Genomic DNA, 57,671 nt, shown 5'->3' on the forward strand with positions numbered 1-57,671 from the left:
GTACGGCCCCGGCCAGTACGGATACCCCGCACCCCCGCACGACCAGGCGCCCTTCGGGGATCAGACCCGCGCCGTCCGCTACGGCCAGTTCACGCCCCCACCGAACGACCACTCCTCCTGACGGCGAGCGACGGCGCCCCGGCGGTCGCGCCAGCCCTCTCTCATGGCATGCGACGCCCCTCACCCGGCTCGCCTGGCTGGACACCTTGCCGGGACCAGAGACGCCGACCGTCGCCATGCGTCACACCGGCCGGACGTTCATCACCGGCGGCGGGGTCGCCACCTCCTGCCGCCGCTGCCGCTCGTCGGCTGCTGCCGCGGGCCCGACCCCGCCCGGGCCCGACCCCGCGCGGGCGCTTGAGCGGCTCGATCCTGCCCATGATCACGAGATGGCTGAACGCCCCCGCCAGGGCGATAGCCCCCGATCACCAGCAGCGGCACGACGAACGACCCGGTCGCGTCGACCAGCGCGCCCACCACGATCGGCGTCAGCTGGAACCCCTCGCCTGACCAGTCGGGGATGACTGGTTCGAGGCGCGGCGACGCGCCGCCGCCTGGGCCGTAAGCTGGTCAGATGACTACCCGCGAGCCGCGCGCATCGCAGTCCGAGATCGTGGTCGAGGGCATCAAGCGCATGATCATCGACGGCGCGCTGTCGGCGGGATCCCGCCTTCCCGTGGAGAAGGACCTGGCCGCCCAGCTGGGCGTGTCCCGCAGCTCGCTCCGCGAAGGGGTCCGCGCGCTGGTCATCGCGGGCGTCCTGGAGACCCGGCAGGGCGACGGCACCTACGTGACCACGCTCGACCCGTCCATCCTGCTGAGCCCCATCGGCTTCCTCGTCGACCTGCACCGGCCGGAGAACGTCGCCGACCTGCAGGCCATCCGGCGGGTGCTGGAGACGGAGGCCGTGGGGCGCGCCGCGCTGCGCATCACCGAGGCCGAGCTGGAGCGCGCCGAGCAGGTCCTGGCGTCCATGGAGCTGCTGCTGCAGGCCGAGCCGATCGACCACGAGGCCGTCATGAACGCCGACATCACGTTCCACCGCCTCATCGCCGCGGCGTCACGCAACGCGACGCTGGAAGCACTGATCGAGGCGCTGGCAAGCCGTACGGTGCGGGGCCGCCTGTGGCGGGCCATCAACGCCGAAGGGGCCGAGCTCGACACCCACAAGGAGCATCGGGCGATCCTCCAGGCGCTCAGAGGGCGGGACCCCGACGCGGCCCGGCTGCGGATGGGTGTGCACCTGCTCGCGGTGGAGCAGTACCTGTCGGCCAATCAGGACTCGGTGGCCCTGGCCCAGTAGCCGCCGCCGGGGAAGGAATACTCCGCCAGCGTGGCGGCGTGCCTCTCGGCGCTGTAGCCGGGGCGGGCGGGCAACACGTACGCGCCGTTCCTGACGACGCACGGGTCGGCGAAGTGCTCGTGCAGGTGGTCGACGTACTCCGTCACCCGGCCGTCGAGCGAGCCCGACACGGCGACGTAGTCGAAGATCGACAGGTGCTGGACCAGCTCGCAGAGGCCCACGCCGCCCGCGTGCGGGCACACCGGCACGTCGAACGGTGGCCACGCCGACGGGCGCGACGGCCTTGCGGATCGCGGCGTGGCCCAGGATGTCCTCGGGGATGGTGGGCTCCTCCTGCGGAGCTCACACCAAATATCACACCCTGTGACATCGGATGAATCACGGCGAGAATACATCTGACGACTGCCGCAGAGAAGCTACCTATACACGGACGGATGCCCGAGGCATGGCTCATTTCATCTGATGTTTGCAGGGACTCCTTGTGTATGCTTCTGCGCGGCATTACCAGACCGATGGGAGCCCGAACGGTGCTAACCGCCAACTACCTGGGAGATCGGACGATCGGCATCCGCGAGGCGGATCCGTCGCCGCCGAAGGCCGGCCAGGTGCAGATCGAGGTCGCCTACACCGGCATCTGCGGCACTGACCTGCACATCCTCCACGGACACATGGACGCCAGGGTGAGACCACCCGCCGTCGTCGGCCACGAGATGAGCGGTGTCATCGCCACCCTGGGCGACGGGGTGCGCGGGTGGGCCGCCGGCGACCATGTCACCGTCATGCCGCTGGACTGGGACGGCACCTGTCCCGCGTGCCGCGCGGGCAACGAGCACATCTGCCAGAACCTCACCTTCGTCGGCATCGACTCCCCCGGAGCCCTCCAGGGCCGGTGGAACGTCGACGCCGATCTCCTGGTCGCCCTGCCCAAGTCCCTCCGCCTGGACCACGCGGCGCTGGTCGAGCCCGTGGCGGTCGCGGTCCACGACGTACGGCGCGCCGAGCTCGCACCGGGCGATCGCGCGGTGGTCGTCGGCGGCGGCCCCATTGGCGTGCTCATCGCCCTGGTCGCCCGGCACAAGGGCGCCGAGGTGGTGGTCGTGGAGATCGACCCGCTGCGCCGGGAGGCCGTCGCGGCCATGGGCTTCCACGTGCTCGACCCCGCGGCCACCGACCAGACCAGGTGGGTCGAGGAATGGACGCAAGGCGCCGGCGCGGACGTGGCGTTCGAGGTGTCCGGCGCCGCGGCGGCGGTCCTGGGCGTGACGGACCTGGTGAAAGTGCGGGGCACCGTCGTCGTGGTGGCCATCCATCCGCAGCCGCGGCCGGTCGACCTGCAGCGCGTCTTCTGGCGCGAGCTGCGGCTGCTGGGCGCGCGGGTCTACCAGCGCACCGACTTCGAACGCGCCGTCGAGCTCCTGGGCTCCGGTGTGATCCCGGCCGATGAGCTGATCACGAAGATCGTGCCGATCACCGAGACGGCGGACGCGTTCGCCGCCCTGGAGTCGGGGCGGGCCATGAAGATCCTTGTGGACGTCTCAGGAGGTGCGGCATGAGCCTGGACCTGTTCGACCTGACCGGCAGCACGGCCATCGTGACGGGCGCGCGCCGCGGCATCGGCCTGGCCATCGCCGAGTCGCTGGCCCAGGCGGGCGCCGACATCATCGGCGTCAGCGCCGCCATGGAGCCGTCGGGGAGCGAGGTGGCGCGCCGCGTGGAAGCGGCGGGGCGGACGTTCACGCCGCTCCAGGCCGACTTCTCCGACCGGGCGGCCGTCACCGCGCTGGCCGCGCACCTCGAAGGGCTCGGCGCCGACATCCTGGTGAACAACGCGGGCACCATCGAGCGCGAGCCCGCCGCCCAGCACCCGATCGAGTTGTGGGACCGGGTCATCGAGACCAACCTCAGCAGCCAGTTCGTGCTCAGCCAGGCCGTCGGCCGGTCGATGATCGAGCGCGGCCGCGGCAAGATCATCTTTGTCGCCTCGCTGCTGAGCTTCCAGGGCGGCATCAACGTGCCCGGCTACACCTCGTCCAAGTCGGCGATCGCGGGGCTGACGCGGGCGCTGGCCAACGAGTGGATCGCGAAGGGCGTGAACGTCAACGCCATCGCCCCCGGCTACATCGCCACCGACAACACGCAGGCGCTCCGGGACGACCCCGAACGCAGCAGGTCCCTTCTCGAACGTATCCCGGCCGGACGGTGGGGCGTGGCGAGCGACCTCGGCGGCGCCGCCGTGTTCCTGTCCAGCCGCGCCTCCGACTACGTCTCCGGCATCGTGCTGCCGGTGGACGGCGGCTGGCTCGCCCGCTGACCACCTCGCGACCACCGGCGACCGGCTCGCCCGCTGATCCCCCAGCGCACCGACGGCGGCCGGCACCGCCGCCTGTACCGGCCCGCCTGACCCGGGAGCCCTGACAGAGGCCAGGGCTCCCGGACCGGATCAGCGGGTCCGGCGATCGGTGAGCATGTCGTCGTCCGGGATGGCCGCCGCCTCCGAGCGCCGCTGGGCCGGCGACGCCTCCGCCCACCGCAGCAGGGTGGCCGTCGCCGCCGCGCGATCCGCCTCGGACAGGAGCGAGATGTTGGCGCCGTGGTTGGCGCCGGGCGCGACGTAGAGGGAGGAGTCGCGCCGGCTCGGGGTGAACCGCTCGGCGCTCCACGGGTCGTTCTCCCCGTAGATGAACATCATCCGCTCCGACCGCGTGCGCACCCAGTGGTCCACGTCCAGCATCGGCCGCGGGTCGTGCCGGGAACGGAGCTCGGCGGGGAGCACCGCGTTGGGCTGGTAGAGGCCGGGGTAGCGGGTCAGGCCGCGCAGGTGCCGGAACGCGAGATCGGGCCAGCCGAGCTGAGTGGCCGCCTGGTAGTAGTACGGCGTGTAGTACTCCAAGCCCTGGTCGGTGTAGAACCCGAAGAAGGTGACGGAGTCGATCCAGGCGTACAGTTCCGCGTCCGTCGCGGTCGCGGGCGGCACGGCGGAGCAGTCCGCCGCCGAGGAGTACTGCCAGAACGCCCATGCCGTGTCGAGGATCGTCAGCTCGAACGACCGGTCCGCGCTGCCGAGTGTCCTGGTGAAGGTGTAACCATTGCGCTCGGCGTCCGCCTCCAGGAGCGCCACCATCCGGTCGCGCCGCTTGAGCGCTTCACGCTGCACGTTCTCCAGCGCGGTCCGGCACGAGGCGGAGCCGACGCCGGCGAAGAACCTGTCGTACTCGTGATCGAGGGGATTCACCCGGTCGTTCGGGGCGACGTAGGCCACGACGCCGTCCACGTCATCGGGGTAGAAGCGCCGGTGGTAGACAGACGTCATACCGCCCTTGCTCGCGCCCGTCTGGATCCACTTCTCCGGGTAGACCGTCTTGAGCGCCTGGACGATCCGGTGCTCGTCCGTCGCCTCCTGCCAGATGGTCAGGTCGTCCCAGTCGGCCGGCGCCGGACGCGAGGAGCGGAAGAAGCGGTGTTCGACGGAGACCTGATTGCCGTCGAGCAGCCGGGTCGGCTCGGTGCGCGAGGCCGAAGGATTCACGGGCAGGCCGTACCCGCCGGTGTAGAGGACGACGGGCGCCTCGGTCGACCGGTGCAGCAGGGTGAGGCGCTGCTGGAAGGTCCCCATGCCGGGATTGCGATGATCGACCGGCTGTGCGTAGGACAGGACGAAGAACCGGTAGCCGGCGGGCTGCGTCTCCGACACCACGGTGAGGCCGGGGATGGCGGTGAGCCGGTCCAGGAGATCGTCCTGTGCTCTGACCGCGTGGGCGGGGAGAGCCTGGAGTGCCGTCACCACTGCCATGAGGGCCGCTAACGCGGCCAGAAACGGGGATCGCACGGTTTGCGTCTCCTTGAGGGGGCTGTGTCGCCCGACGCTATACCGATCTCGCCCGGTCGAACAGGTGACCTGAGTCAGAGAGGCAGCGGGATGCGGTCGAAGAACCAGTACAGGCTGACCGCCACGATCGGGACCGACATCACGACCACCGCCCAGCGGGCCGCTGACGTCCTGCGCAGGAGTGCCAGCAGCGGGAAGAGCACGGCGATGATGACGAGCTGGGTCGCCTCGATGCCGGCGTTGAAGCTCAGGAGCGACCAGAGCAGCTCCCACGACCCGCTCTCGTCGATGTCCAGCGCGCCTGCGAAGCCAAGCCCGTGCACCAGCCCGAAGGTGAAGACGACCGGCAGCCGCCACGCGCCGAGCCGGTCCGCCTCGCGCCCCAGGAGGTTGGCGACCGCCACGGCGATGATCGACAGCGCGATGACCGGCTCGACGATCTCTCCGGGAACCTCCACGACCCCCATCGCCGCCAGCAGGAACGTGATGCTGTGGGCGGCCGTGAAGGCCGACGCCGTGATGACGACCTCGCGCAGGCCGCGCGCGCCGATGAGCAGGGCGAGCAGGAAGAGGACGTGGTCGAGGCCGAACACCAGGTGCTCGGCGCCGAGCAGGAAGAACTCCCCGATCTGCTGCCATCTGTCATGCTCGCCGATCCGCAGCGTCGGGTTCTCGGCGATGAGGACCGCGGAGCCCTTCTCGCCGTCGAGGTCGTACCGGACGATCGTCTCGGTGCTGTGGACGAAGGTCTCGGCGTCGGGGAACAGCGCGCTCGAGACCGCGTGCGCTCCCCCGCCGCCGCCCTCGCAGGCGTAGGCGAACGTCAGCACCGCGAAGGCCGCCTTGCCGCGCATGCGCACGTCCGCGTCACCTGCCATCGCCGGCGTGCAGGCCTTGTCGTCGTACGCCACGGCGAAGCGCTTCGTGACGTACTCGATCACGGCGTCACGGTTGATGGTGAGCTGGCGGAGCTGCTCGGTCCGCTCCTTCTCCTCGTAGGCCTCCGCGTAGAGCCACGCCGATTTCATGAGCAGGTCGTACTCGAGGTGGAGCACGACCTTGACGTTCGTGCCCGTGCCGGTCACCTCGGCGTGGGCTTTCGTGGTCGCGTCATGCGCCGCCGCCGGAGCGGAAGGCAGCAGGCCGGCCACGACGCCACAGAGCAGGAGCACAGCAGTCGACCAGCGCCAGCGGGACATATCTCGTTTCTCCAGATTCCAGGACAGCCGCCGCCCCGGGGTCCGGGGCGGCGGCGACAGGTCAGCGGCGACGGGTCAGCGGTCGAACCAGCGGTACATGGGCGAGTCGGGTCCCCACGTGCCGGGGCGGCCGTGCTCGTCCTTCGTGACGAAGACGCTCGGCTCGGAGGCGGTCACGCCGCCGCCGGCGGAGCGTGCCGTGACGAACCAGGCGTAGGCCGTGTCGTCCTTGAGGCGGTCCCAGGTCACCGAGGCGACCTGACCCGACGCGACCGTGCTCTTGCCGATGATCCGGGTGGGCTCGTAGAGCGCCAGGGAGTCGGTCTGGAACGTCGTCGTGCGGGAGGTGAGGTCGACCGGCAACACCATGTTGTCCTCGAGGCCGTTGTAGCGGCGCCTCGGGTCGAACTCGCCGGCGCCGAAGTCGTTGAGCAGCGGGGAGTAGGTGTCCACGCTCAGCTCCGCCCGCTTGACGTCGAACTGCAGCAGCCGGAAGAAGCTCGCGCCGAACTGCAGCTGGTCGGTCGGGTTGTAGCCGCCGATCTCGGTGAGCCCGAGGCGGTCGGCCGACACCGTGTAGAACTGGTAGTCCGCCAGGAGCTCGACGACGCCGTTGCCGACCTGGCCGACCTTCGGCTTCACGTTGGTGCCCACGCCGTGCTCGTGGCCGGCGAGGATGAGGAAGACGTTCGGGTTCTTCTCGACCACCGTCTTGTACAACATGGAGCCGTCGGGAGCCGCGAAGCCGGCGCCGCGCCCGTCGGGGCTGGTGCTCGGCACGATGTAGTCGTGCGAGAGCAGGATGCCGTTGCGGCCCGGGAACTTCTTGAAGACGGAGTCGGCCCATTCGGCCTCCTCCCTCGTCACCCCGTACGACAGGCCGACCACGACGAAGTCCAGCCCGCCGGCGGAGAACAGGTCGTAGTGGTTCTGGTTGTCGCCTTCCTTCCACGGCCCGCCGTACTCGGCGTGCTGCCAGCCCCGCGAGGCGTCCTGGTACCGGTTGGGGCCGTAGTACTTGTTGTAGATCGCTTCCGGCCCGTTCTCGGTGCCCGACTGGTTGTCGTGGTTGCCGGCGATCACACCGTTCGGGATGGCCGCCTCGTCCAGCACGCGCTGCTGCCTGGAGGACACCTCGAACTCGCCGGTGGCCTGCCGCTGCTGGGCTTCGTCGGCCGGCTTGCGGATGTTGTTCTCGATGATGTCGCCGGTGTGCGCGACGTAGGAGATCTTGCGCTGGTCCTTGTTCGCCTTGATCCAGTTGACGATGCCGGCGTAGGCGGACTCCCACACCGCGCGTTCCTCGGCCGTCTCCTGCTCCACCGCGCCCTCGGAGAGGTACTGGGTGTCGGTGAAGTGCACGATCGAGAAGTCGTACGTGGCGGGGTCGGCGAAGCCGTTCGGGTCGCCGGGCTCGATGTCGTCGGCGAACGGGTCCTCGCCCGTCACCATGACGTGAACCTGCTGCCTGTCGATGTAGTCCGCGTCGACGACTGCGCTGAGCACCGTCTTGCCCTCGGCTGCGCCCCGGGCGCTCGTCAGCAGGTCCCATGCCTCGGTCTTCGTGTTCCACACCCGCAACGACGCCAGGCGCTCGGGGTCGATGGCGCCTTCCCAGCGCAGGACCGGGGAGTCCACGTGGCCCTTCACCTGGATGTCGTACCTCTGGTAGGTGATGTCCTGGCCGGCGGGCGCGTCGAGCGTCTTGCCGTCGGCCGGATCGAGCCCGTCTGCCTTGACGTGCTGCTCGCCGGGGACCCGCAGGGTCGTGGGGACGGACTGGGCCGTGCCCTGGAACACCTGGTTCGGGGTGAGGATCCTGGCCTCGGAGAACGTCGCCGTCACCTGGCCCCCGTCGGGTTCGGCCACCTTCGCCGAGAGCGTGACGGGATCCGACACGTCGACGGCGCCCAAGGCCGGGGACAAGTCGGCGGGGACGTCCGGGATGCCCGCGGACTCGAACACGATCTCGCGGGTCGCGGTGTTCCCGAGCCCGTCGGCGCCGGTCACGGAGAGCGTGTGCTTGCCGGCCCGCAGGCCGGGGCCCATCTTGGCGCCCAGCGCGATCGGCTGGCCGTCGAGCTTGACGTCCGGCCCCGACACGACACCGTTGGCGTCCTCCAGCTTGACGTCCAGCACGACCGAGGCGGTGATCTTCTCGTCCGCGGCCGGCACGCTCTGGGCGACCTTCGGCGCCGTGTTGTCGGTGATCAGGAGGCGGGTGGCGGTCTCGCCCGTGGTGGACACCGCGGCGATGGTGTGCTTGCCGTCCTCCAGTTTGGTGGTGTCGAGGTCCGCGCGCAGGCCGCGGGCCGGCGCGGTCACGAGGAACTCGAGGTCGATCTCCCTCAGCGGGTTGACGTTGTCGCCGCAGTTGCCGTCGCCCATGCCGTACGAGGTCTTGAGCATCTGGCCGGCTGCCGTGCCCTGCGCCGGGGTGAGGACGATGTTCGAGATCGTGAAGTCGTCGCGGTTGTTGCCGCAGGATGTCGGAAAGGTGCCGGTCACGAAGTCGATCGTGTTCCAGCCGGGCACGAGGTACTCGTTCGGGATCGTGAAGTCGACCCGCCGGCTCAGGAAGTCGCCGTCGAGCACGATCTTCTGGCCGTTGACGAGCACGAAGTTCTGATAGCGCGCCTCGATCGCGTTGGCGCCCACGTTGAAGCTGAGGGTGGCGTTGCCCGAGCCGAGCGTTTCGACGATGTGCACCGCCGGGGCGTCGATCGTGTAGCGCAGCTCGGCTTCGCGCAGGGCGGTCTGGCTGCTGCCGCAGGCGCCGTCGCCCATCTCGTACGACGGTTTGATGTCCTGGCCGGCCACGGTGGCGCCGTCGAGGGTGAGCGCGAGGTTCGAGATCGTGAAGTCGTCGCGGTTGTCGCCGCAGGACTCCCGGTAGTCCCCGGTGACGACCTTGATCGTGTTCTCGCCCGGCGCCAGGAATCGTGCCGGGACCGCGACGGTCACGCGCCGGCTCGCCCAGGAGCCGCCCAGGTCGATGCGCTTGCCGTTGACGAGCAGGAAGTTGTCGAACCTGTCGTCGATCGAGTCCGCGCCCACGTCGAAGGCGAGCATCGCGGCGCCGTTCCCCAGAGTGGCCTTCGTGGCGGGTTCCTTGCCGTCGACGGTGAGGGACTTGACGCCGCCCGCACCGGCGGCCGGAACGGTCGCGAAGACCGGCTTGGTGCCGGCCACGAGCGTGCCGTCCGTGGGCAGCAGCCGCGGCGCCCCGGCGGGAGCGTTGTTCACGGTCACGGTGTTCTTGACCGTCACCCCGGCCGCGGTCGTGGCGGTGATGGCGTGCTCGCCGTTGGCCAGCGTCGTGGTGTCCACGTCCGCGGCCAGACCCGTGGTGCCCCGCGGGTCGCCCAGGACGAAGAACTTGAGCGTGGCGCGCTTCAGCAGCGAGGCGTTCGTGCCGCAATCGCCGTCGCCGAAGGCGAGGGCGTAGGGGTTGTCCTCGCCGTCCGCGACCTCGCCGAGCAGTTCGAGGCCCACGTCGAACAGCATGAAGTCGTCGTAGTTGAGGCCGCACGAGGACTGGATGGCGCCGGCGACGATCTCGACGGTGTTCTCGCCCTTGACGAGGTGCTCGTTCGGGATCTCGATGGTCGCCCGCTCGTTGACGTGGTCGCCGATGTCGCTCCGGTACGCGCCGTTGACGAGCACGTAGTTGTGGTACAGCCCCGAGGCCGAGTTCGAACCGACGTCGAAGCTGAGCTTGGAGACGCCCACCGTCCGGGTGGCGTTGAGCGCGGTGCCGTCGATGTCCAGTTTGGCGACGCTGTCACCGGCCCTGGTCGGCACCGCCGCGACCTTCACCGTGCCCTCGAGGTGGGAACCGCCGGCGGGAGTGAGCGCCGGAGGGCTCTGCGAGCCGGTCGGCGTGGGACTGGGCCGTCCCCGTTCCTGCTCCCCCGGGTCGGCGTACGCGGCGGTCACGAGGCTGCTCGCCAGCAGTACCGCGACCACGGCGGCCATGCCGAGGCGTCCTCGCCTCCGTAAGGCACCCAGTAACTTTCGTGCTGCCATGGGCTGCATCGGGTGCGGTCCCTTCTATTTACATGCCAAGCGGCTGGTTCCTCGGGCTGCTTGCCCTCGGGCGGACACATTGGATCGCTCGAGTGAACGCTGTGCATGGAGAGGCTGAAGGGGAAGAAAACGATCAGCTCATTCTGGTCATCCGTCACAGGACGGGAACAACCGGACACAGCTCGACGCACACCAGATATCTATTGGTTTCCGGTCAACCCAGGACGAGGCTCAAGGAGTGTCAGGAGGTGGTCCCATGAACGAGAGGAGTGCGGGTGGACGCGGAATTCGTGGAGTTCGTGCGGCACCGGGGTGACCACCACCTGAAAACGGCGGTCCTGCTCACTGGCGATTGGCACACGGCTGAAGATCTGGTGCAGTCCAGCCTGGGCAAGCTGTATCGGGCGTGGCACCGGCTCGACACCAGCAGCAACCCCGACGCCTACCTGCGCCGAATCATGGTCAACACGTACCGATCGTGGTGGCGTGCACGATGGCGCCGCGAGATCCCGCGCGCCGAGCTGCCCGATCTGCCCGGTCCCGGTGACGCGGGAGACGCGCGGGCGGTGGCAGAGGACGTACGGAACGCGCTTGCGCAGGTGCCGGCCAGACAGCGGACGGCCTTGGTGCTGCGCTTTTTCGTTGATCTGCCGGAGGCGGAGGTCGCCGGCCTGATGGGCTGCTCGGTGGGGACGGTCAAGACCCACACGTACCGCGGCCTGCAGGCGATGCGGCGGCTGATCTCCCCCGGCACGCTGGTCAACCGAATCGAGGAGGAAGGGAGTGGGATCCGGTGAGACGCCAACACGAGGAGCCGTCCATGAACGAGCATGAAATCCGCACCCTGCTCACCAAGGCGACCGAGGACCGGCCGGCCGGCATCGACCTCATGCCGGCGCTGCCGAGACGCCGGCCGCCCAAGATCCTGGTCCCGATCGCCACGCTGGCCGCCGCCGCGGTGGCCGCGGTGGCCGCGGTGGCGATCGTCCTGCCCGCGACCCCGTCCACGGCGCAGGCCCAGGTGCTCGCCGCTGTCGAGAACACCAGCCAGGAGAGCTACCGCATCCACACCACGTCCGGCGCCAAGACGTTCGACGGCGCCTTCGACCCCGTCCAGCGGGTAGGTGTCATCAGGAGGATGGACGGGGTGGAGACCCGGTTCATCGGCGACCTGATGTACGGCAAGGAGAGCGGCGAGGCGAAGTGGACGGTCGCACCGCGCCCCGACGCCGAGCTCGCGAACGCGCCGCTGGTCGTCTCCGTGGTCAAGCTCGCTCCGCTGGACCCGCCGGCGACCCTGCAGCGGCTTCGTACGGCAACTGATGTCCGCGAGAGCGGCACCGCCTCGGGGCAGGGCTGGACCGGCCGCCGGTTCACGTTCTCGCTGGAGGACACCGGCGGCGGCAACCTCAAGGAAAGCCCCAATGGAAAGATCACCGGCACCGTGGACGTGGATGACCAGGACCGGATCCGGCGCATGGAGTTCGTCTTCGGCGGCACCGGCCACCGGAACGTCCTGGACTTCAGCGACTTCGGCGCTCCGGTCTCGGTGACCGCCCCACCCGCCGACCAGGTGCAGGAGGCGCCCGCCGAGAAACTCGGCAAGCCGGCCAAGACCAACTGAACAGCACCCCTCCACCGTGGCGGGGCCGTGCCCGGGGGTTCCGGCCCCCGGGCCCGGCGGTGCTCATGATCACTTGGTTTCTCGCACGCAGGCCTGCAGGACCTCCTGGTGCTGATCACCGTCAGGGAGCTTGACGCCCTCGCCGGGTCGTGGATCGGCGACGTCGACCCCGCGTCCAGCGCGCCCGCGTAGGCGCTGAGGTCGTCGCCCCATGCCGCACCGTCCGCCGGCCGTACTTCCACGAGCACTTTTCCCATCAAAGAGGTCCTCCGGCAGGGATGGGTCAGGCCGAAACAAGGCATGGAGCAGCTGGGATACGTTCGACGATACGTGAGATTCCCCAGGCCTCAAGGGCTTGCGGCCTGGCGCCACCGCGCCTCCGGCCGCCCCCCGTCAGTCATCGGAGGAAACGTCCCGCCATCAGCATGCCTTCGCCCAGAAGCCAGCAGTCCTGACGAAAAATCATCCGATGTCTAGTCTTGACCGGATCAGCATGACACCTTAACGTTCGGCCGTATGGATCTCTCCTCGCAACGACAGGCCGTGGACGGCCAGGTCGAGGTGGCGTTCAAGGTCAACGGAACCGCCGAGCGTCTCCGCGTTGACCCCCGGACCACGCTGCTCGATGCCCTGCGGGAGCGCCTGCAGTTGACCGGCACGAAGAAGGGCTGCGACCGCGGGCAGTGCGGGGCGTGCACCGTGCACGTGGACGGCAGGCGGGTGTTGTCCTGTCTGACCCTCGTGGCCATGGTGGAGGGCCGGGAGGTCACCACGATCGAGGGCCTGGCCGAGGACGATCAACTGCACCCGGTGCAGCGGGCGTTCATCGAGTGCGACGGGTTCCAGTGCGGATTCTGCACGCCGGGGCAGATCATGTCGGCCGTGGCCGTGCTGCGCGAGGGGCACGCGACCACCGACGCGCAGATCCGTGAGGCCATGTCAGGCAATATCTGCAGATGCGGCGCTTATCCGGCCATCGTCGAGGCCGTGAAGCAGGCGAGATCCTGATGCGCGCGTTCGACTTCGCCGCTCCTCGCGACATCGCCGACGCCCTCGGCCTGGCCGGGGACACTTCGGCGTACGTCGCCGGCGGCACCACGCTCGTCGACCTGATGAAGCTCGACGTGCTCGCCCCCGAGCAGCTCATCGACATCAACCGCCTCCCGCTGCACGGGATCCGGCTCGGACCTGACGGCCTGCGCATCGGCGCGCTGGAGCGGATGGAGGACATCGCCCGCCACGACGCCGTCGCCGCCTGCTACCCGCTCATCTCGCAGGCGTTGCTTTCCAGCGCTTCACCGCAGCTGCGCAACATGGCCAGCATCGGCGGCAACCTCCTGCAGCGGACGCGCTGCGGCTACTTCCGCGACGTGGCCACACCGTGCAACAAGCGCGCGCCAGGCAGCGGCTGCCCGGCGCAGAGCGGCGACAACAGAGGCCACGCCATCCTGGGCACGAGCGCCTCCTGCGCCGCCACGCATGCCAGCGACGTCGCCGTTGCCCTGGTCGCGCTGGACGCCTCCGTACGGCTGCGCGGTGCCGCCGGGAACGCCAACGCCCGAGCCGACGGCGAGCGGACAGTGCCGCTGGCGGACTTCTACCTGCGGCCCGGCGACACCCCGCACGTGGAGAACGTGCTGCGGCCCGGCGAGCTCATCACGGAAGTGATCGTGCCGCCGCTGGAATGGGCCAGGCGCTCCGTCTACGTCAAGGTCCGCGACCGCCAGTCGTACGAGTTCGCGCTCGCCTCGGCCGCCGTCGCGGTCGATCTCCGCGGCGGCGCCGTCCACGACGCCCGGGTCGCGGTCGGCGGCGTCGGCACCGTGCCCTGGCGGCTGCCCGCCGTCGAGGCGGCGCTGCGCGCCGGTCAGAGCCATGAGGCAGCGGCGGCGCTCGCCGCGGAGGGAGCCCGCCCGCTGGCCGGAAACGCGTTCAAGGGGACACTCGTGCAGCGCGTGATCCTGCGTGCTCTGACGGAACTGGCAGGCCCGCGATGAGGTCGGTGGACAGGGAAGACGGCCCGGTCAAGGTCACCGGCGCGGCGACGTACGCGGCCGACCATCATCCGGACGGGCTCGCGTACGGCTACCTGCTCACCAGCACGGTCGCGCGCGGCACCATCCTCGCCATGGACACCGCGCAGGCGGAGAAGGCGCCCGGGGTGATCGCGATCTACACCCCGTTCCATCCGCTCGAGCTCCGCCCGTACGCCAAGGAGGAGAACGGCGAGCTCACCCCGCCGATCCAGAACACCGACGTCCGCTACTACGGCCAGGCCATCGGGCTGGTCGTCGCGGAGACGTTCGAACAGGCCAGGGATGCCGCGGCGCTGGTGAGCACCCGGTGCGACGCCGAACGCCCCAGAGCGTCCTTCACCGACGGCCTGCCGAGCGCCGTCGGCACGTCCGTCGTGGACGTGCTGGCCGACGGGGTCTCCTCCATCGACGAGGCACTGGACGCCGGCGACGTCACCGTCACCGCCACGTACACCACCCCGGCCGAGACGCACGTCGCGATGGAACCGCACGCCACCGTGGCGTTCTGGACCGGAGACCAGGTCACCGTCCACACCGCCACCCAGGGCGTCCGGCTGGTCGTGGACCGCCTGTCGGAGACGCTCGCCATGGATCCGGCGAGGTTCCGCGTCATCAACCCGTACGTCGGGGGCGGCTTCGGCAACAAGTGGGACATGTGGCCGCACACTCCACTGACCGTGGCGGCGGCCCGCGCCCTGGGTCGCCCGGTCAAGACGGTCCTCACGCGCGAGCAGGTGTTCACCGTGGTCGGGCACCGGCCGCTCACCGCCCAGACCGTCTCGCTGAGCGCCGCCAGGGACGGCACGCTCGTGGCCGTCAAGAACGACGGCGTCTCCAGCAAGTCGGCCTCGAACGGCTTCCACGAGCAACCGGCCAACCTCTCCCTGGCCCTGTACGGCTCGGCCAACCTGCACGTGAGCAGGAAGGCCGTCACGCTGGACGTCCCGGCCACGACCATCATGCGCGCACCCGGGGAGTCCAACGGCTCCTTCGCGCTGGAGAGCGCCCTGGACGAGCTGGCCGGCGAGCTCGGCATGGACCCCGTCGATCTGCGCAGGAAGAACGACACCCCCGTCCACCCGGCCACCGGGCTGCCCTGGTCGAGCAAGCACCTGGCGGAGTGCTACACGGTGGGCGCCGAGCGGTTCGGCTGGTCGCGGCGCAGTCCCCGGCCCGGCACGGTCACGGATGGTGATTGGCTGGTCGGCCTGGGCATGGCGACGGCGACCTACGGCGCGGGGCGTGGCCAGGCCTCGATCAACGTACGGCTGCGCGACGACGGCCGGGCGGTGGTGTCGGGCACCGCGGCGGACCTCGGCACCGGGCAGTCCACCGTGTTCGCCGTCCTCGCCGCCGACCGCCTCGGCATCCCGGTCGGCCGGGTGGTGCCCGAGCTCGGCGACTCGGCCACTCCCCCGGCGGCCAACGCGGGCGGCTCCGGTTCGACCTCCACCAACGGTCCGGCCGTCCAGCTGGCCGCCGACGCCGCGAAGGAGGCGCTGGTCAAGCTGGCGACCGAGCACGAGAAGTCGCCGTTCCACGGCCAGGAGGTCACGTTCTCGGCCGGGGAGGTCAGGAGCGGCGGCGACGGGATGCCGTTCGGCGAGCTGCTGACGTCGCTGGGCGTGGCAGCCGTCGAGGCCACGGCGACGTCGCCGCGGAACCCCGTACGGGATCACGCGTTCAGGTCGTTCGGCGCGCACTTCTGCGAGGTGCGCGTCAACCGGTGGACCGGGGAGCCGCGGGTGACGCGATGGTCGTGCGTGGTGGACGCGGGCACGATCGTCAACGCCACAACGGCCCGCAGCCAGATCGTCGGCGGCGTCGTCATGGGGATCGGCCAGGCGCTGCTGGAGGACCTGCGCATCGAGCCGGAGACGGGCCGGTTCGGCAACGCCACGATGGCCGACTACCTGGTGCCCATCAACGCCGACATTCCCCCTATAGACGTGGAGTTCCTGAATTATCCGGACACATTGCTGAGCGATCTCGGCGCCCGCGGCATCGGCGAGCTCGGCAACGTCGGAGCGGCGGCCGCCGTGGCGAACGCCGTCCACAACGCCACCGGCAAGCGCATCCGCGACCTCCCCATCACCCTGGACAAGCTCCTGTGATGAGGAGGCCACGGCGGGCCGGCACACGCCGCGGACGTGGCCGGCCCAGCCGGGACGTGCCGGTCAGAACGGGTAGCGCGGCGGCTCGCCGCGCATGGTGATCCAGCGGGTCTCCGTGAACGCCTCGATGTTGGCCGCCGCCCCGCCGAAGCGGGAGCCGGTGCCGGAGACGCCTACACCGCCGAACGGGGCGTTGGCCTCGTCGTTGACGGTCTGGTCGTTGATGTGCACGATCCCGGTCGGGATCTGCTCGGCGACGGCCAGGCCGCGCATCACGTCCCTGGTCACGATGCCGAGCGACAGGCCGTACTCGCTGGCGGCGGCCAGCTTGGCGGCCTCCTCGGCGGACGAGACGCGGGTGACCGGCGCGACGGGACCGAAGACCTCGTCGGCGAACGCGGGCGCGGTCAGCGGCACGCCGGCCAGCACCGTCGGCCGGTAGAAGAGCCGCTCGTACGTCCCGCCGGAGGCCAGCGTGGCGCCCTGGCCGACGCTGGCGGTCACCATGTGGTGGATCTTGTCGCGCTGGCCCGCGTCGATCACCGGGCCGAGCGCCACTTCGCCGGCGGCCGGGTCGCCGACCGAGAGCCCGCCGGCCTTGGCGGCGAGCCGTTCCACGAAGTCGTCGTAGAGGCGGTCGGCGACCAGGTGGCGGCCGGTGGTCATGCAGATCTGGCCTTGATGGAGGAACGAACCCCAGGCGGCCAGGTTCACCGCCGCGTCCACGTCGGCGTCGTCCAGCACCAGCAGCGCGGAGTTGCCGCCGAGCTCCAGGTGGGCCCGCTTGAGATGTTTCCCGGCGAGCTCGCCGATGCGGCGGCCCACCGGGGTCGAGCCGGTGAAGGAGATGACCCGCACGTGCGGGTCGGCGATGAGCGCCTCGCCGACGTCCGCGCCGCCGGGCAACATCTGCAGCACGCCTGGCGGCAGCCCGGCCTCCTCGAACACGCGGACCATCAGCGTGCCGCCGGTGACCGCCGTACGCGGGTCGGGCTTGAGTATGACGGCGTTGCCGAGCGCGAGCGCCGGGGCGACCGACCGGACGCCGAGGATGATCGGCACGTTGAACGGCGAGATCACCGCCACCACCCCGGCCGGAATCCGCCGTGCCAGGGACAACCGCGGTTGCTCCGACGGCAGCACCTCGCCGATCGCCCGGCCGGGCAACGCGGCCGCCTCGTAGCACTCCTCGGCGGCCACATGCAGCGCGAACCCGGCTATGCCGGGGACCGCGCCGACCTCGCGCACGTTCCAGCCGCTGATCTCTTCGGCGTGCTGCTGCCACAGGTCACCGGCCTTGCGCAGGACGGCCGCGCGGGCGGTGTGCGGCAGCGCGGCCCACTGCTTCTGCGCCTCGGCGGCGCTCACCGCGGCCTCGGCCACGTCCTGCGGGGCCGCCAGCCCCATCCGGCCGAGTTCACCGCCGGTGGCGGGCTCGATCACCGCGTAGTCGCCGCCGTGTCCCGCCGTCCACGTGCCGTTCTTGAAGATCTTTCCGTGCCAGTCGACGCTGTCGAGCAGTCCCACAGGGAGTCCTCATGAGATCGGGGAGTAAGCCATCCGGCAGACTCCGTGATGGATAGTGGCCGCCGGCAGGTGAGCACTCCCGCATGCGGCGTGAGCACCGCTTCTGACCATGAAGCCGTCGGCGGTGGCGAAGCCGGCCGGCGGACCCCGTCTGGGGGCTGACGTGAACGGCGGTTCATGCCACCCGTAGAGGTGTCGCTCACGCCAAACTCCTTGTGTCGACGGCGTGCGCGCAGGCGTCACTGATCCTGGGCACACCGCGGTTGCTCCGGGGGATGACTCGCTCCGTGGCCGGGGAGCCGCACGGACCTCTGGTGGCGAAAGGTGAGCCGACCGTACGGTCCCGTTAACACCAGAGCAACACTCTGTTCCAGAAGTTCGAACGCGATTTGTCCTACTGAAACGCCGGCTACGGCTGAGGGCGGTGACCGAGGCGCCTGGAGATCTCGGCGGCCGTGCGCCGCAGCGCCGGTTCGAGGCGTCCGGCCAGCGCGTCGACGGTGGCCGGCGCGACAGTGAGATGGACGGCGATGTTGACCGCGGCGACGACCTCGCCCGAACGGTCCCGCACCGGCGCCGCGAACGACCGCAGTCCCGGCGCGAGCTCCTCGTCGTTGACCGCGACAGAGCTCTGGCGCACCTTGGCGAGGGCGGCGAGCAACTGCTCCCTGTTGGTGATCGTCTTGGGGCCGCGGCGCGCCATGTCGGTGCGGTCGAGGATCTGCCGCAGCGTCGCCGGATCCTTGTACGCCAGCAGCACCTTGCCCATCGAGGTGCAGTAGGCCGGCAGCCGGGAGCCCACGTGCAGGTTGAGATCCATGGTCAGGGAGCTGCGCCGGCCGCTGCGCCTGCGGTCCACGTAGACCACGTCCGGCCCGTCGCACAACCCCATGCTGACGGTGTAGCCGGTCTCGTCGGCCAGGGCCTGCAGCAGGGGTCCGGCGACCTTGGTGAGCTCCATGGAGTCGATCGCCGCGAACCCGAGGTCCACCACCCGCGGGCCGAGGAAGTACTTCTTCGTCTCCGGGTCCTGCCGGATGTACTCCAGCTTGGTCAGCGTGGCGACGTACCGGTAGGTCGTGGACTTGTTGAGCCCGACGGCCCGCGCCAGGTCGGCGATCCCCAGCACGGCGCGGTCCCCGCTGAAGGCGGACAGGATGCGCAGGCCACGTTCCAGGGACACGGAGAAGGCGGCGGAGGACTCGGCCGTCGCGCGAGAGCGTGGGCGTGGGGAGGCGGCATCGGTCACGAGCGTCAGAATACGGCCCTATCGTGCTAACTATTAGAACCGTTTGGCAGCCGGGCCCGATCGTTCGAACGCTTCTGGCCGGACCGGCACGAGCGAGGAGATCGGGGCTCTATGGCCGGAGCGGAGCGCACCGGGTGCGGCTGGCCCAGGCCGCGCATCGGGCACTTCATCGGCGGCGACTGGGTGGAGTCCGGCTCCGGCCGCACGTACCCGAACCGTTCCCCCTGGTCGGGCGAGGTGCTCGGCGAGGTGGCCGCCGGGGACGGCGAGGACGCGGAACGGGCGGTGGACGCCGCTCACGAGGCGTTCGGCGGCTGGTCCAGGACGCTGCCCGTGGAGCGGCAGCGCATCTTCCTGCGCGCGGCCGACCTCCTGGAGGGCCGCCGCGGCGAGGTGCTCGCCGCGCTCGCCGCGGAGACCGGCTGCGGCCGCCACTTCGGCGGCGAGCAGCTCAGCTTCGCGGTCAAGCTGCTCCGGCAGGCCGCCCACCTGGCCTACCGGCCGACCGGGGAGCTGCTGCCCTCCGACACCGCTGGCACCCAGGCGATGGCCGTCCGCCGTCCCGTGGGCGTGGTCGCGGCGATAGCGCCGTGGAACGCCTCGCTCGCCCTCGGCGGACGGGCGACCATCGGGCCGCTCGCGCTCGGCAACACCGTGGTGCTGAAACCGTCGGAGGAGTCCCCGTACACGGGAGGCGCGCTCTGGGCGGAGATCCTCCAGGAGGCCGGCCTGCCCGCCGGGGCGTTCAACGTCGTCACCCATGCCCCGGGCGAAGCCGCCACCGTCGCCGACGCGCTGCTCGCCGGCCCGCTCGTCAAGCGCATCAACTTCACCGGCTCGACGCCGACCGGCAGGCGGCTCGCCGAGAAGGCCGGCCGGCGCCTGAAGCGCGTGGTGCTGCAGCTCAGCGGGCAGAACCCGCTCATCGTGGCGGGCGACGCCGACCTCGAGTACGCCGTGAACGCCGCCACCTACGGCGCGTTCGTGCACCAGGGGCAGGTGTGCATGTGCGCCCGGCGCATCTACGTCGAACGCCCGCTGGCCGAGGAGTTCGCCGCGCGGTTCGCGGCGAGAGTGGCGGCGCTGCCGACGGGCGACCCGGCCGACCCGGCGACCGTCGTCGGCCCGGTGATCAACGAGTGGGCGCTGGCCCTCGTCGACCGCCGCGTCAAGGAGGCGGTCGGGCTCGGGGCCCGCGTCCTGGCCGGCGGCGTCCCCGCGCCGCCGTGCTACCCGGCCACCGTGCTCACCGACGTCCCGGACGAGGCCGAGATCGCGCAGGGCGAGACGTTCGGCCCGGTGGTGGTGCTGGAGGCGGTCGACTCGGCGGAGGAGGCCGTCGCCCGGGCCAACGGCTCCGACTTCGGCCTCGCCGCCTCCGTCATCACCGGCGACGGCCGCCGCGGCCTGCGCCTGGCCTCCGCCCTGGACGTCGGCATCGTGCACGTCAACGACCAGCCCGTCAACGACGAGCCGCACATGCCGTTCGGCGGGGTCAAGGACAGCGGGTGGGGCCGGTTCGGGCTCGGTTTCGCGGCCGAGGAGTTCTGCGAGCTGCAGTGGATCACCGTCCGCGACCAGGACCGCACCTTCCCCTTCTGAGCCTCGTCAATCGAACGTGATGACGCGGCGACAGCGCTCCGCAACGCTTCGGCGGACAAACACACCGGAAAGCCTTCCGGCGGGTGGTGTGTCCGGGCAAGTCCACGGGTCCCAGCGCCGGCTTGACGGCGACGGCGAAGTGAGCGTCGATGGTTTCGGCGGTCGGCACGAGGCCCCGCACAGGACGCAGCGGAGGCGTTATGTCCGGCTCAGCGGATCGTCCCTCTTCACCTGACACCCGGCCGGCTCTGCAGGGGCCGAGCGAGATGTCCGCGGAGGTGCGCGCGATCCGGTGGCCGCGGCGAGGGATGGCCGAGGTCGACGGGAACGTCGACCTCGGCGCGCCGGGCCCAGGGGAGGTGGCCGTCGACGTTGAGGTCAGCGTGACCAGTTCGGGGACCGAACGGGCTCGATTTCTCGGCTTGCCGACGGCGGACGTCTCCTTCCCGCACAGCCCGGGCTATCTGGCGGCGGGCAGGGTGACGACCGCCTCGCCCGGCCTTCCCGAGGGGACGCGGGTCGCGCTGCGTGATGCGCCGCACCAGAGCCGGGTCGTCGTCCCGGCGCGCGCGGCGCACCCCGTTCCCGAGGGAGTGACGGCGGCGGACGCGGCGCTCTGGCAGCTCGGCCTGACCGCCATGCACGGCCTGGCCATGGGCGGGTACCGGCCGGGCGAGCCTGTCGCAGTCGTGGGCGCGGGCCTGCTCGGCATCGTCGCGCGCCGGATCGCGGCGGCCCGGGGATCCTCTCTCCGCCTGGCCGTGGCCGCGTCGGATGCCAAAGCCTGGGCGGCGCGGCGCGAGGAGGGCACCCTGTTCCGGATCGCCGGCAGCGGGACCGCGGCGGGCTGCCCGCTGGTGCTGGACGTGACCGGCACGCCGGAAGGACTCGCGGTCGCGGTCGCCAGCGCAGCGGACGGCGGAAGGGTGGTCGTCCTGGGTTCGCCGCGCGCGTCGCTGGCCCCGATGCCCGCGGGCGCCCTCTACGAGCGTGGGCTTTCCTTGGTGGGGGCGCACATCGCCACGCTCGCCGAGGACGCGGCAGCGGAGTTCACCGCCGAGTTCTTCGCGCATCTGGCCGGGCGGCGGCTGGCCTTCTCCGACGTGCTCGTGCCGTACGCGGCGGGGGACGCGCCGATGGCGTACAGGAGGCTCGCGTCCGATCGGTCGTTCGTGGGAGCCGTCTTCGAGTGGCGCCGAGAAGCCCCTGTCGCACCCGCCGCCGTCCGACGGTCCGTGTCCGGGCGCGTCGAACCCCTCCGGTACGGCCTGGCCGGATGCGGTGACATCGGCATGACCAACGGCCAGGCCGTGGCCGGCGCGGACCAGGCGGAGCTGGTGGCCTGCTATGACCCCGTCAGACGCCTGGCCGAGGATGTCGCGAGGCATTGCGGCGGGCGCGCCGTCGCCTCCATGACCGAGCTCCTTGAGCGGGGCGACGTCGACGCGGTGATCGTCGCTACGCCGCATGACATGCACGAGCCGCTGGCCGTCGCCGCGCTGGACGCGGGAAAACACGTCCTGCTGGAGAAGCCGGTGGCGGTGGATCTGCCGTCGGCGCTGCGCGTCGCCGACGCGGCGCGAGCGGCGACGGGCACGCTGGGGATGCTCTTCCCCCTGCGCCTCGACCGCCGGGTCAGGAGCGCGGCGGCCGCGATCCGCGCCGGTCTGCTCGGAGCACCGACGGGGGCGGTCTCGACCTACCTGATCGACAAGCCGCCCTCCTACTTTTACGGTGGGTTCAGCCACCGCGTCACGTCCACCTGGAGAATGTCCAGAGCCCGCGCCGGCGGCGGCTTCCTCATGATGAACGTGATCCACCACCTCGACGTGCTCCGCTTCCTGCTGGGATGCGAAGCCGACGACGTGTTCGCGCGGACGCTGCCCTCGGACGTCGCGCCCGAGGTGGAAGATCTGGTGAGCTTGATGGTCCGGTTCGGCGACGCCGTCGCGACCTTGGTCGGGTCGGCGAGCGTCGTGGGGGGACCCGGCTCCGCCCTGCGGGTCTGGGGCAAGGCGGGTCACGTGGAGGTCCTGCCGCGGATGTCGGCCACATCGCTGCTCGCCGCAGAGGACGTGAGACCGGCCGAGACGGGCCCTGGGGAATCGCCGTCGTATCAGCCTTCAGCAGTGGAGCTCAAGACGCTGGCCGTGAACCGGTTCGCGGTGGCGGTGCGGCGCGGCGAGCGACCAGATGTCGAGATCGGCGACGGGATCGCCGTGCAGGCCATGATCGAGGCTGCGTACGGCTCGGCGGCGTCGGGGCGTCCTGTCTCCCTGGCCTCGGTGATGGAGGCGGCGACGCCGTCCCAGGGCGCTCCCGATCCCGCCGCTCCGCACGCGGTGTGACGCGTCGTGTGGTCTGAGCCTTGCCACACTCGCCGAATGCGCTTCTCATCGAGTAATGAGGACTCCGACCCCCGCTGAACGGGCCACCTTCGTGCCTTGGTCCGAGGTCAGTTACGAGCCGCCCTACGACATCGAGGCCGACTGGGTGCTGATGAGCACCTGTGCCTACCGCTGCGCGTACTGCTTCTGGGACGTGGACGCGCTGGGGGCGAAGATCTCCACTCCTGCGACAGTGGACCGGCTGGCCTCGTTCTTCGAAGGAACGGGGCTCGTCTGGCTGCTACACCTGACCGGTGGCGAACCGTTCATGTATCCGGGTTTCCTCCGACTGTGCCAATCTCTGACCCGGCGGCACTACATCAGCATCAACACGAACGCCGATTCGCCGCGTATACGGGCGTTCACCGAGACGGTGGACCCGGAACACGTCGACTTCGTCCATTGCGGGGTCCATGAGGAACAGCGAGCCCTGAAATCGGGGCGGGGCCGCTTCATCGAGAACGTCATGTTATTCAAGAACGCAGGATTCCCGGTTTTCGCATCCGTCGTCATGGATCCACGGCTATTCCCGACATTTGGTGAAATGTGGCAGGAATATGCCGATCGGGGCGTCACGCTGATCCCGAAGGCGTTACGGGGACCATATGAGGGCCGGACCTATCCCCGCGACTACACCGACGACCAACGCCGGCTGTTCCTCGCCTACGCCCGCCGCGCCGCCGATCACTACGCCACGCAGTTCGCCGCGAGGAAGGAGCCGCCTTCGGTCAACCCGTTCATGGACGGCCCACTGTTCCTGCATGATCGGCCGGACTACCGCGGCGTCATGTGCGGGGCGGGACATCGATTCGTCCGTATCATGCCCGATGCCGCGATATACCGCTGCGGACCCGCCGACCTGATCGGCAACGTCGCGGAGGGTTGGTTCGAACGCCGTGAGGACCCGTCGGTCTGCGTCGACAAGGAGTGCCCCTACTTCTGCGAGAAGTACAAGATAACGTGATCTTCACGACCGCTCGTTGAGCACGCGCCTTGCCTCGCCGCTCAGCAGGTCGCCCAACTCGGGGTGCTCCAGCAGGCGGCCGTGCGCGACGCGCAGCCAGTCGCGCCAGGTGCCCAGCTCCCACAGGCGCAGAGTGCTGTCCATACCCGCGCTGATCACGTAGCGCCCATCGGGGGTGACGGCCACGGAGGTCACCCATCCGCCGTGGCCGCGCAGCGGTGGCCCGAGCGGCGTGCCGTCGAGGGCCCACACGCGTACGGTGGCGTCCTGCGCCGCGCTCACCACCATCGTGCCGTCGGGGCTGAAGGCCACATCGCGGACCTCGTCGTCGTGCCCGATGAACGGGCCGCCCACCGGCCGCCCGTCGATGTCCCACAGCCGCACCGTGCGGTCGCCCGCGCCGCTCACCACCAGCGACCCGTCGGGCGAGATCGCCACGGACTCCACCTCGCCCTCATGGCCGGAGCAGGTGATGACCGGGTCACGGCCGTGGGGAACCCAGATCCGCACAGTGCCGTCACGCCCGCCGCTGACCACGCGGCTGCCATCGGGATGGAACGCGACCGCGGTCACCGGCGCGCCATGGGCGCCGAACGGCCCTCCGACCGCGCGCCCCTCCAAGTCGGAGAGGCGGACGGAGCCGTCGTCGGACGCGCTGGCGAGCAGCGACCCGTCGGGGTGGAAGGCGACCGCGTTGACCGGAGCGGTGTGCCCGTCGAACGGCAGCCCTTCAAGACCCCCGGCGCTCCACCGGCGGACCAGCGTGTCGCTGCTGGCGCTGACCGCGAGCCGCCCGTCGGGACTGATGGCCACCCCTCTGACGCTTCCGCCGTGCTCCCCGTAGGGTTCGGCCACCAAGGCGCCGTCGAGACCGGACAGGCGCAGGGTCCTGTCGTCGCTGCCCGTCGCGATCACCCTGCCGTCGGCGCTGACGGCCATGTCGTGGATGAACTCACGGTGCACCCGCCAGGCGGGGCGGGCTTGGAGCCCACCCGCGTCCCAGCGGCGAGCCACCTCGACAGCGCTCGATCTGCCGGATGCCCGAGGCTCGGTCTGCCGCTCGAGCCAGTCCCACAGCCGCACGGTGCCGTCCAGCCCGCCGCTGACGATCAGCGTGCCGTCCTGCGACGCCGCGACAGTGGTCACAGCGTCGGCGTGGCCTGCCCACGGCTCGCCGACTTGTCTCCTGGCGTAGGGGTCCCAGATCCTGATCGTGGCGTCCTGGCCGCCGCTGACCAGGAAGTCGCCGTTGAGCCCGAACGCCAGCGCGGTGACGAAACCCTCGTGCCCGGACAGCGGCGCGCCACGCGGCAGCATGGAGCGGGGACCGACCGTCCACAGCCGGATCGCGCCGTCGCCTCCTGCGCTGGCCAGCGTCCCACCCATGGGGCTGAAGGCGAGCGCGCTCACGAAGTCGTCGTGGGCGGCCCTGGCCATGTCCCCGTCGAGTGAGCGCATGTGCGGGTCCCAGCCGTGAGAACCGTCCGGCAGTTCCCAGCGGCCGATGCCGCCCTCCGGCGTCCCGGCGACCATGAGGCCGTCGGCCGGGCTGACGGCGAGGGCTGACGCGACACGATCCAACCGCACCACCTCGCCTTCCCCCAGGCTGAACAGGGCGATGCCGCCGTCCCCGCCGGCGATGAGCAGGCCGCCGTCAGGACTGAAGCACAACGTGTTGACGCTCTCGTCGTAGGCCTCGAGTGGCTCGCCGTGAACTTGGCCTTCGCGGGTCCACAGGCGTACCAGCCCTTCGTCGTCCGCGCTTGCCAGCAGACGGCCGTCTGGACTGAAGCACAGGGCGTTCACGGCGTCGTCATGGCCCGTGAGCGGTTCACCGTACGGCCGGCCTTCGCGGGTCCAGAGGCGTACGAGCCGGTCATCGCCCGCGCCGGCCAGGAGGCGGCCGTCGGGGGCGATCGCGACGGCCCGTAGCGCCGCTCCGACCGCCAGCGCCCGGCGCTCACGCGAACGTGACGTCGCCACTCGGAGCGCGGCGGCGACGTCGCTGAGCGGCGGTTCGCCCGGCAGGTCCGCGAGGTTGGCCGACAGGGTACGGACGGCCAAGGCCAGAGCACTGGCCGGTTCCACCGGGAGGAGCCCCATCACCTGGGAGGCGCGCTCGCGCAGCGCCCGTTCCAGCTGGGAGCGCTCATGCCGTTTCGCCGTCTCCTTCAGGAGACGCTGCTCCCGTTCCTCCGCCTCCCACACCTCGCTGCTGGTCTCGATGAACGCTCGCTCGTCCGCGCTCAGCTCTTCGCCGCTGCGCTCCAAGTGGACGCGGGCCGCGGCGAGGCCGGCGCCGCGCAGCAGATGTTCACCGCCGGACGGGTCGGCGCGCCAGGCCCGCACCTGACGGTCCAGTTCCTGCCGCCACACCAGGAACTCGCGGCCGCTCTTCAGCCAGCCCTGCAACCGCCCCCACTCGCGCAGGAGCACATCGTGAATCAGCTCGACGGTCTCCTCGCGATCAGGCCCCTCTGCGGCGGTGACCAGCAGCCGCCGGTCGGCGAAGGCCGCGATCACCGACTGCGTGGCTGCTGCCCTGTCGGGAGCGCGCACCAACTCGGAGACACGTCGCTGCCACCGGCTGTCGGGAATGCCCTGCAGCTCATCACCCAGGTGGACGAGGTCGGTGAAGACCTGCCGCGCCGTCTCGCGCAGCGCGGCGGGCAACGCCCGGTAGGCGTCCTCTGCCCAGTTCGCCAAGCCTCCGGTAACGCCTCCGATGTCGCGGTAGACGTCCCACAGCAGGACGCCGTCGCGGCGCAGCTTCCATAGGTCGCCGAGCGCGAACTCCAGCAGCGGCAGCACCGTGCCGCTCGCCCGCGGCTCCTCCGGCTCATCGAGTCCGGGCTCACGTGGCCGGCCCGCTACGGCGGCGCGGATGGCGTCGTCCACGATGGCCTCCGCCAGTCCCGGCTCGAAGCGGAGCCGCACCGCCTCGGCGGGCCGCGTGACGATCTCGATCAGTTCGTCCCTGCCCAGGAACGAGGGAACGTTGACCAGTCCCCGCTCGACCCAGTCCATGATCTCGGGAGCGGCGCCGGCCAGGCGGCTGTAGAAGTCGTCGCGCATCACCAGAACGAGGGTCGCGTCCACCTCCTGCTCGAGCAGCCGCCCGAGCTGCGCGACGAACCTGCTCCGCTCGGGCTCCTGCACGGCCACGAACAGCTCCTCGAACTGGTCGAGCACGAGCACCACGCCCTGCGGCCGGGCCCGGAGGGCGGCGGGCAGGTCGGTGGCGAATCCCGGCAGCGCACCCTCCAGCGCGCCGAGGTCAGCGGGCCGGCCGACAACGACGTCGTACCCCGCCAGTCGGGGCACCCGCCCTTCCCTCAGCTCAGGGATGAGCCCGGCCCTGACCGCGGACGACTTGCCGCTGCCCGAGGGACCGATGACCGCGAGGAAGCGCGGCTGCCGGCGCAGGCGGCCGACCATCTTGCGGACGAAGGCCTCCCGGCCGAAGAAGAAGCGCGCGTCGGCCTCCTCAAAGGGAGCCAGCGGCCGGTAGGGGCACACGTCGGTGAGCCACAGCGGCGGCCACGCCTCGCGCAGCCCCTCCGCAGGGGTGGCGAGGGCGACGCCCGACTGCCTGCCGTATCGGTCCTCGCTGAGGATCTGCCGAATCATCCCGATGACCATGCCGGTGGACAGGTCGATCACCGGACCGCCGCTGAACCCCGTCGTCACGTCATTGCTCCGGCCGAGCTGGATCAGCGGGGAGCCGCCGAGCGGTTCGGACACCGGGCCGAGCACCACGCCCGTGGCCCGCAATCCGTGCGTGGGAGACGCGTCCGGGTAGCCGAACGTGGCGAAGTCGGCCCCTATCGCCCCCGCAGACGACGACAAGGCCAGAGGCGGCACATCGACGGCGGTCTCCAGCCGGACCACGGCCAAGTCGGCCGTGGCGGGATCGCGCCACGAGTCCGCCAGCACCAGACCGCGGACGACCGACGCCCCCACGCCGATGTCGACCTCCTGGCCTGGCCCCGACCTCGCGCCGATGACCACGTGAGCGCACGTCAGGACCAGCTCGCCGGCTGAGATCACGAAGCCCGCACCCGCCGTGCGCCCCAGAGGATCGAGCACGCGGACCACGGATTCGCTGAAATCGCGTCTCATGGCGGTCAGCCGTAGCGGATCAGATAGCAGCCGACCCTGGTGCTCCGGGTGTCGATCCAGCCCGCGACGGCGTGCTTCGGACGGGAGAAAAGAGAGCCGGTCAGCCGCACGTTGTCCTCGGGCGCGCCGATGGAGAGCCTGACCAGGAGCGAATCGTCGGCGTCGACCTCACCGGAGACCACGCGTCGCCCGGCACCCACCTGTCGCCACACGCCGCCGAGCCGCCGCCCGTTCACCAGATCGATGACCAGCGCGGCTCGGCCACCGTCCCAGTGCACCGAGAACGCGCCCGCGAAGTCTCCCGGCGTCACCTCGCCCCGGCGAAAGACCGGGAGCAACCGCGGCGCCGCCTTCTTGCCGAAGAACGCGTAACGCTCCTGCCGCCAATAGGTGACCCCCGCGATCGCATTCTTGCGCGCGGCGAACAGATAACCGGTGAACTCCTGGGTGTCGAGGCCGTTGAAATCGTGAATGCCGAGCCGTATCTCGTGCGGCCGCTCACCGCCGAAAGCGGCCGTCACCTCGTGCTCGGACTGAAACCGATAACTGAAATACGACCCGCGCAGCGGGAGCTTTCCTTCGGCCGCCTCCAGTCGGAGACGGCCGAGCCAGCCATCGTCGTACCACGTGTATTGACCGACGAAGTCTGATGCATGAAGGATGGGCGGCGAGACGGCGTCGATGATGTCCATCGAGATCGACGATAGGGCCGGGAAACCGGCGGCACAACAGGCGGAGGCGGGGTGGGCGACGCGGACCCGGCGGTGATCGTCTCGCCTCATCCGGACGACGCGGTGCTGTCGGCTTGGCACGTTCTCACGCGACCGGGCGCGCAGGCGGTGATCACCGTCTTCGCAGGCGTTCCCGGGCCGGAGGCACGGCCCTCGCCCTGGGACCGGCTGACCGGTTGCGACGATCCCATCGCCCGCGCCGTCGAACGGAGGCGCGAGGACAAGGCCGCGCTGGCACTGGCCGGATGCCTGCCCGCGCATCTCGACTTCGTCGGCGCGTCACACCGGGACGGTCGCCCCGTTGACGGGGTCGCTCTACGTGAGGCCCTGAAGGCCGCGATCGTCGCGGTCACCTCTGCGGCGGAGGTCTGGATTCCCGCCGGGATCGGGGGGCACCCCGACCACATCGCCGCACGCGACGCCGCCCTGGCGGTGACGGCGGGCATGCGACGCATGCTCTACGCCGACCTGCCCTACGCCGCCCGCTTCGGCTGGCCGCCCTGGGTGGCAGCGGGCCGGCCGGACGGGCCCCTGGACGTGGACGGCTGGTGGCATGCGCAGCTCGACGGCCTTGGTGCCGGCAGACCACTGGTCTGCCGGCTCGACGAGCGGGCCCGAGCGGGCAAGCGGGCCGCGATCGGCCGCTACCGCAGCCAGGTCGCCGCCCTGGCCGGCGGCTCCGCCGACGACTTCCCTGACGGCCCGACCTGGGCCTTCGAAGTGGCGTGGGAAATCCGATGAACCCGAGCCGGGAGGCAGCCCCATGAGCGGCATCGAGGTGCGTGTGGACGCTGGGCACGGCGGCAGGTGGACGTCGCTGCGCGGCCCGGACGGCAAGGAGTGGCTGTGGCGCCGGCACGCCCCGGAACGTGCTCGCGTGCGCCCCGGTGACCCCTTCGTGGACGCGGGCGGTCTCGAGGAGTGCTTCCCCACCGTCGCCGGCGAACCTGACCACGGCGACGTGTGGTCGCGCCCCTGGGATCCGGACGGCGACGGTCTCACCGTGCGGGGCGACGGATACCGGCTCCACCGCGCGATCGTCACCGACGGCGCCATGCTGACGGCTTCCTACGTGCTCCGCGGCACGCCGGGACGCCGCTTCATCTGGGCCGCGCACGCCCTGCTCGACCTGTCGTACGAGGCCAGGCTCCAGTTGCCGGAAGGGCACCCGATGGACGTCAGCACGGACGACGCCGACTACACCGCCCGCTGGCCGTTGGCGGACGGCGTCGACATGAGCGGCTTCGGGCGCGACGACGGGTCCGTGACGTTCCTCATGCTGGCAGGGCTGGATGCGGCGACGATCCGCGATGGCGCCTCCGCTCTCACGATGAGGCTGACAGTCGCGAACCAGCCGACCGCCATCGCGGTCTGGCGCAATCTCGGCGGTTGGCCCCAGGCGGAGCCGTACCGGTCGATCGGCGTCGAGCCGATGATCGGCGCACGTGCGGGGCTGATCCGGGCAGAACCGGGCCGGGCGGGCATCATCCCCCCGGACGGTGAGGTCCGCTGGACGTTGCGCGTGACCGCGTCCTGACGAATTCCCCCATCAAAGGAGGCTGCCGGTGCGCGACTTCGTCGAGGTGCCCTTGCCGGACGGGACCGTGCTCATTGTGGAGGCCGAACACGAGCCGCGCGGCGGAGTCGTGGCTGCGGGGCGGCTGCACGACGTGGCCTCGGCCGCGACGGAAAGTTTCGACATGGCGATCAACCGGCTGCAGACGGCCGCGGGAGCCGTCGTCGGCCGCATGCGCCACCTGGCCCAGCCGCCGAGCGAGGTCACGGTGGAGTTCGCGGTGAAGTTGGCCACCCAGGCCGGCGTCGTGATCGCGAACACCAGTGCCGAGGCGAACCTCAAGGTGACGCTCCGGTGGACCCTGGACGGCCACGCGCAGCCCGCGGTCACCGAGGCCGATGCGGAAGAGCCGCCTCCTGTCCAGTGACCAGGCGCGCCAGCGCCTCGATGGTCGGATGCTCCAGAAACGCCCGCAGGGGGACCGGCGCATCGAATGCGGCCTCGATCCTGGCCGCGAGGACCGCCGCGCGCAGCGAGTGGCCGCCCAGGTCGAAGAAGTCGTCGTGCACGCCGATCCGCTCGATCCCGAGAATCTCGCGCCACAACCCGGCCAGAACCTCCTCCTGATAAGTACGGGGCGCCACGAAAGCCGACTCCAGCTCGGGTCGTGAGCCGTCCCTGTCCGGGAGCGCGGCCCTGTCCACCTTGCCGCTGGGCAAGGTGGGCAGCGAGTCCAGCACGACGAACGCGTTGGGCACCATGTAGGAGGGGACGCGTGCCCTGAGGTGGGCTCGCAGGTCGGCGATCCGCACGTCGCCACCCGCGGTGGGCACGACATAGGCCACCAGCTCGTTTCCGCGGTCGCCGGCTCCTTCGCCGTCCAAGGGGCGGCCGGCCTCCGGCTTCACCACCGCCACCGCCCGTCGTACCCCGGTGAAGCTCTCCAGAGCGGCCTCGACCTCGCCGAGCTCGACGCGGTTCCCCCGCACCTTGACCTGGTGGTCCTGGCGGCCGATGAACTCCAAGTCGCCACTTGGCAGCCGCCTGACCAGGTCTCCGGTGCGATAGAGCCGCGCGCCTGGCACGGCGGCGTACGGGTCCGGGAGGAAACGTTCGGCGGTGAGCCGCGCCTCCCCGAGGTAGCCGCGGCCGACACCGGCCCCGCCCACGTACAGCTCGCCCACCACGCCCAAGGGGACCGGGCGCATGGCCGCGTCGAGCACGTGGACGCGTACGTTCCCGATCGCCTGGCCGATCGGCACCTGCCGCCTGTGACCGTCGTCGGGTGTGCACGCGTAGGCCGTTGAGTCGATGCCCGCCTCGGTCACTCCCCAGTGGTTGACCAGGCGCGGCCCGCGGCTCCCCGCCACTTCGTAGAACCGCCTGGCCAGGGCGGGCGTGAGCGGCTCACCGCTGGTGAAGACGGTTCTGAGCCCGCTCAGGATCTCGGGGCCGCGCTCCGCCTGCGTGACGATCGGCGACAACATGCTCGGCACCAGGAACAGATGGCGCGCCCGGTGCGCACGGGCGGCCTCGAGTATCGACGCCGGGCTGCGCTCGTCGCCTGCGCCCAGCACGGCGACGCACCCTCCTGACGTCAGCGGCCAGAAGATTTCGACCGCGGCGTCGTCGAAGGAGAGCGTCGTCTTGTGCAGCACGCGTTCGCCCGGGTCCAGGCGGTGGTCCCGCCCCATGCACACGATCCGATTCACCCAGTTGCGATGAGTGATCTGCACGCATTTCGGCTCGCCCGAGGAACCGGAGGTGAAGTAAACGGCGGCCAGCCCGTCCACGCCCACCTCCGGCAGCGGCGACTCGGCCGCCGCCCGGTACGCCGCCGGGTCGACCATCGGAACCGACAGCTCGGCGAGTCCCGGCTTGGCCAGGCACACTGCCGCACCGGTCCTGGCGATCAGCCGGGTCAGCCGGTCTGCCGGGTGGGCGGGGTCCAGCGGCACGTAGGCGCCGCCCGCCATCAGCACCGCGAGCACCGATACGACCATCTCGGCCGAGCGCGGCACGCAAACCCCGACCCGCGTTTCCGGCCCCACCCCGAGCTCGCGAAGCCGCGCCGCCAGCGCCCGCGCCCACTCGTCGAGCTCGCGGTAGGTCAGCCGGTGGTCGGGCCCTTCGACGGCCACCGCGCCGGGACGGGCACGTACCTGCGTGGCCACCAGCTCGTGCAGGCATTGTTCCGGGTACGGCATCGCCGTGCCGGTCCATTCGGCGGCGAGCCGCTCCCGCTCTCCCGGCGTCAGCAGGGGCAGCTCGGCCACCGGCCGGTGCGGATCGGCGACGACTGCGGCCAGCACGGACTCGACCTGCTCGGCCAGAGGACCCATCATGGCCTCGTCGAAGAGCGCCGTGTCGTACTCGAGGCGGCATTCCAGGGAAGCCGCGCCGCGCCGCAGGGTCAGGGACACATCCGACTTGGCGGTGCCGGTGTGCACGTCCAGCCTGCTCGCCTGGAGTCCCGGCAGGCGGAGCGGCGGCGGCTCGCGTTCCACGTCGAACAGCACCTCGGCGAGCGGGCGGCCCCGGCCGCCGCGCGCCACCTCCCCGACCAGCCTGTCGAACGGCGTCTCCCGGTGAGACAGCGCCGACAGCACGGCCGCCCGCACCCGTTCGAGCAGCGCCAGGTAGGACGGCGCGCCGGTCAGGTCCACCCTGATGGGAAGCATGTTCATCAGGCAGCCGACCAGCCGCTCGTCCTCCAACCTGTCCCGCCCCGCCACCGGGACGGCGATGACCAGGTCGTCCTGCCCGCTCCACCGCGACAGCAGCGCGGCCCAGCCGGCCAACCCGGCCATGAAGAACGTCGCGCCCGCCTGCCGTGCCAGCTTTTCCAGATCGTCGGCCAGCCGGTACGGCATGCGGGTGCGGAGCAGCGCCCCCTCGACGCCCGGCACGGCCCGGCGCGGGCGCTCGAACGGCATCCCCGTCAGCGGCGGCGCTCCAGCCAGCCGTCCGCGCCAGTACTCCATCGCCGCCTCCCGCACGGGCAGGTCGGCCTGCCGCGCGGGAGGCGGCGGCAGCGCGGGCTCCTCGCCCTCCAGCATCCTGGTGTACGCGTGAGCGAACTCGTCGAGCAGCACATCCATGCCGCGGCCGTCGATGATGATGTGATGAGCCGTCAGCAGCAGGACGTGCGTCTCCGGCCGCAGCCGGAACATCGCGACACGGAGGAGCGGCCCGGTCGCCAGGTCGAACGGCCGCTGCGCCGCTCCGTCCACGAGCGCCGCCACGTCTTCGGCGGCCTCCGCCGGATGCGGCTGTACGGCCACGCGCAGGTCGTCCTTCACCACCGCGGCGGCTCCGTCCTCGGTGAAGACCGTTCTCAGCGAGTCGTGCCTCGCCACGAGCCAGTCGACGGCCTGCTGCAGCACCGCCACGTCGAGGGCGCCCCGCAACCGCCAAGCCGCGGCGACCGTGTAGAGCGGCCTCCCAGGCGACAGCTGTTCCACGAACCACAACCGCCGCTGCGCATGCGTCAGCGGAGACCCCGGTCCGTCCGGCACGGGCGGCTCCTCCTGCGGGGGCCCCGCGGGCGGCCTCTCCCGGATCCGCTCCGCCATGGCCGCGACAGTCGGCTGGTGGAAGGCCACGTCCACGGGGACGTCAGCGCCGAGACGCGCCCGGATCCGCGCCAACGCCGCGATCAGCAGAAGGCTGTCGCAGCCCAGGTCGAAGAGGTCGTCGTGGATCCCGACGAGGTCCACGTGGAGCACATCGCACCAGATGTCGGCCAGTACCCGCTCGACGCCATCGCGCGGCGCCGTATAGGTGACGCCGAGGTCCGGCCGATGGCGATCGAGTGGTGCGAGCGCACCGCGGTCGATCTTGCCGCTCGTGGTCCGCGGCAGCGCGTCCAGGATCACGTACCGGGCGGGGACCAGGTGACCCGGCAGCGTCCCGCGGAGCAATCCGCGTAGCAGGGCGGGCGTGAGCGCCGCTCCCTCGGCGGGGACCACGTAGGCCACCAGCTGGGACGTGCCGTTCACCTCCGCCAGGGTGACCGCGCTCTCCAGGACCTGCTCGTACGCGCCGAGCGCCAGCTCGATCTCGCCCAGCTCGACTCTGAAGCCGCGTACCTTCACCTGGTGGTCTTTGCGGCCGACGAATTCGATCACTCCGCCGGGACCGTGCCTGGCCAGGTCCCCGGTCCTGAACAGCCGCTCGCCCGGCACCCCGGGCGGAGCCGCGAGGAACTTCTCCGCCGTGCGAGCAGGACTGTTGAGGTAGCCCCTGGCCAGCCCCGCCCCACCAATGTACAACTCGCCGACCTCGCCCGGCCGGACGGGATGGAGCCGGTCGTCCAGGATGTGCGCGGTGACGTTCGGGATCGGCAGGCCGATCGGCACTTTCGCGCCCATCGGCTCGCCGCCGCACTCCCACCACAGCGAGGTCATCGCACACTCGGTGAGACCGTACTGGTGCACCAGCCGCACGTCGGGACCCCAGCGGCGGCGCGTGAGGGCGAGTAGATCCGGTGCGAAGGGCTCGCTGATGACCAGGGCCAGGCGCAGCGTGGTCGTGGCCCTGTCCGGCCAGGCGCCGAGCACGGCGCGCAGCAGGCTGGGAAGGCACGAGAGCACGCAGGTCACCCCGCCGGTGAGCCGCTCGACGAGGTAGCCGGGGGATTTCACCTGCTCGTCGGTCGGCACCTCGACGGCCGCGCCGTGCAGCAGCGGGCCGAGCAGATCGCGGATGGAGGCGCTGAAGGAGGGATGCGCGAGCTGAAGCGTCACGTCACCGGGCCCGAGCCGCCAGCCGACGCCCATCTCCCACAGATAGTTCAACGCCGCCCGGTGGGGCACCATGACACCCTTCGGCATCCCGGTGGAGCCGGAGGTGTACATGATGTACGCCAGGTTGTCCGGCGCCACCCCGACGGCCGCCTCGTCCAGCGGCCCCGATTCGTCGACGCCTACCACCGGGATGGGCGCCGGGACCGTTGCGCCGCGCATCGTGACCACGGCCGCGGCCTGGGTGTCCTCGATGACGAATCTGAGCCGCTGCTCCGGCTCGCCGGGGTGGACGGGCACGTACACGCCACCGGCCTTCAGCACGGCCAGCGCCGCCACCACCAGCTCGGGCGAGCGCGGCAGGCAGACCACGACCCGTGCCTCGGGTCCGACCCCGAGCTCCCGGAGCCGCCCCGCCAGCGCCCGCGCCCACGCGTCCACCTGGCTGTAGGTCAGCCTGCGTGTGCCCGCCACCACGGCCAGGGCGTCCGGGCACGCCCGAGCTCGCCAGGCCACCACGTCGTGCAGGCACTCTGCCGGGGCTTGTCCTCCCAAGCCGTGGCGGAAGCCGACGGTCTCGAACCGGTGGTCGTCCAGCAGGGCCACGTCGACCACGTCGTAGGCGCCGCGGCGCAATCCGCCGACGATACGGGCGGCCTGTTCGGCGATCGGCTGGTCGGCCGAGCGCACATTCACGCGTGCGATGACGTGCTGCTCCTCGGCGTTGGTCCCGCCGTTCATGATGTCGTCCCTCCCATCAGCCGTACGGTCGCCGCTCTGCTGACGAAGTCGCGTAGCCCGCTCAGCGTCAGGCCGCTGGCCGCGAGCCAGGCAGCCAGGTCCTGCAGGTAGACACGGAGCCGTTCTGACGAGGCGATCGCCGAAACGTCGAGGTAGACGGCGGGCAGCGGTGAGCGCTCGCGCAGCCGTTCCACCCGGTAGGGGAACTCGCCGGGCCGGCTCTCGGTGGCCCTGAGGTGGTGGAGGCGGACGGGCAGCAGGCCGTGGCCGGGCGGCGGATGTCCGCGCAGCCAGTCGTCCTGGTGCGGTCCCGCCTGGTCGTCGTAGTCATCGCGGTCCGGCAGGAACACCACTCGAACGCCCCGCGCGTGCAGCGACGCAGGGGTCACATCGATGTCGGGTCCGGCGTCCAGCAGCAGGAGCGTTCCCTGTGTCGGCCCGGCGGATCCCGGCGGGTTCGCCTCCAAGGGCCGTGCGTCGAGCAGGGTGGGGTCGAACACGGACACATGCGCGCCGACGCGCGCCGCCCCTGGCAGGGCGGCCTCCGCCGTGGCGTGCCTGTCGGCGGTGCCCAGGCCGCCGACGAGCAGGAACACCCTTCCCTGCGGTCCGGGCGTCCAGGGGACGGAGTGTCGGCCCGCCTCCTCCAGCAGCGCGGCCGCCAGCTCCCCTTGGGCAGGCCGGGGCGTTCCCGACGGCACCCGGGGCGGCGCCGCGAGGCCCGCGAGGACGAGCGTCTCGAGCCCGTCCACGTCGTTGTGGTGGGTGACGTCGATGCCGTCGGCGGCCGAGAGCCGCCGCGCATCACCCCACTGGTCCTCGGCGGTGTTGTGGCCCGGTACGAGCACGACCCTGGCGGGTCCGGAGACGGCCTCGTGCAGCGAGTTGAACCCGGGCCGGATGACGGCGACCTTCGCCGCGTGGAGCAGGGCGGCGAGCGACGGTTCGTAGGGCACGGTGGTGACGTTGGGCAGCGCCGGCGGCGCCACGCCGTCATAGTAGGGACCGGTGACGAGGATGAAGCGCGCCGGCACCGCCCGGTCGAGAAATCGGGCGGCGACCGCCGACATACTCGTGAAGAGCCGTTCCACGTACCCCTGGTTACCGGTGTCGCCGCCCGCGCCCGCGGCCACGACGACCAGCGGCTGCCGGCCGTACACACGCCTGACGAAAGCGATCTCCGAGGGGGGCGGGCTGTGGAACACCGGCCCGAGGAAGCGGAAGCGCGCGGAATGCTCGGCCAGCAGGAGGCTGTCAGGTGAATGGCCGGTCATGGCGAAGTCGGCCCAGCTCTGCGCGACGAGGATCCGGTCGTAGTGGCTCAGCTCGCCGCGCCGGCGCATGCGCTCGAAGAAGATGCCGCTCATCTTCCGCAGGACCAGGACCTTCGGCACCTCCCTGGCCGCGGGCAGGAAAAGATGGTTGCGATCGGGGAAGGTGTCCTCGACGATCAGATCCGGCCGGATCTCCGCGATCACGTTGTTCAGCAGGTCGCGGAGCGCTGTCTCCATGGCGTCGCTGGGCAGCCGGTGCATGTGCGGAAAACTGATCACCCGGTGCGGCGTGCCGCGCAGGGGAAGCAGCGACCGTACCTGTCCCACCAGGAAGATCTCCGAGTCCGGCGCGAGTCGGCGCAGCTCGTCGGCGATCAGGACCGTACGGCGAACGTGTCCGAACCCGTGGCGTGCCTTGAAGAAGAACGCGACGGTCGGGCTCACCGCTCGTTCCACGGACGCAGGTGCTCCAGCGCGGCCGCCGCCAGCGCGTCGTGCTCCTGAGGCGGGTCAGGCTCGGGCCCGGTCCAGGGGACGCCGACCACACTGAGCCCGCGACGGTGGACGTCGGCATATGTGCGCACCATCATGACGGAAGTGACCGGCGGCGCGGCCAAGACGACCGTGCCGAGCGCGCCCACACGCTCCAGCGCATCGCTCACGGCGACAGCGGTCCCGGACGTCTCGATGATCAGGTCGGGAGGTCCTGCCGGGCCGACGGCGGGGTGCCGGACGGGCGAACCGCCACCGGATAATCGCCCACACGCGCGGTGGAGCACGTTCCGGATGAGCACGGCGAGCACTCCATCACCCACCACCTCGGCGAGCATTCCCTTCCCTGTAGCTCGCGGGGACCGTTCCCGGCCGGCCGGCCGGGCGATGCCGCCACCCGGCTCCAGCGCGCGAGCCACGACGGCGCGGGCGGTCGCCGCCCACTCCGCAGCGGCACACGACCGCGCGTCGTCCGCCGCCGGATAGCCACGTCCCCACGCGCTGCTTCCACTGTCGCGGAACACCACGAGATCCCCTATCGGTGAAAGCCGCGCCGTGCCCGGGGAAACGCGCACCCATATGCCCGAGGGAATCGTCCTGGCGGGTCCGCCAACCGACTGTTTCACAGGCCCGCCTTCCTGTGATCTCCATACGCCGAACGCAATCATACGTTCGCGACCACGCACCGCCTAGATCGCGAATTCGGACCGCGACGATGTAAGACCGTCCGGCAGAGACGCAGCCCAAGGCGTTCACGCGCCATCGTCCCTGATCGACGTGCTCGCCCTCCGACTGGAGCGCGTCACCGTCGCCGACCCACTGATTGACCTGCTCGATCTGCCGGCCCTGGCCGAGGTGGGACAGACTTCCAGGCCCGCGCCGACCCACCCGGCATCCTCGCCGAGAGCGGCCGGGAGGAGCGATGACGATCACGTCGGGGTCGATCACCATGCGGCTCTACTCCCGCGGCGGTAGCTCGCCAGATTCCTCGTCCCGGAGTCGTACGAGCGAAGTATCCCCTGGTGGGACGCCGACCGTGCAGGGGCTGGACGACCATTGAGCGGTGACCACGTGAGACATCGCGTCTCGGCACGCCGCCGGACGCCACCATGAACCGAGCCCGGACACCGGAGGGGTGCCGAAGCGATGCGGAAGCGAAGAGTCGTCAAGATCGCCGTGTGGGTGCTTGCCGTGCTGGTCGGGGTGCCGATCGCGGGGGTCGTCGCGCTTCTCCTGTGGGACGGCGGCATCGACACCGATCCGCGCCGGGCACTCCTCCCCGGTGTCCGGATCGATCTGCGGACGGCCGTGACGCGGCTGGGCCCGATCGAGTACGACCTGTCCGGGACGGAAGGTCCGGTGCTGCTGTCCGTTCACGCCGGACTCGGCGGAGCCGACCAGGGGCGGCTGTTCGCCAGTTGGCTGCGGAATGACGGGTTCCGGGTCCTGAGCCCTTCGCGGCCGGGGTACCTCGGCACACCGCTGGAGAGTGGCCGGACCAACGAGGAGCAGGCCGACTTGCTCGCCGCGCTGCTGGATGACCTCGGCATCGACCGGGTCGGAGTCCTCGCGGTCTCGGCCGGGAGCCCGGTCGGCTACACCTTCGCCGCACGCCATCCGGATCGGGTCTGGGGATTGATCTCCATCGGCGGAGTGAGCAAGCCGCGGCCCGCCAATCCGGGCTCGCCGCTGCGGAGAACGTTCATGAACGCCGTCGGCCAAAAGCTCGCCCTGCTGACGGCGCAGGCGTCGTTGGAGACCGTCGTCGCGGGAACCTTGGACGAGACCAGCACCTTCACCAAGGAGCAGCAGGCGGGGCGCGTCTCGTACATCATGAGCACGCCGCACGTGCGGGCGTTCTTCGAAGCGATGTTCGCGACGACGTTCCCCTACCAGGAACGCTGGCCGGGCACGGACAACGACGCGGCCCAAGCCCGGCGGGGTCTGCCTCTGGAGCGGATTGCGGCTCCGACCTTGCTGATCCACGGCACGCAGGACGGCGATGTGCCTTTCGAGCACGGGGAGTTCGCGGTCGAGCGGATACCCGGCGCGAAACGGCACTGGATGGAGGACGACCATCTCGGCTTCTGGCTCGGCCCGAGGGCGAGCGAGGCGCAAGCCGTGGCGAGAACGTTCCTCCTGCAGCACGCACCCGGCAAATGAGCGCTCGGCCGTGCTGTTGCGACGGCGCGCGGCTGTCGATGCGCGATTAGGATCTCTCTCGTCGTCGAAGGGCCGTTTCGGGAGGGAAACCGTGACAGCGGAGCCCGACCAGGAGGCGCTGGCCGTGTTCTGCGCCGCCCTGCCGCAGTTGCGCACGCTGCTGCGCGGCCCCGCGTCGGGCGACCGCCGCGCCCTCGTGGCGCGGACGGTGCGGGCCGCTCGTCTCGGCGAGCCGATCGACCGGTTCCTGGCCCAGCTCGGCATCGACCACCCCGAGGCAGGAAGCGAGATGGACGAGGCCTGGTCGCCGCGCTCCTCGCTGCCCACACCGCTGAACTCCGAGCGGAGGCCGGTCATCGGCGACTACGTGTGCCCCAAGGGCACCTGCACGCGTGTCGTCCACCGCGAGGTCGACACGGAATTACCCACGTGCGAGATACACGAGCAGGCGCTGCGCTTCGTGGGCGAGAACTGAGCCCGCGGCATGACAGGCTTCCTCGCCGAGCTCGGCAAAAAGGTCGCGGAGCGGTGGGTCGCCGTGCTCATCCTGCCCGGACTGGTGTTCACGGCCGTCGCCACGACAGCGGTCGTCCTCGGGCAGCGGAACTGGGCGGATGCCGGGTTGCTCTGGCGAAGGCTGATCGAGTTCACCACGGCGGCCGGCGGTCAGCAGCAGGCCGATCTGGCGCGGACCACCGTGCTGCTGCTCGTCCTGCTCGTCGCGTCCACGGGGATCGGGTTCGTCGCGCGATCGCTCGGTAAGCCCGTCGAACACCTGCTGGCCGGAAGGTGGCCGTTCTTCGCACGTCCGCTGGCGGCCGCGCTCACCGAGCGGCGACGGCGGACGTGGAACCGGCTCAAGCGGGAATACCAGAACGCCGAGGCTGACGGCGATCATGCTCGTCTCGGCGAGCTCGCCGAGACCAGAAACGCCGTCGCGCTGACCGAGCCACGCCGCCCGACCTGGACCGGCGACCGGCTGCACGCGCCCGCGACGAGGGTGCGCAAGCAGTACGGCCTGGATCTGGACGCCGCCTGGCCACGGCTGTGGTTGCTGCTCCCCGACTCGGCGCGCGAGCCCCTCACGGAGAGCAGGCGACGTTTCGACGAGGCGACCGCCCTGGGCGGGTGGAGCGTGCTGTACGCCGCGTTGGGCGTGGTGTGGTGGCCGAGCGCCGTCATCGGGCTGTGCGTCGCGCTGGTGGCGTGGCGGCGGGCGAGGGCGGAGACCGAGGTGTACGCCGAACTGGTCGAGGCCACCGTGGACGTGTACCTGGACGATCTGCTCGAGCGGTTCGACGACGAGACGCGCCCCATCCGGCCGGGACGCGGCAGAACGGTCAGCGAGAGGTTCCGTAAGGCCACCTGATTGCGAGGCGACGATGCGTGACCAATTGCTGAACGCGCTCCGCGGCCGGTTGGTCACCGTGTCGAGCACCGGCGACCCCGCCGGCGTGCTCGACCCCGAGGCCTTGGCCGAGGCGGAGCGGCTGCTGGACTTCCTGGCCACGCGGGAAGGCGCGGATCAGGACGTGTTGCACGCGGTCGGCCTGCTGCACTGGCTGCGTACGGCGGTCCTGGGTGCGGAGAGCTCCCAAGAGGACCGGGGCAACGCGGTGGTCCTCCTGATGCCCATTTATCTGGCCCAGCCGGACGCCTTGCCCGACCAGGTACGCGCCTCGTTCGCGGAGACGCTCGGCCCGGACGACCCGGTGGGGGAAGAGCGGGCGCACGCGTTCGCCGAGGCGCTCTCGAACCTCGCCATGTTCCTGCTCGAACGCTGCACCCGGCGGCAACGGCGCGTCGACGCCGAGGCCGCGGTCGCGCTGCTGCGCGGGGCCGCACCGCGCCTTCCGGCCGGCCACCCCTCGCGCGCGCCGGTCCTGTGCAATCTCGGGTACGCGCTCATGATGAACGATGCGCTGACATCGTCAGAAGACGACAGCCCGGAGCCGCCGAACATCGACGAAGCCCTCGCGGTGCTCAGGGAGGCGTTCCAAGGCACGGCACGAGAGCACGGGAACCACGCTCGCTGCGCCAACGGCCTGGCCCTGGCGGTGCGGACCAAGGCGCTCGGGACGCGGGACACGGCACTGCTGTCCGAGTCCATCGAGCTGTTCCGCCTCGCCGTGGACACCGCGACGGACATGGACCACAACCTCCCGCAGATGCTCACCGATCTGGGATTCTCCCTGCTGCTCTGGGTGGACGCCGCGGGCGAGGCCGATCCGGCCGTCGTCGACGAGGCCGTCTCCGCTCTGCGCCGGGCGGTGCGGCACACTCCCGAGCACGGCGCCGAGCGGCGCACCCGGCTGAGGTTGCTCGCCAAGGCTGAGCTGCTGCGAACGCCGAAGCCCGCCGCCCCCCGGCTCAGCCCCGAGACGCAGCGCCGCGTGGACGAACTGACCGCCCTTTTCGGGCAGGCGATCCCGGCCACCAGCGGCGATGCCTCGAACGAACCGGACAACTGGCTCGCCGTCGTCACCCGCCTGCTGGGCATCGCCCCGTCAGACGGCCAGGGCAGTTACGCGCAGCTCATGGACCTGCTGGCCGGCTTACTGCGCGACCCCTCGGGCACCGATCTGGAACGCAAGGCGTTCGAGCTGATGCAGCGGCGAACCAGCCACCTGCGCCCCGATGATCGGCTCGACGCGATGCTGACGCAGATGTTCGTCCCTGCCGGGGCGCCTTCGGCGCCGGTGGACACGGCAAGTCTCGACGAAGTGCTGGAATTGCTCGAACGCATGCTGCGGGAGCTGCCGGACGACCATCCCGAGCGCCCCGTGCTGGCGATGACCCAGATCATGACGCAGCTGGCCCGGCGGCACCGCCCCGGCGAGCCGGGCGGGATCGGCCAGATGGAGGAGAGGCTCGCCCTGCTGACCCGGTCGATGGAGATGTTGCCGTCCCTGATGGGTTCTCTGAACATGTCCCCCGCCGTGGTCGGAGACATGTCCATGATGAGCAACGCGCTCGTGTCCCCCTTCGAGACTCTCGCGCTGATCGAGGACACGCTGAAACGCAACCGCGAGAGACTCGCCGCCCTGCCGGAGGGGGGCCCTGAGCACACGGTGACGCTGAAGACCCTCGCACACACGCTGTTCCAGCAGTACCAGCTCGCCCATGAGGAGTCGGCTTATCAGGAGGCCGCCGGCCTGGCCCGCCGGGTCGTCGCCGCCGATCCGGCACAGGCCAGGCGGATCGTGGTGGCGTGGGCGACGGCGGCGCGGCTGCGAGCCATGTCGGCGGCGCTCGGGCAGGTGCCGGCGGGCGAGCACGATCTGCGGTCGAGCGGCCTGGCCCGTCTGTCCTCGAACGAGGCCGTGTCCGCGATCGGCAACAGCGACGCTCCGGCGGCGCTGGAAGCGCTGGAGGAGGGGCGCGCGCTGCTGCTGTCGAGCGCGCTCAACGCACGCAGAGAGCTGGAGAACCTGCGGGCCGCCGACTCCCGGCTGGCCGAGCGTTTCGTCGCCATGCGCGAGCGGATCCGCGCGGTCTCCGTCGACGTCGGCCGTGAGCCGGCGCAGGAGGAGCTCGCGCGCCTTGGTGGCATGGCCGCGGAGTGGAGCGAGCTGGTCCGCCGGATTCAGGCGCTGCCCGAGTTCGGACGGTTCCTGATGCCGCTGCCGCTGGGCATGCCCGACCTGGGACCGGCCGCCGCCGAGGGGCCGGTGGTGACCGTCAACGTCAACCCGCGCCGCTGCGACGCCCTGGCCCTGTGCGCCGACGGCGTCCGCCTGGTGCCGCTGCCGGACCTGCGCGCCGCCGAGCTGATCGAGCAGGCCGAGGCCTTCCATGACGCGATCCGCACCGCGCGGACCGGCCCGGCTCTGTTAGCCGGGCAGGCACAGCAGGTCGTGCTCGACACCCTCGGCTGGCTGTGGGACGTGCTGGCCGAACCGGTGCTGAGGGAACTGGGTTGCACCGGGCCGTCAGAAGACGGGTCGTGGCCTCGACTGTGGTGGTCGCCGACCGGGCCGCTCAACGGCCTTCCGCTGCACGCCGCCGGGCATCACACGACCGCCGGCGCGTCGGTCCTCGATCGGGTCGTCTCCTCGTACACGCCTACCCTGCGGGCCCTGCTGCACAGCCGCTCCCGCCCCGTGCCGTCCCGTCGTGCCGGCCTGACGGTGGCCATGCCTGACACTCCCGGACATGCCGCCCTGCCGGAGACCGCGGGCGAGGCGGTCGAGGTGACCGCCCGCATCCACGGCCTGGCGCTCACCGGTCCGGAGGCGTCCCGCGCCGCCGTGCTGGCCGCACTGCCCCGCGCGACCGTGGCGCACTTCGCCTGCCATGCCAGCAGCGACCCGTACAATCCGTCGGCGAGCCACCTGCTGCTCCACGACGGGCCACTGAGCGTCACCGAGATCAGCCGGCTCCGCCTCGACGACGCCGAGCTGGCGTACCTCTCCGCCTGCGCGACCGCCCGCGGCAGCGCCAGGCTCGCCGACGAGGCGATCCACCTGGCCTCCGCCTTCCAGCTGGCCGGATACGCCCAGGCCGTCGCCACGCTGTGGGAGATCGGCGACCACGTGGCGGCGACGATGGCCGCGGACTTCCATCGCGAGCTCCGTGACACGGTCGACGCCCCGGTCCGGATGCCCGGCGCGCTCGCGCTGCACACGGCCACGCGCCGCATGCGCGCGGCCATGCCGGGGCGCCCCTCGGCCTGGGCGGCGTTCCTGCACTCGGGCGCGTGACCCGGCCGCTCCCAGCGGTGCCGGCCACCGCGCGCGGCCGGGCCGATGGGTCAGACCAGCAGGAAGATCGTATAGGCTGCGCCAATGGACGCGGATCCCATCATCGACCGCACAAAGCCGCATTCCGCCCGGGTCTGGGACTATCTCCTCGGCGGAAAAGACAACTACGCGGTGGACCGCGAGGCCGGGGACAATCTCCTGCGCATGTTCCCCGATTTCGCGCAGGTGGCCAGACTCCAGCGGGAGTTCCTCCGGCGAGCGGTCACCTACCTCGTCGCCGAAGCGGGCATCAGGCAGTTCCTCGATATCGGCACCGGCCTGCCGACCGCCGACAACACCCACGAAGTGGCACAGCGCATCGCGCCCGAGTCCCGCATCGTCTACGTCGACAACGACCCGCTGGTGCTCGTGCACGCGCGCGCCCTGCTCACCAGCCGCCCGGAGGGCGTCACCGACTACATCGACGCCGACGTACGCGACCCCGCGACCATCCTCGAGGGTGCCGCCAAGACGCTGGACTTCTCCCGGCCGATCGGCCTGATGATGCTCAGCATCGCCGGCCAGGTGCCCGATTCCGACCTCGCCGCCGACCTGGTCCGCCAGTATGTCGCGGCGCTGCCGTCCGGCAGCCACCTGGCGCTGTCCGACGGCGTCAACGTCAACCCGGCGCTGGTGGCGGCGGTGAGCTTCTACAACGAGCGGGCGGCTTTCCCGTACACGCTGCGCAGCCCGGAGCAGCTGGCCGACTACTTCGAAGGGCTCGAGCTCGTGGAGCCGGGCGTGGTTTCCACGCCACTCTGGCGGCCGCCGCCGGGCGAGCAACAGCCGCCATCGGCAGTGATCAGCGCGGTCTGCGGCATCGGACGCAAATCCTAGGCGAAGCCGTCGCCGGCCCCTCTTCGATGGATGATGGATGTCATCTAAAGTGACGGTGGGCGCATGTCGAGGAAGGGAACGGCTATGGGCAGGGCATCGCGCGCCGACGCGGCGAAACATCGTGAGGAAGTGGTGGCGGCCACGTCCAGGCTGCTGCGCGAGCGCGGTTCCGCCAGGATGAGCGTGCAGGATCTCATGGCGGCCGCCGGGTTCACCCACGGCGGGTTCTACAAGCACTTCAGATCGAAGGAAGAGCTGGTGGGCGTCGCCGCCGCGACGGCGTTCGACGAGTTGCTGACCATGCTGACCCGGATCCTGGACGAATCCCCCGACAGGCCACAAGCGCGGGCCGAGCTCCTCAGGCGGTACCTTTCGCCGGAACATCGCGATTCGCCGGGCATAGGGTGCCCGGCGACGGCCCTGGCCGGCGATGCCGCCCGGGCACCGGCCGGGAGTCCGCTGCGGAAGTCGTACGTCGCCGGGGTGGAGGGCGTCGTGGAGCGACTGGCGGAGTACGACGGCGCGCCGGAACAAGGAGACGCGGAGGCCCGCCGCCGCGCGATCGTCGATCTCGCGGCGATGGTCGGGGCGCTCACGCTGGCGCGGGCGACGGAACAGTCCGCCCTGTCCGGCGAGATCCTCCAGGTCGTCCACGACGCCGTGGCCGGCCAGCCGGAGCCGCGTGCCCGTTGAGGTGCGGCATCACGCCGGCGGCGCCTCCCTCCAGCGTCCCGGCCGCTGGCCATGGCCTGAGCCCGAAAGCACTCAGGATTCACCGGTCGTGCTGGAGGAAGCCGTGCGCGAAGAGGGCGGGGCGGTGAGGAGGGCGAGGGCGGTCGTCCGGAGGTCGGCCAGGGCCGCGATGGCCCGGTCGTCGTCGAAACCGGGCGCGGTGAACCGTTGTTCGATGTCGGCGAGGACCACGACGATGTGGAGGTTGAGCACTCGGAGGCGTTCTTCCGTCAGCGCGGGGAGACGCTGCAGGAGAAGGGCGACGAGTTCGTTGACGCCGGGGTGGTGGTCGCTGGAGTACGGCCAGGACCGGTAGCTGCCCGACAGGACGTAACGGCTGGTGAAGCGCACGTACCAGCTCGTGCCCCGATGGGCGAGGACGTGTTCGGCCAGGGGGGCGACATAGGCCTCGACCAGAGCGGGAAGGTCCCGCTCCAGGCCGTGTGCGCGCAGGTCCGCGATGAGCTCGCGGCGCCGCAGGTTGAGCGGCGTCATCCGGTACTCGTACAGGGCGTCGATGAGACCGGCCTTGCCACCGAAGTGGTACTGCACGGCCGAGTGGTTGCGCTGGCCGGCCGCGACGGCGATCTCCCTGAGGGACACCCCGAACCCGCGTTCGGCGAAGAGCCGTTCGGCCGCGATGAGGATCTTCTCGTTCGCTCGCATTCTTGTCTTTTCCTACCAAATGACCATAATATCGCGGCGCAGATTAAGACACCTTGCCTTAATCAGGTTCAATCGTAGTGAGGAGAGCACCGTGATCACGGTCTCCGAAGGGAGCGGCGGGTGAACGGGGCCATGCTGTTCGTCGTCGCGGTCCTCATGCTGGGGCTCGGCCTCGGCCTGACGGTCGAGGACTTCCGGCGCGTTCGCCGTTACCGGGTGACGATCGCCGCCGCGCTCGTCTGCCAACTGCTCGTCCTGCCGTTCGTGTGCTTCGCGATCGTCAGCGTGCTCAGCCTGCCGCCGGTCGCCGCCGTCGGCATGATGCTCATCGCCGCCTCGCCCGGCGGCCCGCTCGCCGGAGTGTACTCCCACCTGTTCGGCGGCGACGTGGCCTTCAACCTGACGCTCACCGCCGTCAACTCCGTGCTGTCGGTCGTCACCCTGACGGCGATCACCAACCTGTCGCTGGCGCACTTCCTGCCCGCACAGGACGGCATCGGTCTGCACGGCGGGGAGATCGTGCAGGTCTTCGCCGCCATCCTGGTGCCGATCGCGATCGGCATGGCCGTCAAGACGAAGTGGAGCCGGTTCGCCGCGCGCGCCGAACGGGTCTTCCGGGTCATCTCCGGGCTCGCCCTGGCCGCGCTCATCGCGAGCGGGTTCGCCTCCAACCTCTCGCCCCTCACCGACAACCTCACGACGGTCTTCCCGGCCGCCGTCGCGTTCGCCCTCGCCAGTCTCGCCACCGGCTACTGGGTCGGGCGGCTCACCCGCGCCGGGCGCGGCCCGTCGATCGCGGCAGGCATGGAGATCGGCTTCCACAACGCCGCGCTGGCCCTCACGATCGCGCTGAGCCTGACCGACGACCTCACCCTGGCCGTCCCTCCGAGCATCTACGGCCTCACCATCATGATCGCCGCGGCAGGATTCGGCCTCCTGCTCAACCACCTCGCCCCGCGGACCGGCGCCGCCCCGTCGGCCGCAAGCTGATCTCTCCCAGGAGCACCACATGACCTCCGAACCGATCTTCCGCAGGGCCGGCCGTCCGCTGGACAGCGCCCCGAACATCGTCGCCGTCGTCCTGGACGACACCGGTTTCGCCCAGCTCGGCTGCTTCGGCTCCGACATCGCCACCCCCAACCTGGACCGGCTGGCCGCCGGGGGGCTGCGCTACAACCGGTTCCACGTGACGGCCATGTGCTCGCCGTCCCGGGCCTCGTTCCTCACCGGACGCAACCACCACGCCATCGGCATGGGCTTCCTCGCCGACATCCCGCTGGACCACCACGGATACACCGCCCGCATTCCGCGGTCGGCCGCGGCCCTGCCCCGGATCCTGCGCGACAACGGCTACTCCACCCTGGCCGTGGGCAAGTGGCACCTCACGCCGCGCTTCGAACGCTCGGCGGCCGGCCCGTTCAGCCACTGGCCGCTGGGTCTCGGCTTCGAGCGCTACTACGGCTTCCTCCAGGGCGACGCCAACCACTACGCCCCCAACCTGGTGGAGGACAACCACTACGTCGACCCGCCCGCCACCCCCGAGGAGGGCTACCACCTCACCGAGGACCTGACCGACCGCGCCATCCGCTACCTCGACGACCAGCGCTACGCCGCACCGGGCAAACCGTTCTTCCTGTACTTCGGCCTGGGCGCCATGCACTCCCCGCACCACGTGACACCCGAATGGGCCGAGCCCTACCGCGGCCGCTTCGACCAGGGATGGGACGCCTGGCGAGAGGAGATCTTCCAGCGCCAGCTCGAGGCGGGCGTCGTCCCGCCCGGTACCACCCTCACCCCGCGCCCGGACTGGGTGCCCGCATGGGACGGTCTCAGCGCCGACGAACGCCGCATGTACACCCGCCAGCAGGAGGTCTTCGCGGGCTTCCTCACTCACACCGACGCCCAGATCGGCCGCCTGCTCGACCACCTGGACGAGACGGGCCGGCTCGACAACACGATCGTCGTGGTGTTCGCCGACAACGGGGCCAGCGCCGAGGGCGGCGTCGAGGGCACCTTCAACGAGCACCGCTTCACCTCGGGCGTCCGCGAGTCCCTGCGGAACAATCTCGCCTACTACGACGAGTGGGGCGGCCCCCGCACCTACAACCACTACGCGTGGGGCTGGGCGTGGGCCGGCAACACCCCGTTCCGCCTGTGGAAGCGCTACACCTGGCTCGGCGGCACCCGCACCCCGCTCATCGTCCATTGGCCGGCCGGGATCCGCGAGCGCGGCGCGGTCCGCGACCCGATCGTGCACGTCAACGACCTGTTCCCGACGCTCCTGGACACGATCGGCATCCAGGCGCCGGACGTCGTCGACGGGATCGAGCAGCAGGAGATCGACGGGGCCAGCTTCCGCGCCACCTTCGACGACGCCACGGCTCCCGCGCCCCGTGACACCCAGTACTTCGAGCTGCTGGGCTCCCGCTCCCTCATCCACGGACGATGGAAGACGACCACCGACCACATCTCCACCGGCGTCGTCGACGAGGAGCGACTCCTCACCGGAAGCCGGAGCTTCGACGACGACCACTGGGCACTCTTCGACCTCTCCACGGACTTCTCCGAGGCCACCGACGTGGCCGCGGAGCATCCCGAGGTCGTCGCCGAGCTCCGGCGGCTGTGGGACCGGGAGGCTGAACGCAACCACGTCCTGCCGCTCTTCGACACCCTCGTGGACCGCATCGGCGCCATCATCGGTCCCGCCTGGCCCGCGGGCGACGACCGCACGTTCCGCCCCGGCGCCGCCGCCATCTGCGACGAATCCCTGCCCATGCTCTTCGGCGGCTTCCGCTTCACCGCCGAGGTGGAGGCCTCAGAAGCCCCTGACGGCGTCCTGCTCGCCCTGGGAGACTGGCACGGCGGCTTCGCCCTCTATGTCACCGCAGGCCGCCTGGCCTTCACCTTCTCCCGCGCCGGAGAGCTCCTCGAGGTCACCGCGGATCGCCCCGTCCCGCCTGGCCGCCAGGCCCTGGGCGTCGCCCACACCGCAGGCGCGGACGGCTACGCCTTCCACCTGCTCCACGACGACACCGTGGTGGGCACCGTGGCCTTCGACGGCATGCTTCCCGTCGCCCTCCAGCACGGCGGCGCCGGTCTCCGCCTGGGCCACGACACCGGCCTTCCGGTGTCCGACCGCTACCGCACCCCGGCCCCCTGGAACGGACGCCTTCTCTCCGTCCGCGTCCAGACCCCCGGCCCCGCCCGGCCCGACCTGCTCACCGACCTCCGAGCCGCCCTGCACGCCGACTGACGTGGCTCACGAGGCGCGACCAAGTTGATCAAACGTCGGCCGGGTGGCAAGGGCGCCGTCCGCGGGACTCCAGCCGCGCGCGGATCTCGGCTCGGACGGGACGGGACAGCGCGTCGTGATACGCCTGGTCCAGCAACGTGCCGATCTCGACCCGCGTACCCGACTCCGCCGAACGCACCGCCGCCTCGACCATGGCGAGGCTCCGGAGGTTGCGGGCGATCGCCCCGGACGGCTCCACGCCCGTGCGCAGCGCCGCGACGAACTCCTCCAGCGCCCCGGCGATCTGCTCGTTGCCGCCCGGCGGCACGTCCGCGGCGCCGCTGACGCTGGAGGTGACGCGGTTCTCGCCGTCCCAGGTGGCGGTGCCCCTGGAGCCGGTGGCCCGCCACTGGCCGTTCCATGACGTCTCCAGGCCGTCCGCGCACCAGGCGCCGGTGTACACGTAACGGGTGCCGTCCTCGAAGAGGAACGTCGCCGTCGCCGCCGCGTCGCCCTGATACCAGCTCCAGGCGGGGTTCCAGGTCTCGCAGCCGACCGAGACCGGCTCCGCGCCGAGCAGGTAGCGGGCGGCGTCGAAGGCGTGGATGGCCATGTCCACGAGCAGCGGCTGCTCCATCTCGTCCCGGAAGCCGCCGAAGCGCGGGCCGCGGAAGAACCCGGTGGTGAGCAGGCCGGGCGTGCCGAGCTCGGCGACCCGTCGCCGGTATTCGGCCAGGGCGGCGTAGTACCGGCGGGACTGGCTGATCATCAGCAATTGGCCGGTCGCCTCGGCGGCGGCGACCTGGACGACCGCCTCGGCCAGCGTCGGCGCGGCGGGCTTCTCGCACAGGACCGGGACCCCGGCGAAGAGCGCCTCGATGTTCACCTCGCCGTGGGCCGCCGGGACGGTGACGTTCACGACGGCGTCCGGCTCGGTGGCGGTGAGCAGGCCGCTGAGCGAGACGTCCACCTTGGCGTCGGAGCCGATGGCGCGCACGGCCGCCGCCGCCCGGTCGACGTCGAGGTCGGCCACCCCGACGAGCTCGACGTCGTCGGACGCGGTCAGGGTACGCATCCAGGCCAGGCCCATCGAGCCTGCCCCGACCTGAACCACGCGGAGCGGGCGCGCCGGATCGGCGACGCGGGCGAAAGCACTCACTCGGCGCTCTCCTTGTTGTGCATCGCGCCCTGGTAGCCGTGCCCGTTGAAGAAGTCGCCCATCTCGTAGCGGAGCAGGGTCGGCAGCTCGCGCCGTGACCGGTCGCCGGCCGCCCACTCGACGCCGTTGGCGATGACGTGCAGCACGTCGGGATGGTGGTACACCGGATAGTCCTGGTCGCCGGGGCTGAAGTAGAAGATCTTCCCGTTGCCGCGCCGGAAGGTGCAGCCGCTCCGGAACACCTCGCCGCCGGTGAAGGAGCTGATGAAGATCAGCTCGTCGGGCGTGGGGATGTCGAACTGCTCGCCGTACATCTCCTGGGCGGGGATCTCGATGGGGTGCGGGATGCCGCGGGCGATGGGGTGGGCCGGATTCACCGTCCAGACCAGCTCGCGGTCGTTGGCGCTGCGCCAGCGCAGCGTGCACGTGGTGCCCATGAGCTTGGTGAAGATCTTCGACCAGTGGCCGGAGTGCAGCACCACCAGGCCCATGCCCGACAGGACGTGCCGGTGTACCCGATCGACCACCTCATCGGACACCTCCCCGTGCGCGGCGTGGCCCCACCAAGTGAGGACGTCGGTGCCGGCGAGCACCTCCTCGGTCAGGCCGTGCTCGGGGTCGTCGAGCGTGGCCGTGGCGACGGTCGCCTGCTCACCCAGCCAGCCCTCGATGCCCCGGCGGATGGCGTTGTGCATGCCGTCCGGGTAGATCTCGGCCACACGGGGTTGGGCCTGCTCGTGGCGGTTCTCACCCCATACCGTGACGTGGATTTTCACGCATGTTCCTTTCTCACTTGACCGCGCCGCTGACGGCGCCTGCAGGGATGTTCTGCCTGACTCGGCCGGCTGGAGCCGGCCCGCCGACGAGACCTTGTCGCCGGTCCGCGGCACCGTGAGGATGCGCTTGGACATCGACCCGTCGTTCTGCAGATCGACGAGGAGCTGCGGCGCGGTGTTCACGGCGGGGGCGAGACCGTACAACTTCCCTCCGTACGCGCCCGCCTTCACGACGGACGGCACCAGGCCCTCCCCGCCCACGCCGTAGCCGGTCGGCGGGGAGAGCGCGCCGTTCTTGGCTTCGGCGTCGGCGGGACCCACTCCACCGCACGCGGTCGGGGAGAATGAGCGAAAGGCCGCTGCCGCGACAGTCACTTTGGGCACCGCTCCGCGGCGCTTCTGTGCTGTCTTCAAGAGTGAATTACTCCTTCTGCGGAATGCATCCGGCGTATCCGTGCACGATGCACGGCGTGTGAGGGATGAGTCTTGAAGGCGGCAGCTGCCCGCCTACCTGTGTCTTCGCGGTGCGCGGCTGGGAGGGGCCTCATCGCTTGCGGGTTCTGGAAACCGATCTGTCAAACCGCTTAACCGCGGTCGCTTGTGAAGTATGTTGCGCCCATTGCCGAATGATGTCAACAGTGAGTCAAGCGCTTTCATGAAGGGCGTGTGGGATATAGTCACAGTGCTTCGCGAGTCCCCGGGAGGCGGCAATCCATGGCCACGATGCGCGACGTCGCCGAGCGCGCGAACGTCTCCATCGCCACGGTCTCGTTCGTCATCAACGGCACCAAGCGCGTCGCGCCGGAGACCCGGGCCCGCATCGAAGCGGCCATCGAAGAGCTGGACTACCGGCGAAACGTCGTCGCCCGCGCGCTGGCCAGCTCCCGCACGCGCATCCTCGCCCTGCTCCACCCCGACCTCGAAGCCCGGCCGAACGCCACGGTGATCCAGTTCGTGATGAGCGCCGCGCACGGCGCTCGTGAGCGCGGCTACGACCTCGTGTTGTGGCCCGTGAACGACGACGAGCAGATGTCGCACCTGCTCGCCGGGGGCCTCGTCGACGGGGCGCTGCTGATGGAGGTCCAGATCCGCGACTCCCGCGTCGACCGGCTCGTCGCCTCCCGGGTGCCGTTCGCGCTGATCGGCCGGACCGAGAACGACGACCTGCCGTTCGTCGACATCGATTTCGCCACCACGATCGACCTGGCGGTCGGCCATCTCCGCTCGTTCGGCCACCAGCGCATCGCGCTGGTCGCCCAGCGTACGAAAGCCGGGAACGAGCCCGGCCGGATCATGCGGGCGAAGGCCGCCTACCTCGACGCGATGGCGGCGCTCGGCCGGCCGCCCGCCGTCGTCGCCGTGGAAGGAACCTCGGCCGGCGGGCGGGAGGCCGCGCACAAGCTGCACGACGACTTCCCGGACGCGACCGCCGTGATCCTCGTGAACGAGGGCGCCTCGGCGGGGCTCGTCAAGGGCCTGCGCGCACTCGGCCGCACCGTACCTGACGACCTCTCCATCATCTCGGCGTCGACCACGCGCGAGCTCGGCGAGATGATCGAGCCGTCCCTGACCGTCATGGCGGCACCGGCCCCCCAGCTTGGCCGCCTCGCCGCGGACGCGCTGATCGACCAGCTCGAAGGGGTCCAGGACACACCGCCGCACATCCTCATCCCGTGCACGCTGGTGCCGGGCCAGTCAGTCGGCCCCGCACCGGACCGCTCATCCACGTCCCGCCCTGAGCCGAAGAGAGAGCGGAACGCGCAGACCGACAGCTGAAGGGGACCCGACATGCGTGCTGCCATCAGGTTCGTCGTCATGCTCACCGTAACGCTGGTCACCGTCGCGGCCGTGCAGGCCGTGGCCTCCGCCGCCACGGCCATCGAGTACGCGCTCATCGCCTAGGGATCCCGGCCAGGGAAGCTTGTCGCCCACGGGTCCCCGGACGGCGCTGTCGATCAGTTCCTTGACCCCGTCGGCCGGCACCGCGACTCCCGGGGTCTCGAGGAACAAGCGGAACGCCTCATCCTGGCCGACCCCCTCGGGCGGCCGACCACGTACGCCGTCGCGTCACCGCGGCGATCTACGCCTCCGCGTGCCGGGACACGGACGCCACCTCGTCGATCGACACCCCGCACGACGTGCCCGCCGCGTTCACCGCGGGCGCGCTCATCGGCGTGGCCGCCGACTGGCTCCAGCGCGGCTGCCCGGGACACCAGCCGAGATGGCCACCCTGACCTGGCCGCTCCTCGCCACCCTCTACCAGGACGACGCCACGCCGACCTGCCGGCATCCGGCCTGAGCCGGCACTCGACGCCGGACGCGGGCACGTCGCCGAGTTCGCGATGGACTGGGGCGAGATCGACGAGCTGATCGGGGACGGTTGCCGCATGATCCCGCCGAAGTGGCCGGTCGCGCCGAAGCGCCTGGACAGCCAATTGAAACGAGTTACAGTCAGCGCCTAGGCTGGGGGCATGATCCTGGACCGCTTCCAGATCGCCGGCGCCGCCGCGATCGTCACCGGCGCGGGCCGGGGCATCGGCGCCGCCACCGCCGTCGCGCTCGCCCAGGCCGGGGCGGACGTGGCGCTCTGCGCTCGCACGGAAGAGCAGCTCCGCGCGGTCGCCGACCAGGTGGAGAAGGCCGGCAGGCGGGCCCTGGTCGTGCCCGCCGACCTGGCCGTGCCAGGCACCGCCGAGGCGCTCGCGGAGCGGGCCGCGGACGCCTTCGGGCGGCTGGACGTCGTCGTGAACAACGTGGGCGGCGCACTCCCCCGCGCGTTCCTCGACACGAAGCGCAAGCATCTCGAGAACGCGTTTCAGTTCAACGTCGGCCTCGCGCACGAGCTGACCAGGGCCGCCGTCCCCCACCTGCTGGAAGGCGGCGGCGCGATCGTCAACGTCTCCTCCGCCGTGGGCCGCGTGGCCGGCCGGGGCTACCTGGCGTACGGCACCGCCAAGGCGGCGCTCGCGCACTACACCCGCCTGGCCGCCCTCGACCTCGCGCCCGCCGTGCGCGTCAACGCGGTAGCGGTCGGCGCGGTCGCCACCTCCGCGCTCGACATCGTCATGAACGACGAGGCCATGCGTACCCAGATGGAGCAGGCCACGCCGCTGCGGCGGATCGGGGAGCCGGAGGACGTGGCGGCCGCGGTGCTCTACCTGGTCTCCCCCGCCGGCCGCTACCTGACGGGCAAGGTGCTGGAGGTGGACGGGGGCATCGACCGCCCCAACCTCGATCTGGGGCTGCCCGACCTGGCATGACCCAGACCGCGTCCTGAGCCGGTCTGGGCGGGCGTGTGGACCTGGTGACCGTCGGGGCGTTGGATCAGCGCGGGTCGGTGAGTTCGTAGACCCAGCAGTGGCCCGCCCGGAACTTCAGGGCGGCGACCCGGCCGAGCTCGGCCGTCCGCACCGGGTACCTGTCGTCGGCGAACAACCACCGGACCCCGTACGTGTCCCGCAACCTGCCGACCGTTTCCGTCGTGGGATCGCGGAAGGCGGCGTCGTTGTCCGCCAGCCGCTGCGGGTCCTCGAAGGGGACGGCGCCCATGCCGGGCTTCCCCATCAGGGCGGCCCGGCTGTTCGCGCCGTTGATGTATCCCCAGCCCTCCACGAGGATCCTGCGCTCCGCGTACGCGGAGATCCAGAAGTGCCGATTGTCGCAACTGCCTGCCGGGGCGCGGCAGTGCGCATTGACGGCGACGAGAGCGTCGGGAGAGGTGTGCTGCCGCAGCCAGCGTGCCGCGGTCACCCCGCCGTCCGGGACGTGCGGCCGTTCCGGATCGGTGGTCTGCTTCGGCTCCGCGGTGCTCCCCAAGGGACTCAGACGCAGTACGCCGCCCGAATACAGCGCGCATCCCAGCGCGAAGACCGGCACGGCGCACCACGTCAGGCCGCGCCGTCCCGCCAGGACCAGCACCAGCGCGACGACCGCCGGCACGCCCACCAGCAGCGCGTACGGGATCATCCGCTCGGCCACGACGTCCCCGCCCTGCGGCCGAGCGGTGGCGACCCACGACCGGACGGCCCAGGTCGCGGCGGCTCCCGCGGCCAGGGCGGGCAGGACGACCAGCCAGGGCCGTTTCTGGGGCAGCGTGGCGGTCAGGCCCGCGGTGGCCAGGATCGTCAGGTACGGCGCGGCCGACATGAGGAAGTATCCCTGGCTGAGCCCCGGGTGCCCGAACACGCACGCGGCGCCCGTTCCCGCCACGCCGACGCCCGCGAGCAGGACCACGGCTGGATCTCGCACCCATTTCCGGCGGTGCAGCAACCCCGCGGCACCGCCCCATATCGCCGCCCAGCTCACCACGAAGATCGTCACAACGAGCAGCAGCAGAACCGGCGATTCATCCTGCCCGGGGAGAAGGAGCCCGGCATCGGGGCCGAGTCCGGCCTCGTGCCACCGCATGATGTGCAAGGGCGAGAAGCGCAACCCCTTGTCCTCACCCTGGAACACCACGATCTGGGCGAAGGCCACCAGCACCGAGCAGAGACCCGTCAACACCGCCGCCGCCCTGTGCACCTTGCGATGCACGATCAGGTGGACGGTGAGGACGAGCGTTGCACCCGCCAGGGTCAGCGGAAGAAATGTGGCCTTTGCCCCGACCTCCGCGAGCATCAGCACCGCCACCAGCACCCATCGCCCGTGCCGCCCGCCGGGGTGGCGCACCAGGTCGATCAGCACGAGCATCAGGGGGACGAACAGCAGCGCCCCGAAGGTCTGGGTGGGGCTCAGCCAGGGCAGGGTCCCACCGCCACCGCTCGGCACCACCGCGCCCGTCCACCCGTACGGGTGGGGCGCGGCCGCCAAAGTCATGATGATCACTGCCGCGACGCCGGCCCACCACCGGCCGCTCAGCCGATGGGCCACCACCGCGATGAGAACGGTGAAGACCGCGATCATCGGTATCGGCGACAGCCGGAACAGCAGCGTTTGGAGCTCCAAGCCGGTCGCCCAGCTGGTGGCCGCCAGGTCGGCGTAGACGAACCAGTGGTCATGCAGCGCCTCGCCGGCCACGTTGGCGAACATCGCCGGCATGTGATGCTTGACGTCGCCTGCCATCGCCAGGTGGTAGGGCATGTCCACGTACGGAGCACCGTTGCCCGGCCAGGTCAGCCCGTGGCTTCGGAAGAACGTGGCGGCGCTGTAGAGGATCGCGAACCCCACCAGGCCCGCCATCGCCCACGACCACCCCAGCGGCGCCCTGACCGATTCGCCGCGGGCCGGCCAGTGCCGCCGCAACGACGGGACCGCGCAGAAGAGCAGGTACGTCACCCCGGCCCCGGCGAGGTACGCCTGCGGGACGTCCAGCCAGCGCGCGGGAATGTAGGTCAGCACTTCCAGCGCGTAGCCCAGGGCCGTTCCCGCCGCGACGTCGACCACCGGCGACCGCGGCGTGCCGGAGAGCGCCCGCCACCACAACATCCCCGGCAGCGTCACGCCCACGACGATGTAGGCGCCGAACATCCCGATCTCGGGCAGAGGCACACCATTGGCGTTGAGCGTCGCGATCGCCAGAAGGACGACGAGCGCGACCGGTAGCCGGCGCGAGGAGAGTGGTCTTGCTCGGAGAGCGCGGACGGGCGGGACGACGGCCGGAGGGTAGACCTGGACCATGGGTCTCCTCATCGCAGGAGCCGGCAGACGAGCTCGCTTCGGGCTGACTCATCCATGGCGTGATTCCAGTCGGGACGCTAGCCGCTGCGACCACCGGTTCTGAGACAAGGACGAGCAAGATTCATTCGTTTGGCCCGAACTTTGCCACCGCATGCCAAACGCTTTCCGATCCGGGAGGCGGCGTCTCGATGGTGCGCGTGGCGGCCTCGGTACCGGGCGCCTGAACGTGCCTACGCTGGGAGAAGGGACGATGTTCGAGGTGAAGAG

Annotated in this window: 41 protein-coding genes; 25 read left to right on the forward strand and 16 right to left on the reverse strand. The window is 71.0% G+C overall.

Annotated features, from left to right (window positions below):
• Nucleotides 1-378: 378 nt before the first annotated feature.
• Nucleotides 379-510, forward strand: coding sequence for a hypothetical protein (locus ETD86_RS59080; protein ID WP_281286903.1), 132 nt, complete (start codon nucleotides 379-381; stop codon nucleotides 508-510).
• Between the two features lie 64 nt (nucleotides 511-574).
• Nucleotides 575-1,303, forward strand: a complete 729-nt coding sequence (locus ETD86_RS13090; RefSeq protein WP_138666410.1) for a FadR/GntR family transcriptional regulator — start codon at nucleotides 575-577, stop codon at nucleotides 1,301-1,303.
• Here the strand turns inward: ETD86_RS13090 and ETD86_RS13095 are convergent.
• Nucleotides 1,276-1,551, reverse strand: a complete 276-nt coding sequence (locus ETD86_RS13095) for an enolase C-terminal domain-like protein (RefSeq protein WP_211370012.1) — start codon at nucleotides 1,549-1,551, stop codon at nucleotides 1,276-1,278. The genes ETD86_RS13090 and ETD86_RS13095 overlap by 28 nt on opposite strands.
• Nucleotides 1,552-1,830: 279 nt before the next feature.
• Here ETD86_RS13095 and ETD86_RS13100 point away from each other — a divergent pair, with 279 nt between their 5' ends.
• Together ETD86_RS13100 and ETD86_RS13105 are read left to right on the forward strand one after the other, a co-directional pair.
• Complete coding sequence (locus tag ETD86_RS13100) at nucleotides 1,831-2,856, forward strand: zinc-dependent alcohol dehydrogenase (RefSeq protein WP_138666411.1); 1,026 nt, start codon at nucleotides 1,831-1,833, stop codon at nucleotides 2,854-2,856.
• Complete coding sequence (locus ETD86_RS13105; protein ID WP_211370013.1) at nucleotides 2,853-3,614, forward strand: SDR family NAD(P)-dependent oxidoreductase; 762 nt, start codon at nucleotides 2,853-2,855, stop codon at nucleotides 3,612-3,614. The genes ETD86_RS13100 and ETD86_RS13105 overlap by 4 nt, the downstream gene beginning before the upstream one ends.
• A gap of 129 nt (nucleotides 3,615-3,743) precedes the next feature.
• Here ETD86_RS13105 and ETD86_RS13110 read toward each other — a convergent pair whose 3' ends face one another.
• The 3 genes from ETD86_RS13110 to ETD86_RS13120 all read right to left on the reverse strand — a co-directional run bounded on the left by ETD86_RS13110 (nucleotide 3,744) and on the right by ETD86_RS13120 (nucleotide 10,306).
• A complete protein-coding gene (locus tag ETD86_RS13110; RefSeq protein WP_246147881.1) occupies nucleotides 3,744-5,129 on the reverse strand; it encodes a S28 family serine protease in 1,386 nt (461 codons plus the stop codon).
• A 74-nt stretch (nucleotides 5,130-5,203) separates the two neighbouring features.
• On the reverse strand, nucleotides 5,204-6,328 hold the full coding sequence (locus ETD86_RS13115; RefSeq protein WP_138666412.1) for a HupE/UreJ family protein: 1,125 nt from the start codon (nucleotides 6,326-6,328) through the stop codon (nucleotides 5,204-5,206).
• 75 nt (nucleotides 6,329-6,403) lie between these two features.
• The gene (locus tag ETD86_RS13120) at nucleotides 6,404-10,306 is read right to left on the reverse strand and encodes a metallophosphoesterase (RefSeq protein ID WP_170223060.1); all 3,903 of its coding nucleotides are present in this window, start codon (nucleotides 10,304-10,306) and stop codon (nucleotides 6,404-6,406) included.
• A gap of 326 nt (nucleotides 10,307-10,632) precedes the next feature.
• Between ETD86_RS13120 and ETD86_RS13125 the strand changes: the two genes are divergently transcribed.
• The 5 genes from ETD86_RS13125 (at nucleotide 10,633) to ETD86_RS13145 (ending at nucleotide 16,131) form a co-directional block, all read left to right on the forward strand.
• Nucleotides 10,633-11,154, forward strand: coding sequence for a SigE family RNA polymerase sigma factor (locus tag ETD86_RS13125; RefSeq protein ID WP_211370014.1), 522 nt, complete (start codon nucleotides 10,633-10,635; stop codon nucleotides 11,152-11,154).
• A gap of 23 nt (nucleotides 11,155-11,177) precedes the next feature.
• On the forward strand, nucleotides 11,178-11,981 hold the full coding sequence (locus tag ETD86_RS13130) for a hypothetical protein (protein ID WP_138666415.1): 804 nt from the start codon (nucleotides 11,178-11,180) through the stop codon (nucleotides 11,979-11,981).
• A 516-nt stretch (nucleotides 11,982-12,497) separates the two neighbouring features.
• Nucleotides 12,498-12,989 carry a (2Fe-2S)-binding protein gene (locus ETD86_RS13135; protein WP_138666416.1) on the forward strand — a complete coding sequence of 164 codons (492 nt, stop codon included), beginning with the start codon at nucleotides 12,498-12,500 and terminating at the stop codon, nucleotides 12,987-12,989.
• Complete coding sequence (locus tag ETD86_RS13140; protein WP_138666417.1) at nucleotides 12,989-13,978, forward strand: FAD binding domain-containing protein; 990 nt, start codon at nucleotides 12,989-12,991, stop codon at nucleotides 13,976-13,978. The genes ETD86_RS13135 and ETD86_RS13140 overlap by 1 nt, the downstream gene beginning before the upstream one ends.
• A 5-nt stretch (nucleotides 13,979-13,983) precedes the next feature.
• Nucleotides 13,984-16,131 (forward strand): xanthine dehydrogenase family protein molybdopterin-binding subunit, encoded by a 2,148-nt coding sequence (locus tag ETD86_RS13145; RefSeq protein ID WP_246147882.1) that lies wholly within the window; start codon nucleotides 13,984-13,986, stop codon nucleotides 16,129-16,131.
• Nucleotides 16,132-16,194: 63 nt separating this feature from the next.
• Here the strand turns inward: ETD86_RS13145 and ETD86_RS13150 are convergent, their stop codons facing one another.
• Both ETD86_RS13150 and ETD86_RS13155 read right to left on the reverse strand, forming a co-directional pair.
• Nucleotides 16,195-17,658, reverse strand: coding sequence for an aldehyde dehydrogenase family protein (locus tag ETD86_RS13150; protein WP_138666419.1), 1,464 nt, complete (start codon nucleotides 17,656-17,658; stop codon nucleotides 16,195-16,197).
• Nucleotides 17,659-18,067: 409 nt separating this feature from the next.
• Nucleotides 18,068-18,907 (reverse strand): IclR family transcriptional regulator, encoded by an 840-nt coding sequence (locus tag ETD86_RS13155; RefSeq protein ID WP_211370015.1) that lies wholly within the window; start codon nucleotides 18,905-18,907, stop codon nucleotides 18,068-18,070.
• A 111-nt stretch (nucleotides 18,908-19,018) separates the two neighbouring features.
• Here ETD86_RS13155 and ETD86_RS13160 point away from each other — a divergent pair, with 111 nt between their 5' ends.
• From ETD86_RS13160 to ETD86_RS13170, 3 genes are all read left to right on the forward strand, one after another.
• Nucleotides 19,019-20,509 carry an aldehyde dehydrogenase family protein gene (locus ETD86_RS13160; RefSeq protein WP_138666420.1) on the forward strand — a complete coding sequence of 497 codons (1,491 nt, stop codon included), beginning with the start codon at nucleotides 19,019-19,021 and terminating at the stop codon, nucleotides 20,507-20,509.
• A gap of 266 nt (nucleotides 20,510-20,775) precedes the next feature.
• Nucleotides 20,776-22,857, forward strand: coding sequence for a Gfo/Idh/MocA family oxidoreductase (locus tag ETD86_RS13165; protein WP_170223061.1), 2,082 nt, complete (start codon nucleotides 20,776-20,778; stop codon nucleotides 22,855-22,857).
• Between the two features lie 55 nt (nucleotides 22,858-22,912).
• Complete coding sequence (locus tag ETD86_RS13170) at nucleotides 22,913-23,860, forward strand: radical SAM protein (RefSeq protein WP_138666422.1); 948 nt, start codon at nucleotides 22,913-22,915, stop codon at nucleotides 23,858-23,860.
• Between the two features lie 3 nt (nucleotides 23,861-23,863).
• On the opposite strand, the gene ETD86_RS13175 is transcribed toward ETD86_RS13170, so the two are convergent.
• On the reverse strand, nucleotides 23,864-27,982 hold the full coding sequence (locus ETD86_RS13175; RefSeq protein ID WP_138666423.1) for an nSTAND1 domain-containing NTPase: 4,119 nt from the start codon (nucleotides 27,980-27,982) through the stop codon (nucleotides 23,864-23,866).
• A 5-nt stretch (nucleotides 27,983-27,987) separates the two neighbouring features.
• Complete coding sequence (locus ETD86_RS13180) at nucleotides 27,988-28,674, reverse strand: hypothetical protein (RefSeq protein ID WP_138666424.1); 687 nt, start codon at nucleotides 28,672-28,674, stop codon at nucleotides 27,988-27,990.
• Nucleotides 28,675-28,725: 51 nt separating this feature from the next.
• On the opposite strand from ETD86_RS13180, the gene ETD86_RS13185 reads away from it, so the two are divergent.
• The 3 genes from ETD86_RS13185 to ETD86_RS13195 are packed head-to-tail and all read left to right on the forward strand — an operon-like array spanning nucleotide 28,726 to nucleotide 30,656.
• Nucleotides 28,726-29,454 carry a PIG-L deacetylase family protein gene (locus ETD86_RS13185; protein ID WP_138666425.1) on the forward strand — a complete coding sequence of 243 codons (729 nt, stop codon included), beginning with the start codon at nucleotides 28,726-28,728 and terminating at the stop codon, nucleotides 29,452-29,454.
• A gap of 22 nt (nucleotides 29,455-29,476) precedes the next feature.
• Nucleotides 29,477-30,250 (forward strand): hypothetical protein, encoded by a 774-nt coding sequence (locus ETD86_RS13190; protein WP_138666426.1) that lies wholly within the window; start codon nucleotides 29,477-29,479, stop codon nucleotides 30,248-30,250.
• A 28-nt stretch (nucleotides 30,251-30,278) separates the two neighbouring features.
• Entirely contained in the window at nucleotides 30,279-30,656 is a 378-nt protein-coding gene (locus tag ETD86_RS13195; protein WP_138666427.1) for a CU044_2847 family protein, read from the forward strand.
• Here ETD86_RS13195 and ETD86_RS13200 read toward each other — a convergent pair.
• Genes ETD86_RS13200 through ETD86_RS13210 form a run of 3 tightly spaced genes read right to left on the reverse strand, consistent with a single transcriptional unit; the run spans nucleotide 30,616 to nucleotide 38,005 of the window.
• On the reverse strand, nucleotides 30,616-35,715 hold the full coding sequence (locus ETD86_RS13200; protein WP_138666428.1) for a non-ribosomal peptide synthetase: 5,100 nt from the start codon (nucleotides 35,713-35,715) through the stop codon (nucleotides 30,616-30,618). The two genes, ETD86_RS13195 and ETD86_RS13200, sit on opposite strands and share 41 nt — an antisense overlap.
• A complete protein-coding gene (locus ETD86_RS13205; protein ID WP_138666429.1) occupies nucleotides 35,712-37,433 on the reverse strand; it encodes a hypothetical protein in 1,722 nt (573 codons plus the stop codon). Before ETD86_RS13205 ends, ETD86_RS13200 begins: the two co-directional genes overlap by 4 nt.
• Nucleotides 37,430-38,005: a hypothetical protein gene (locus ETD86_RS13210; protein WP_138666430.1), complete on the reverse strand. Its 576-nt coding sequence runs from the start codon at nucleotides 38,003-38,005 to the stop codon at nucleotides 37,430-37,432. The genes ETD86_RS13205 and ETD86_RS13210 overlap by 4 nt, the downstream gene beginning before the upstream one ends.
• Before the next feature lie 622 nt (nucleotides 38,006-38,627).
• Between ETD86_RS13210 and ETD86_RS13215 the strand changes: the two genes are divergently transcribed.
• From ETD86_RS13215 to ETD86_RS13240, 6 genes are all read left to right on the forward strand, one after another.
• Entirely contained in the window at nucleotides 38,628-39,644 is a 1,017-nt protein-coding gene (locus tag ETD86_RS13215) for an alpha/beta fold hydrolase (RefSeq protein WP_138666431.1), read from the forward strand.
• A gap of 91 nt (nucleotides 39,645-39,735) precedes the next feature.
• Nucleotides 39,736-40,119: a hypothetical protein gene (locus ETD86_RS13220; RefSeq protein WP_138666432.1), complete on the forward strand. Its 384-nt coding sequence runs from the start codon at nucleotides 39,736-39,738 to the stop codon at nucleotides 40,117-40,119.
• A 9-nt stretch (nucleotides 40,120-40,128) separates the two neighbouring features.
• The gene (locus tag ETD86_RS13225; RefSeq protein ID WP_138666433.1) at nucleotides 40,129-41,013 is read left to right on the forward strand and encodes a hypothetical protein; all 885 of its coding nucleotides are present in this window, start codon (nucleotides 40,129-40,131) and stop codon (nucleotides 41,011-41,013) included.
• A 13-nt stretch (nucleotides 41,014-41,026) separates the two neighbouring features.
• The gene (locus ETD86_RS13230) at nucleotides 41,027-44,347 is read left to right on the forward strand and encodes a CHAT domain-containing protein (protein ID WP_138666434.1); all 3,321 of its coding nucleotides are present in this window, start codon (nucleotides 41,027-41,029) and stop codon (nucleotides 44,345-44,347) included.
• Nucleotides 44,348-44,431: 84 nt separating this feature from the next.
• Nucleotides 44,432-45,223, forward strand: a complete 792-nt coding sequence (locus ETD86_RS13235; protein ID WP_138666435.1) for an SAM-dependent methyltransferase — start codon at nucleotides 44,432-44,434, stop codon at nucleotides 45,221-45,223.
• A gap of 84 nt (nucleotides 45,224-45,307) precedes the next feature.
• The gene (locus tag ETD86_RS13240; RefSeq protein ID WP_138666436.1) at nucleotides 45,308-45,916 is read left to right on the forward strand and encodes a TetR/AcrR family transcriptional regulator; all 609 of its coding nucleotides are present in this window, start codon (nucleotides 45,308-45,310) and stop codon (nucleotides 45,914-45,916) included.
• 72 nt (nucleotides 45,917-45,988) lie between these two features.
• On the opposite strand, the gene ETD86_RS13245 is transcribed toward ETD86_RS13240, so the two are convergent.
• Nucleotides 45,989-46,621, reverse strand: coding sequence for a TetR/AcrR family transcriptional regulator (locus ETD86_RS13245; RefSeq protein WP_138666437.1), 633 nt, complete (start codon nucleotides 46,619-46,621; stop codon nucleotides 45,989-45,991).
• Between the two features lie 120 nt (nucleotides 46,622-46,741).
• Between ETD86_RS13245 and ETD86_RS13250 the strand changes: the two genes are divergently transcribed.
• Nucleotides 46,742-47,611, forward strand: coding sequence for a bile acid:sodium symporter family protein (locus tag ETD86_RS13250; protein ID WP_211370016.1), 870 nt, complete (start codon nucleotides 46,742-46,744; stop codon nucleotides 47,609-47,611).
• 19 nt (nucleotides 47,612-47,630) lie between these two features.
• Nucleotides 47,631-49,874: an arylsulfatase gene (locus ETD86_RS13255; protein ID WP_138666438.1), complete on the forward strand. Its 2,244-nt coding sequence runs from the start codon at nucleotides 47,631-47,633 to the stop codon at nucleotides 49,872-49,874.
• A gap of 28 nt (nucleotides 49,875-49,902) precedes the next feature.
• Here the strand turns inward: ETD86_RS13255 and ETD86_RS13260 are convergent, their stop codons facing one another.
• Together ETD86_RS13260 and ETD86_RS13265 are read right to left on the reverse strand one after the other, a co-directional pair.
• Nucleotides 49,903-51,012, reverse strand: a complete 1,110-nt coding sequence (locus tag ETD86_RS13260; protein ID WP_138666439.1) for a Gfo/Idh/MocA family protein — start codon at nucleotides 51,010-51,012, stop codon at nucleotides 49,903-49,905.
• On the reverse strand, nucleotides 51,009-52,109 hold the full coding sequence (locus ETD86_RS13265) for a ThuA domain-containing protein (protein WP_246147883.1): 1,101 nt from the start codon (nucleotides 52,107-52,109) through the stop codon (nucleotides 51,009-51,011). Before ETD86_RS13265 ends, ETD86_RS13260 begins: the two co-directional genes overlap by 4 nt.
• Nucleotides 52,110-52,502: 393 nt before the next feature.
• On the opposite strand from ETD86_RS13265, the gene ETD86_RS13270 reads away from it, so the two are divergent.
• Nucleotides 52,503-53,564: a LacI family DNA-binding transcriptional regulator gene (locus tag ETD86_RS13270; protein ID WP_138666440.1), complete on the forward strand. Its 1,062-nt coding sequence runs from the start codon at nucleotides 52,503-52,505 to the stop codon at nucleotides 53,562-53,564.
• A gap of 304 nt (nucleotides 53,565-53,868) precedes the next feature.
• Here ETD86_RS13270 and ETD86_RS55065 read toward each other — a convergent pair whose 3' ends face one another.
• A complete protein-coding gene (locus tag ETD86_RS55065) occupies nucleotides 53,869-54,078 on the reverse strand; it encodes a hypothetical protein (protein ID WP_170223062.1) in 210 nt (69 codons plus the stop codon).
• Nucleotides 54,079-54,259: 181 nt separating this feature from the next.
• On the opposite strand from ETD86_RS55065, the gene ETD86_RS13275 reads away from it, so the two are divergent.
• Nucleotides 54,260-55,048, forward strand: a complete 789-nt coding sequence (locus tag ETD86_RS13275; protein WP_138666441.1) for an SDR family oxidoreductase — start codon at nucleotides 54,260-54,262, stop codon at nucleotides 55,046-55,048.
• Nucleotides 55,049-55,112: 64 nt separating this feature from the next.
• Here the strand turns inward: ETD86_RS13275 and ETD86_RS13280 are convergent, their stop codons facing one another.
• Complete coding sequence (locus ETD86_RS13280) at nucleotides 55,113-57,404, reverse strand: hypothetical protein (protein WP_138666442.1); 2,292 nt, start codon at nucleotides 57,402-57,404, stop codon at nucleotides 55,113-55,115.
• Between the last annotated feature and the right edge of the window lie 267 nt (nucleotides 57,405-57,671).

Origin of the sequence: Nonomuraea turkmeniaca, assembly GCF_005889735.1 — a bacterium.
Classification (GTDB): Bacteria; Actinomycetota; Actinomycetes; order Streptosporangiales; family Streptosporangiaceae; genus Nonomuraea; species Nonomuraea turkmeniaca.

Excerpts from the sequence above, each read along its gene's own strand:
- ETD86_RS59080 (WP_281286903.1), top strand. The coding sequence starts at position 379 with ATGATCACGAGATGGCTGAACGCCCCCGCCAGGGCGATAGCCCCCGAT.
- ETD86_RS13090 (WP_138666410.1), top strand. The coding sequence starts at position 575 with ATGACTACCCGCGAGCCGCGCGCATCGCAGTCCGAGATCGTGGTCGAG.
- ETD86_RS13105 (WP_211370013.1), top strand. The coding sequence starts at position 2,853 with ATGAGCCTGGACCTGTTCGACCTGACCGGCAGCACGGCCATCGTGACG.
- ETD86_RS13115 (WP_138666412.1), bottom strand. The coding sequence starts at position 6,328 with ATGTCCCGCTGGCGCTGGTCGACTGCTGTGCTCCTGCTCTGTGGCGTC.
- ETD86_RS13120 (WP_170223060.1), bottom strand. The coding sequence starts at position 10,306 with ATGGCCGCCGTGGTCGCGGTACTGCTGGCGAGCAGCCTCGTGACCGCC.
- ETD86_RS13130 (WP_138666415.1), top strand. The coding sequence starts at position 11,178 with ATGAACGAGCATGAAATCCGCACCCTGCTCACCAAGGCGACCGAGGAC.
- ETD86_RS13135 (WP_138666416.1), top strand. The coding sequence starts at position 12,498 with ATGGATCTCTCCTCGCAACGACAGGCCGTGGACGGCCAGGTCGAGGTG.
- ETD86_RS13140 (WP_138666417.1), top strand. The coding sequence starts at position 12,989 with ATGCGCGCGTTCGACTTCGCCGCTCCTCGCGACATCGCCGACGCCCTC.
- ETD86_RS13160 (WP_138666420.1), top strand. The coding sequence starts at position 19,019 with ATGGCCGGAGCGGAGCGCACCGGGTGCGGCTGGCCCAGGCCGCGCATC.
- ETD86_RS13165 (WP_170223061.1), top strand. The coding sequence starts at position 20,776 with ATGTCCGCGGAGGTGCGCGCGATCCGGTGGCCGCGGCGAGGGATGGCC.
- ETD86_RS13170 (WP_138666422.1), top strand. The coding sequence starts at position 22,913 with ATGAGGACTCCGACCCCCGCTGAACGGGCCACCTTCGTGCCTTGGTCC.
- ETD86_RS13175 (WP_138666423.1), bottom strand. The coding sequence starts at position 27,982 with ATGAGACGCGATTTCAGCGAATCCGTGGTCCGCGTGCTCGATCCTCTG.
- ETD86_RS13180 (WP_138666424.1), bottom strand. The coding sequence starts at position 28,674 with ATGGACATCATCGACGCCGTCTCGCCGCCCATCCTTCATGCATCAGAC.
- ETD86_RS13190 (WP_138666426.1), top strand. The coding sequence starts at position 29,477 with ATGAGCGGCATCGAGGTGCGTGTGGACGCTGGGCACGGCGGCAGGTGG.
- ETD86_RS13200 (WP_138666428.1), bottom strand. The coding sequence starts at position 35,715 with ATGAACGGCGGGACCAACGCCGAGGAGCAGCACGTCATCGCACGCGTG.
- ETD86_RS13215 (WP_138666431.1), top strand. The coding sequence starts at position 38,628 with ATGCGGAAGCGAAGAGTCGTCAAGATCGCCGTGTGGGTGCTTGCCGTG.
- ETD86_RS13225 (WP_138666433.1), top strand. The coding sequence starts at position 40,129 with ATGACAGGCTTCCTCGCCGAGCTCGGCAAAAAGGTCGCGGAGCGGTGG.
- ETD86_RS13230 (WP_138666434.1), top strand. The coding sequence starts at position 41,027 with ATGCGTGACCAATTGCTGAACGCGCTCCGCGGCCGGTTGGTCACCGTG.
- ETD86_RS13235 (WP_138666435.1), top strand. The coding sequence starts at position 44,432 with ATGGACGCGGATCCCATCATCGACCGCACAAAGCCGCATTCCGCCCGG.
- ETD86_RS13240 (WP_138666436.1), top strand. The coding sequence starts at position 45,308 with ATGGGCAGGGCATCGCGCGCCGACGCGGCGAAACATCGTGAGGAAGTG.
- ETD86_RS13245 (WP_138666437.1), bottom strand. The coding sequence starts at position 46,621 with ATGCGAGCGAACGAGAAGATCCTCATCGCGGCCGAACGGCTCTTCGCC.
- ETD86_RS13255 (WP_138666438.1), top strand. The coding sequence starts at position 47,631 with ATGACCTCCGAACCGATCTTCCGCAGGGCCGGCCGTCCGCTGGACAGC.
- ETD86_RS13270 (WP_138666440.1), top strand. The coding sequence starts at position 52,503 with ATGGCCACGATGCGCGACGTCGCCGAGCGCGCGAACGTCTCCATCGCC.
- ETD86_RS55065 (WP_170223062.1), bottom strand. The coding sequence starts at position 54,078 with ATGCCGGCAGGTCGGCGTGGCGTCGTCCTGGTAGAGGGTGGCGAGGAG.
- ETD86_RS13275 (WP_138666441.1), top strand. The coding sequence starts at position 54,260 with ATGATCCTGGACCGCTTCCAGATCGCCGGCGCCGCCGCGATCGTCACC.
- ETD86_RS13280 (WP_138666442.1), bottom strand. The coding sequence starts at position 57,404 with ATGGTCCAGGTCTACCCTCCGGCCGTCGTCCCGCCCGTCCGCGCTCTC.